Below are 46,630 nucleotides of genomic sequence, written 5' to 3' on the forward strand. Positions count from 1 at the left end.
TCGCGGGCCTTGCTCGTCCGGTGCTGTTCGAGGCGACGACTCAGATCATCATCGACGCCCCGAGCACCGGCACTTCGAACGCTACGGCGACCGCTCAGGACTCGCTGGATTCGAGCATTGATGACCATCTGACGATGCTCTCGTCGCAAGCCCACCTGCGTCGAGTTCTGACGGCACTGCGTCAACCGGAAGCGGCCGATGCCGCAGGAAAAAGCGGCATCAGTGCCGTCCCGCCCACCTCAGGCTCGTTCATGAGCGATCTGCTGAGCCGGGTCGGGTCGAAGGATAAGCCGGCGGCGGATAATCAGGGGGCTGCGGATGCCGCCGCGCTGAAGGCGCTGCGGAGCGGGATGAGGGTCGGACAAGAGCTGCGCTCGCGCGTCATCACCATCGGCTTCACCGATACCAGTCCGGCGCGTGCCGCGCTTGTCGCGAACACGTTCGCTCAGGTGTATATCGAGGATCTCGTACAGAAGCGGCGTGCATCGGATCAGCACGAACTGGAATCGCTGATCGCCAACCTGCCGCAAGTACAAAGGGACCTGGTCGACGCGACCGATCGGCTGGAGACGTACCGGCTGACGCATGGCGCCGTTGATCAAAGCGCGGCCAACAACGCAGCCAATGAGACAGCGGAGCTTGGCCGACAGATTTTCTTGTCGAAAGCCAATCTTTCCGCCTCGGAATCGCGCCTTCGCCATATCGAGGACCTGCGAAAGGCGGGTGCCCCTGCATCGGCGATTGCTGAAGAAATCCGATCGCCTGTGTTGGCCGACCTCTTGGCACGTCAGTCGGGCGCCGCCGCGGACGGCGATCTGGTCACGGCGATCAACCGTGAGATAGAGCAGGGCATCGCGCGCATCGCCGCCGAGGCAAACGTCTACCGCGCCCAGGTTGCGGCTCTCGAGGACCGCAAGAGGGAGCTGGACGCGGCCGTGGCCGACACTGCGAGCCAGCTTTCCGGCTTGCGTGCCCTAGAGCCGCAGGTCGCCATCGTGACACAGCACTACAACGAGCTGCTTAGCCGGCAGCAGGACCTGATACGGCGTATTGCCGCTCCCTCGCCAGGCGTAGCGGTCCTGTCGACGGCATGGCCGCCGTCAAATCCCAGTACCCTGTCGAGAATTTTCCTGATTCCACCCGGCATGATCGTATTTGGTCTGATGGCGGCGGTCTTCGTGCTGGTCCGTCACATGTTCAACCAGACCTTGCGCAGCGAAGCTGAAGCCGAAGCCGAGCTTGGTATCCCGTGCGTAGGACTGCTTCCCAAGGTTTCGGGACTTCATGCCAGACAACTGCGGCATCTGGTTCTGGGCCAGCAGAACTCGCCATTCAGTCGCGCGGCGACATCCCTTCTGGTCACTGCGGCGCCAACTCAGGGAAGAGGGCAGCCGCCGCACATCGTCCTCGTGACGTCCAGCATCCTGGACGATGGCAAGACAGAGTTGGCGTGGAGCCTGGCGCTGGCCGCAACGCGATTGGGAGGAAGGGTGCTTTTCCTCGACCTCGACCGCAAGGACGCGCGCCTCACGAACGAGTTTCATGGCGAATTCGGCACCGTCAAGGCTCAAAAATCGTTTGGAGACTATGTGAGCGAACGCTGCGTGCTCAAGGATGCGATCACCAGAATGCCAGAAATCGGCATCGATCTCATGGCCGCTCCAGCACCTTCGGATGATCTGCTGACGCTTCTGTCCACGGTCGACAAATCCCAGTTCACCGAAGAACTGCTCTCGGTCTACGACGTCGTCATCATCAACGGGCCGTTGGGACTAGGCGGCCCCGAGACCAGGCTCCTGAAGCGCTGGGCCGATGCCGTGCTTTTTGCCGTTCGCTGGGCCAAGACGAGGCGCAGCATCGCCCGTGGCGTTCTGGAGTCGCTCCGGGCCGGTGGATCCGTCGCCGTTCCAGTCGGGAGCGTGCTCACCCAAGTGAACTTAAAGAGGTACGCCGGCTCCAGGCTCGAGGACAACGCCGACCTGCTGTTGGAGAGGGTTTGATGAGGATCGCGTCGGCGCTCTTCAAAGAATGCCACAAGGAACCAACCGCGTTGCAACAATCGGGCTTGCCCCAGAATGATAATTGAATTTTTCGGACCGCCGGGATCCGGCAAAACAACGTTGGCGCATGCGCTTGCTCAGCAGTTGCGCGGGAAAGGCTATCACGCCAAGGTCGCTCTCAGCTATCAGCCCAGCACCAGGGCCGGAAGCTTCGACCTTGGGATTATTCTCTTCGTCTCCAGAATAGCATCGGCGATATTCTCGACTATGGGAATATTTCTGTCGTCGATCGGGCGACTGGACGATATTTCAAGTTCGGTGTCGATGGTGAGGTTGATACCGCCAAAGAACCGAATATGGCGCGCCCGGATTTGGCGATATATCTTGCACCTTTCGCATTGCTGGGGCTCCGCGAAGCAATCGCCCGAAATTGTGATATTCGATCAAGGATACGTTCAAGCGATTGGATCGCTGGCGATGTTCAATGGGGGCACCGACCGCGAAGCGCTCGAAAAGGCGCTCAATCTCGCGCCGCCTGCCGATCTCACCGTAAGGCTGGTGGTGCCATCTGCGGTCGTGGAAAGTCGCCTCCGACATCGAATGAGGCACGAGCCGCCGGCGGAGCGGATTTTCGAGGCCGACTTGGACGTGAATATGAGCGCCTTTGGCGTGTTCGAATCGATAAACGATCTCCTCGCGATTTCCGGCCGAAATGTCGTTTCCGTCGAGAACGCCGACAGTCAATCAGGGCTCAAAAGTGTTTGTAAGGTCGAGAAGCAAATCATTTCCACGCTTTCACGGATGGATAAAGGATTTGCAAATCGAGACCAAAAGGAAAGCGCACCACTTGCGCATGCTGCGGCAATCGATAGTCGCGTGTCTCGAAAGTCTTCGGGCCATCCAACCGGCGCTCTTCCAATAGCAACGCCCCGGCGAAACAAGGACGTCGGCTCGCGGCTCGCGAGGGCGAGCGTCTTCGCCCTCTTGATCTATATCGGGGGTGCCGGGTTGACCAGCCTTGCACAGCTGGCCATTGCGCGCCTCATCGGGCCTCACGACTACGGGATATATGCCTACGTTCTGGCCTGGACCTCCGTGCTCGCCTATCTGGCAACGCTTGGGTTCAATGTGTCCCTGTTGCGCTTCGTGCCCGCCTATAGAGCCAACGGCAGGCTCGATCTGGCGCGAGGGGTGATAAGATTCGCCCTGCGAAGATCGCTTCTCACGGCGACGCTGTTCGGGATGGCGGGTGCTGCCCTGGCCCTCTTCTTTTCAGCGCAGGCGCAGCCGGTTCATACGCAAAGAGGACTGGAGGTAAGCATCGTGTTGGGCATGGCGGCCGTACCCTTGATCACGGCTTATGCCATTGGCGCGACGCTGGTGCGTGCTTTCGGCGGCGTCGTTTCGGCGTTGTTGCCGGAGCGCATCGTGCGAGACGGGCTGCTGCTGATACTGGTGGCGATCATGGCCGAGTCCGGATTGTGGGTGGTGCACGCGCCGCATGTGATGCTGGCGGTGCTGACAAGTTCCGCCATCACGGTAGGGCTGGTGTTCATCACCGCCAGGAAGTTTGAACCACCTGGCCTGCGGGAGGCTCAGCCAGCTTACGAACCGAGAGGATGGTGGCTCGCCGTCCCCCCGCTCATGCTCATCACTGGCCTCGATGTTTTCGTCAGTCGTGCCGGCGTGCTGGTGTTGGGCTGGACCGATCATATCCGTGAGGCCGGTATTTTCGCCCTGGCGTTGAACGTGGCGATGCTTGTGGGGCTTTCCCGCATCGCTGTCGCTACAATGTTTTCGCCAACAGCGGCCGATCTGCACGCCAGAGGCGACCATAAGGGCCTGCAGCAGCTGTTCGCGCGGGCCACCTTGCTGTCTGCGGGCGGCGCCATCGCGGTGGCCGTCCCAATGATGATGATCGCCGAGCCTTTCTTGAGCTTCTTCGGGGAGGGTTTTGCCGCGGGAGCGCCAATCGCGCGGGTGCTCATCTTGGGCTATGTTTTCGTTGCGCTGTGCGGGCCTCAGCAGAACCTGCTGGCGATGACCGGAAACGAATGGGCCGCAGCAACAACCATGATCGCCGGTGCGGCCGCCAACATCATAGCCTGTGCCGTTGGCGTCGAGATATACGGCCCAATCGGCGCGGCTGTCGGCGTCGCGCTTGCCCTGGCTATCTGGAACGTTGCCATGGCCGTCTATATCGGCAAGCGACTGAAAATCATGCCAGGTTTGGTTTCTGCTCTGCTATCGATCAAGGCGAGCGCCATAGACGCCCGACAATGGAATTGGTTCTTGAGGGCGGGCAAGTGAGGGCACTCCATCGGTCGATGCTTGTCCTTAAGGTGGATCAGTCAGGGCACGAAGGCCCCGGATGTGTTGCGAGTAGGTCCAGGCATTGCCGCGATGGCTGAAGGCGTAACGTCAGAAGCGTGGACGTTCACCGGCCTCTCAACACCCGCGCCGCCTGCCGGCTGGGCTTCATGTATTTAAGGGCGGTGTCCGTCATTTGAAGGATGCATGAGCTCCGGGCGGACGTCACGGTGTTGTGGCAAGCTGCGGAGCACCCATGCAACAAGAACCAATGGCGGCGGCCACGACGCCTCCGATGCGCCATCGGTCCGCAAGATCAAAGCCTGTCGAGCCTAGCCAACGCGAAACCCTCGTTCAGGTCCAGGTTCTGCGCGCCGTCGCCGCCACTTCGGTTGCGCTACGTCACGCCCAGCATGATGCTGCGACGCTGGAACTAGAAGCCGGCCGGACCTTTCAGGCCTGGGATCCGATACCATGGAGCGCCGGTGTCGATATCTTCTTCGTGATCTCCGGCCTGATCATGGTGCACACGTCGCGACAGCTGTTCGCCAAAACGGGCGGCGCGCGTCTCTTCCTTTCCCGCCGGCTCGCCCGGATTGTCCCGCTTTATTGGACGGTCACCACGCTCTACCTTGCCGTGGCGTTGCTCGCTCCCTCGGTTCTCAACCAGGACTACATCAATTTCAGGTTTGTGATCGAATCCTACTTCTTCATTCCGGCCACTCGACCTGACGGCGTCGTTCAGCCCATCTACGAGCTGGGTTGGACGCTCAACTATGAGATGCTTTTCTACGTGTTGTTTACGGCGGTGATCGTGCTGCCCATGGGTAGGGCCGTCACGGCTCTGCTCACGACCCTGGCGGGGATGGTGTTGGTAGGCTATCTCGCGGCGCCTTTGCCAGAGCCATTCGCGTTCTGGTCCGATCCGATCGTCCTTGAGTTCGCTTTTGGCGTGACAATCGGGATCATGTGCGCCTCCAGCCTGCGGCCCTCCGGTTTCATCAGGGCCTGTGTCGCTGCAGCGGGGCTGGGCGCCCTGATGCTCGCGGCGGCATTTCCCGATGTCTCGATGGGCCTTGCCCGCCCCGTCGTATATGGCATCCCGGCATCTCTCATCGTCTGGAGTGCTGCCTTGGCGCCAGGTGGGTCGAGGCATGAAAGCCTGGCCGCGCGATGGGGCGCCAGCGTAGGCGACGCGTCCTATGCTCTCTACCTCCTGCATCCATTCGTGATCCGCGCCATGCGCGTCTTCTTCTGGCGAACAGGCTTGATTTTTGCGCTCGGCCCGTGGGCCTTTATCGCGTCGGCGCTGGTGATCACCTTTGGTGTGGCACTCATCACTTACCGCTTGTTCGAGAAGCCGCTGACTCGCCGTGCCCGACGCCTTTTGGGAGCCGGGCCCAGCAGCCGACAGCAGCTTCGCCCATTTCCGGTGACGGCGTATCCCAAGGCAGACTGAACGAGCACGGCGATCCTGCCGGCTGGACAGGGCGAGCGCCATCCGTTTGCATTGAGGCGTGAAAATCTCATGGGCCTGGGTAAACAAACCGGCGTTGTCTTCTGATCGCCGTCCGGCCTCCCGTGGTCTCGCCCTATGCCTGAATGAACGCTTGTCGTTCTCGGCCGACGGGGCTTGCATGGAAGTCCCGGTACCATTCCACGAAACGTTGCACGCCGTCCTCCAGTGCCGTCGCCGGTGCGAAGCCGACAGCGCGGCGGAGGTCGCTGACGTCGGCGCGGGTTTCCAGGACATCACCTGGAGGTAAAGGCACGTTGACCCGAAGGGCGCGGCGGCCAAGCGCAGTTTCGATGATCGCGATCAGACGGTTGATTTCCTCTGGCCGGTCATTGCCGATGTTGTAGATCCGATATGGCGCCGAACTGGTGGCGGGGTCAGCCGCGCGGCTGTCCCAGTCCGGATCCGGACGAGGCGGCGCGGCGAGTACGCGAACCACCCCCTCGACGATGTCGTCGATGTAGGTGAAATCTCGCCATACGCGGCCGGCATTGGCAATCTCGATCGTGCGCCCCTCGGCGATGGCATGGGTGAACGTATAGACGGCCATGTCAGGTCTGCCCCAAGGGCCATAGACGGTGAAAAAGCGCAATCCTGTCACCGGCAAACCGAACAGGTGGCTGTAGGAATGCGCCATGCATTCGTTTGCGCTTTTGGTCGCGGCATAGAAGCTGACCGGATGACTGGCGCCATGGTGCTCGGAAAACGGTATGCTTCGATTGGCGCCGTAAACGGAACTCGACGAGGCATAAACGAGATGGCTTACGCCGGCGTGTCGGCAGCCCTCCAGAACATTGAGAAACCCGACTACGTTCGACTGCACATAGGCATGCGGGTCGGCGAGCGAATAGCGCACCCCGGCCTGGGCGGCGAGGTGCACGAAGTGCGATGGCTGGAAGTCGGAAAACAGCGCCTTCACCTGCCCCTGGTCCGCCAGGTCCATCCGCATGGGAGTGAAGCGCGGTTCGGCACAAAGCTGCGCAAATCGCGCTTCCTTTAGCCCGACGTCGTAGTAGGGCGTAAAATTGTCGACGCCGATAACGACAAGGCCGCGCCGCAAAAGCCGCAACGCGACATGAAACCCGATGAATCCGGCGGCACCTGTGACGACGATCGGTCCCGCGCGTGCAAGTTTCAACACAGCACCGTCCGACCGCGTACGAGCCGTATCAGACAGCTTGTGAACCGTCGAATTTATTTCGACCATGGCAAGTCACTCCAATTGCGAGATTCCGCGCTCCGCCCGGGTTCGATAGCGCGTCGACAGGCTGGAGATGGCACCGCGAGCTTTACAATCTGCGTAACCGCGGCCGCACAATTCGCGGCCGCGTTGCCATGGACATAACTCGGTCTGCTGAATTCGAGCGGGTCCTGACGCCCGCCGAAATCGCCGTTTCATGGCAGGACCGAAATGCGCCCCAGAAGAGCAACAAGTTCAGCCTGACGCCTTGTTTCGGTCTTGGCGAATAGCGAGGCAAGCTGGGAGCGGATCGTCGTGCGGCTGAGATGCCAGCTGCGAGCGATCTCCAGGGGCGCATCCCCTTGCGCCAGACGCAACGCCAGCTGCGTTTCCGCACTGGTCAAACCGAACATCCTTTGCAAGGTTTGAGGGTTGGCCGCCGATGTGTTTTCCCGGTCCAGCAATGCCACGATGCTGGTTCCGTCGGGTGCGACGACGCCCGTCTCATTCAGGATCACAGGCCTGTCGCCTCTGCTGCGGATCACCACCCACGAGAGTGATCCCGGCTGGAAATGGACTGGAACATTCGCGACCAGCCGCCTTAGCCCCGCGGAAAGCTCGATGGCCGTGTCAGCCGCTTCGCCCTGGCGCTCAAGCGTGTCCTGCGCGGCTGTGTTCCATTCGATTACCTTCCTGTCGCGGTCGAGCACGATATAGCCACAGCCGATGCGCTCAAGCATGCCGGTTATGGATTCCAAACTGCGCCGCTGCGGCCCGCCAGATCTGGCGTCTGGCCGATCCGACAGATGTATCGGACGTGCGTGACGAGTATCCTTCAATACAATGTATTGGCTGACTGCAACGGTTTCGTTGCGCCTCTCGCTCAGTGTCATAGCTTATACCCCAACCCTAGTTGCTGCCCACTCAAGTAAATTTTGCATGAGTTACTTGACTTGAATTCCGCCTTCTGGCGGGAACGTGCTCCTTCCACTCGAATTCTGAAACAACGGTAGAAATCTGCGGAAGGTTTTTCCGCAGTGTTCCTTGAATATGGCTTCCTGAAGAGCCCTGCCGATCCTGATTCTATTCGCAGGCAAAGGCATAGCAATCGGGCAGTGGTATTAGGCTGCCCCCTAGTGGCCTAGTCTCGACGAGCTAGACATAAGGTTGTAGTCTGGGCGCATGGGTTTGAATCTGCGCTGGCTCAAATCGAACGTGTCAAGCACCCCGTTGGCTCATGTGGCTTCGCTGTTGGTGCTTGCAGGATCGATAATACTCGAAGCGATAAATACGATACATATCGGCCAGGGGGTGACGTTTATTGCGTTTATCCCCGCAATTATTGTCATCGTGTACCTCGAAGGGCGGTTGGCTGCCGTCGTCGCAGCACTTCTCATGGCCGCAGCCGGCTTGTGGATGCGACGCGTCCTGAACGCCCAACTCTCAGCTGAAGATTGGACGAGCGCCATCTTCCTTCTGGTCTCGGGTGGCCTGATCGCATCCGTGTTCCACCGCCTGCGACAGGATTTGCGCGGGGCGCTCGAGGTTGCACAGACGAGGCTCGCTGCCATCGATGCAGCCGAGAGCCGCTATCGTTGGGCCTTCGAGCGCGCCGCCTTGGGTTTTGCAAATGCCAATCGACGTGGCGAACTGTTGCAATCGAACAGACGTCTTTGTGAGATGAGCGGCTACGGAGAAAAGGAACTTGCCCAGCTGAAGCTGGAAGGGCTCGTTCTTCCCGACGATCGAGATGCCGTGCGGGCCTTGTTGAAGGATCTGAACAATGGCGCCGCGTCGTCCGCTGCCGACATTCGCTTGTTGCGCAAGGACGGCAAGGCATTCTGGGCCCGTCTGGCCCTGTCCTCGTCGCGGCCTGACGAGGCATCCACCGAAAGCGTGTTCGTGGTGGTCGACGATATTTCCGAGCGACGAGCCGCACGCGAGGCCCTGCGGGCTCAGAAGGAATGGCTCGATCTCGCTCTGTCTGCCGGACGCCTGGGTACGTGGCAAATGGATATCAAGGAAGGGACAGTCGCGGGCTCCGGCAAGTTCTGGGACATTCTCGGCCTGCCCTCCAAACCCGTCCGCCCTTTGGAAGAACTTTCGGCCGTGGTCCATCCGGCCGACTGGCCGAAATTGGCTGCCTCGGCAAAACCCTCGTCGGCGGCGAACTACGACGTCGAGATTCGTGTCAGGCGGACGGATGGGCACATACGCTGGGTTGCCTTGCGCGGACGGCAGGAAGAACATGGCGACCGCGCAATGCGCATCGGGGTGGCGGCCGATCTGACAGAACGTCGACAGACCACGCTTCTTCGCGCCGCCGTGAAGAAGCACGAGCGCATCATGCTCGAAGACCGCCATCGGTTCAGCAATTTGTTCCCGGTGATCACGGCCCTGGTAAAAATGATCAATGTTCCCGAGAACGACGTTGCCAAGTACAAGGAGATGCTGATCGATCGGATCAGAGCGCTGGAAGCGACGCATCTCATCCTGTCTCGCCACAAGAGCCTGTCTGGGATGCTCCACGATCTCGTGGCTCAGGAGTTGCAGCCCTTCAAGGAGACACGGGACATAACGATCAGTGGCCCTTCACTCACGGTGCCAAGCGGCGTCGCAGAGAGCTTTGCGATGATCCTTCACGAACTGACGACAAACTCCGTGAAACACGGCGCGTTGGGTGACTCACAAGGCAAGGTCGGAGTTAAGTGGCAATTCGCATTCGACGGCGCAGGGGGCGATCTGGTTTTCGATTGGGTGGAATCCGGAGGTCGGAAGAACTCAAGCGTCGTGCGTCACGGGTTCGGGTCCATGATAATCGGCGTGGATGGCACGCCGCTTGTCGGGCATTCGCCGAAATTGGAAATATCGGAATATGGACTGCGATATTCGTTGCGGTTATCGCGCAAGGAAATTGATCTGTAGTGCCTACCGCTCCGAAAGCGACTTCGGATTTGGGCACTGACATGCACAATGAGCCGATCCAGAGCGCCGGATTCACGGGACGCGCCCAAATCTATCCCTTGCATGCCGGCCCGTACCGCTTCGCGCTTCCGGTGGCAAACATCAGTTCACATTTCTCGACATCCACGTTTGCAGCAAAACGGCTGCCTCAGTCCGGTTTCGCACCCCAAGCTCGCGCAGGATGGCGGCGGCATGGATTTTCGTTGTCGCTTCGGCAATATCCAGATTGCGGGCGATCTCCTTGTTCGAGTACCCTTCCGCCATCAGCTTGAGGACGTCCCTTTGCCTCGATGTCAGCCTGCCAAGATCGTTTGAGCCCACGCGCTGACGGATTGGATTTTTCACCGAGGGGACGGCTACATACGCCCTCTGGTCGGCAGACGTTCGAGACAAGAGCGATGGTACATAGATCCGGCCAGCAAGGATCTCATTGACCGCCAAGACGACCTCTTCGTCCTTCTGCGATTTGACGATGTAACCGTGAAGCCCGATCGAAAGAGCGGTCAGTATCTCCGAACGGGAATCGTCCCCGGAAACGATCGCGAAGCGCGTGTGAGGATACGCAGAGAGAACGTCGCTGAGCACCTCCTGGTTAACCAGCCCAGGCATGTTCAGGTCGAGGATCGCAAGATCGATCGATGCCTGCTCCTCCAGAAGATTGACCACAGCATCGAAACACGCGGCCTCGAATATTTCGGCGTTTGGAATTCCAGCCATAAGTGCCAGCCGAAGGCCGCGCCGATACAAGCCGTGATCGTCGGCGATGACGATCCGATACATTGAACTACCCCAACGCGTTACCCGGTTCCCGGCGAGAATACCCGCTGGAACCTCCCATTCCTCGGTGATGATCGGAACCGCGGTGGCCTAAAGTCGTGGCCAACCGCTGGTCACCACATCACTGTGATGGTCGCAGCGTCCCAACCCACGCGCATCACACATGGCTAATATAATACTAATTTGTGCACGCCGTCGTTATCTTTTTTTAACGCTGGCGTCCCGTGTCTGCCCGCCTGGCGATATCGGGTGCCGGTATCCGATGTTCGGAGTGCGGCAGGGCGTTTTGATCGGGGCACCTGCCTTCGCGAGGGGCCGCTGGTCGGTTCCGGCACTTGGTGGATCGCTGCTTTTTGATCGCAGGAATCGTTCGGCATCATAGGTCTCATGGCCAGGTCCAGATGCTTGGGTCCGTCCTTGATCTCTCGGTTATCTAATACCGGAAACGCGTTGGATCGGTACCATTCGAATGCACGACGACAGCCGCCCCGGCTGTCACATACCCTTCAAGTACGATGTTCGGATTGCCGCCGAGGGTCGAGCCGGATTTGGCGAAAGCCAGGTTCGAATGAGCTCGAACACGAAATGCCCGGACACAGGCAACTGCAAATCAGGAGGATCGGATGAAAGCGGTGATTCAATGTGGTGGGATGGGTACGCGCCTTCGGCCCTTCACGTCGGTCCTACCGAAACCCTTGATGCCGATAGGAGCCAGACCCGTTCTTGAGCTGCTTCTGAAGTGGCTGCGGCGCAACGGCATCGAGGAGGTCTATATCACGACCGGGTATCTCGGGCACCTGATCCGCAGCGTCTGCGGCGACGGATCGCAATGGAATCTGAAGATCAAATACACGCAGGAAATGGAGCCATTGGGCACCATTGGGCCTCTCTCTCTGATCAGGGATGAACTGAACGACACCTTTGTCGTGCTCAACGGCGATGTTCTTACCGACCTGAGCCTGAGCCGGTTTGTGACCGCGCACCGCATGCATAAGGATCCGGTTACGATCGCCACGGCCTGCCGCCTCATCAAGATGGATTTCGGCGTCATCGACGAGGTCGACAACGCGGTTCAGCTCTTCCGGGAAAAGCCGACGCTTTCCCACCTCGTCAGCATGGGGATTTACTGCATGAACCCGGATGTCCTGAGGTTCATTCCCTCCGGCATCCCATTCGGGTTCGATGACCTGATGCTGCAGATGATGCAGGGCGGCACGACCGTGCACGTGTACAAGCATGACGGTCTCTGGCTCGATATCGGTCGCGTCGACGACTTCCAGAATGCGCAGGCAATCGCCTGGGAAGAGCAGTCGACCTCGATCGAGGTCGCGGCCGCGGCCGCATGAAAATCCGGATGTAGAGGCCGAACCCACCACAAGGTTTCTTAGGAGGTCAACATGCTCTTGGTGAGCGCCCCGATCCTAGGCGTGCCGGAGAAGGCAGCCCTGTCAAAGGTGATTGACAGCGGCTGGCTTACCATGGGCGAGCAGGTGCGCGCTTTCGAACAGGCCTTTGCCGAAATGCATGGCGCGCGAGATTGCGTGGCGGTCGGTTCCTGCACCGCGGCGCTTCATCTCATCCTGCATGCACTGGGAATAGGACCTGGCGATGAAGTACTGGTCCCGTCGCTGACTTTCGTGGCGACTGCCAATGCGGTTCTTTATGTCGGGGCGACTCCGGTCTTCGTCGATATCGAGTCGGTCGACGTGCCGTTGATGTCGCTCGCGGAAGCCGAAGCGCGGTGCACATCACGCACAAAGGCTGTCATCCTCGTTCACTTCGCGGGCTATCTCGCCAATCGGGAACAATGGCAGCGCTTCGCCCGGGTTCGAGGGCTCCATATCATCGAGGACGCCGCGCATGCGCCCGGGCTGAGGGAAGTGGGGACGTTCGGCACTGCGGCCGCCTTCAGCTTCTACGGCAACAAGAACATGACAACGGCGGAAGGGGGCGCCGTGATCGCCCGTGACTCCGATCTGCTCGACAAAATCCGTCAGGCGCGCGGGCACGGGATGACCAGCGGGACCCATCAGCGGCTGAACAGCCGCACCCCGCAATATGATGTCACGATGCTCGGGTTCAATTACCGCATGGACGAGATGCGGGCGGCGATCGGGCTGGTTCAGCTGCAGAACCTGCAAGAGTGGAACGAGATCAGACGCATCCTGGCTGTCCTGTATCGGCGCCTCATCGCGGAACATTGCCCGGCCGTGACCATTCCATTCAGTGAACCCCGGACGTCGGCTCACCACATCATGCCGGTCGTTCTGCCGCGCTACGCAAGGCGGCAGGACGTGATCGACGAATTGCGGGCGCAGGGGATACAGACCACGATCCACTATCCGCCAGTGCACCATATGACCTTCTATCGCGAGCGTTATCCCGGCATCGCTCTGCCGCGTACCGAGGACTTCGCTCAGCGAGAATTGACAATCCCATTGCACCCCCAGATCACCTCAACTGTCGCCGAGACGGTTGTGGCTGCACTCGCGAGCGCACTCAACGGCGGCGCCCAAACAGGAACTGCGGCATGAACGCATTGGACTTTTCCATTCACCGGCGCTTCGTCGCAAGCACCGCGCACGGCTTGGTAAGACGCTCGATCGATCTCGTGGTCGCGGGCGCCGCGCTCGTCGTATTTGCACCGCTGATGCTTTTGATCGCCGGAGCGCTTCTGCTCGAAGGTGGTGGCTCGATCTTGTTCGCACAGACCCGTATGGGCGCCGGTGGCCGACCCTTCCGCATGTACAAATTTCGCAAGTTCGGCGTGAACTGCGATCCCCAAGGCCTCGCACTGACCGTCGTGGGCGACAGCCGCATGACGACGGTGGGCCGGTTCCTCGCGGCAACAAAATTCGACGAACTGCCGCAGCTTTGGAACGTCCTCAAAGGCGAGATGGCGATCGTCGGGCCACGACCCGAGAGCATGGCTTTCGCCGATTGTTTCCGCGGCGGCCTCGAGGCAGTCCTGCAATACAAGCCCGGCCTGCTGGGGCCAACCCAGGTGCTGTTCCGGCACGAGGCGCATTTCTTCCCCCGATCCGCGGATCCAATCCTGTTTTATCGGGAGGTTATGTTCCCCGCCAAGGCCAGACTCGACCTTTCCTATTATCCGCAGCGCACCATCGTCTCCGACATCGTGTGGATGGCGCGTGGCGTCCTGGCGGTTGTCGGCTGGGTTCCGTCACAGCCGATAGACGTATGAATCCCAAAAGGTAAGCGCTCCAGCCAGCCAAGGGAATGCGCAGTCATGAGCTACAATGGCAAGAAAGTTCTGGTGACAGGCGCCGATGGATTTATCGGTTCACATCTCACTGAGGCGCTCGTCCGCAATGGCGCCGATGTCACGGCGCTGGCGCTCTACAATTCCTTCGACAGCCATGGATGGCTGGACGATTTGCCGGACAAGATCCGCAGCCAGCTGAAGCTCGTCCGCGGTGACGTCCGCGACAGCGCGTTTCTGAACCGGATCGTGCGTGGTCAGGCCGTCGTGTTTCACCTGGCAGCCCTCATTGCGATTCCATATTCCTACGCGGCTGCCCAGTCCTATGTGGAAACCAACATCCTGGGCACGGTGAACGTTCTCGAAGCGGCGCGTCAATGGGAGACGGAGCGGGTGGTGCATACCTCCACGAGCGAGGTCTATGGAACCGCCCAGACCATGCCCATCAGCGAAACGCATCCGTTGCAGGGACAGTCGCCCTATTCGGCATCCAAGATAGGCGCCGACATGATGGCGGAGTCCTACGCCAGGTCGTTCGATGTTCCTGTGGTCATCATGCGGCCCTTCAACACTTATGGTCCGCGCCAAAGTGAGCGCGCCATCGTGCCGACCATCATCCGGCAGGCGCTCGATCCGAATTGCCCGGCGATCATGGTCGGCGATACGAGCCCGATCCGTGACCTGACCTTTGTCGAAGACACCGCGGCAGCTTTCCAGACCGCGGGCCTGGCCAGGCTCGAATTCGGCCACGCCTACAATGCCGGCAGCCAACGCGCCGCTACCATCTCCGACGTATTGGATCTTGTCCTCGAACTAAGCGGTTCCAAGAAACCGGTCCATCGTGACGAAAGGCGTTTGCGACCGCAAAATTCGGAGGTTCGCGCCTTGCTCGCCGATTCTTCGCGTTTTGAGGGCGAGACCGGGTGGCAGGCGCAGACCAGCCTGCGCGACGGGCTGGAGAGAACGATCGCATGGTGGCACGCGCGCCTTCGTGAAGGCCGGGTGCGGCGCGAAATGGGTTACATGACATGACCCTGCTGCGCCGGCACATGTTGGCACTGCTCCTGATTGCCGGTGCCATGTTCCCGATCATCTATATGGTCGGTGGTCGCGAAAGCAGCGCATCGCAAACGTCGGCCACACCGCCGCCGAAAAACCTGCCGGACTATCTCGGCCAAGCAACGGATCTGTGGTCCGGCCTGAGCTTCGTACGGATCACCGGGCCCGGAATTCTCGGCCTGGCGGGTGTCTGCGGGAAGAAATACTGCACCCACCGTTACTCGAGTGCACAGGCCTGGAATGCTGACCAGAGCCTTCTCGTGATCGTCAATGGTTGTGGTGGCATGTGCTTTCTCGACGGGCGCAGCTACGTGCCATTGTTCCACCGCGACCGCTCGAATGAAACTGAATGCGAATGGCATCCAAGGGATCCCGAGCTGATGATCTGTGTTTCTGGCCGTCAGATTTCGACCTGGGCGCCACGCACAAATCATGAGGATGTCGTGTTCGACACGGCAGGCTACAGCAAACTTCAGTTCGGGCCTTACAAAGGCAATCCTAGCCGCGACGGCAACCGCATTGCGGTGCGTGCAACGCGCAATGACGGCAAAGCGGTGGTCTTCGGCTACGACATCAAGGAGCGGCGGAAGTTCCCGGATATCGAGCTTGCCCAGCTTCCGGGAACCACCGGCTCCTGCTCGATCTCACCGCTCGGAAGCAATATTGTGTGCTCACAGGCAGTGTCGGACGACCATGAACCGACCTTCATCTTTTCCATCGACGGCGTCTTGCAACAGAAGTGGATGGAGCACCACCGGCCCGGTCATGGCGACATGACGGTCGATGCCGACGGCAGCGAAATCTATGTCGGGATCAGCAAGTCGGATCCGGACATATATCAGGTGATCAAGCGCCGATTGGCCGACGGCAAGGTCACGTCACTGATGAAATATGGCGAAGCCATGCATGCATCGCTCAGGTCCCTGGACAGGCCCGGCTGGGTGTTTCTGAGCTATGGCGGGACGCCAGCCGAAATATCGCAGCACCCGGACTGGGCGCCTTACGCGCAGCAGGTCATTGCGGTGCGCACGGACGGCAGCGGAGAGGTCCGCCGTATCGTGGAAACGCAGAACGCCCACTTCGACTACTGGAGCGAGACGCATGCCTCGCCCTCGCCCGACGGCTCACAGGTAATCTGGTCGAGCAATTGGGGTGTGCCCGGTGGCCCGGTATACGATTTCGTTACCCGTGTTGAATGGCCTTCGGAGCCGGTGCCGAACCAGAAGGAGATTGTCGCAAATGGCCTTCAGTAAACGAACCGTTCTTGCCGCGGTTGCGGTGATGTCCCTGACATCGATGGCCGCCGCGGGCGAAGCCGAGCCCTATCAACTGTCACCTGGCGATACCGTCGAGATAGGGATAGCGCCGATCCCGGATCGAGCGCAGCGCGCCGTGGTCCAGATGGATGGTAATATCGCCCTTCCCGAAGTCGGGATGATCATGGTCGCAGGCCTGACGGCCTCGCAATTGCAGACGCGCATGCAAGCGCTTTTGCCGACCAAGATATTTCACGTGCGTCTGACCGATGGACGGGAGCAGATGGTTGTCGTCAAGCCGGACGACGTGACCGCCATCATCGTGGAGTATCGCCCGATCTACGTGATGGGCGACGTGCTCACCCCGGGACAACAGGCCTACCGTCCGCTGATGACCGTACGGCAGGCGCTTGCCGTCTCCGGCGGCTTCAGCCTTTTGCGATCACGCGCGGGCCAGACCGGCCCCGATCCGGTTGATCTCAGGCGCGATTACGAAACACTTTGGGGGGAGTACACCAAAGAGTATTTTCACGCCGCCCGTGTCCGCGCCGAACTTCAGGGCCAGGCGGATTTCGACAGGCAGACGCCGCAGGGGTCACCTCTGTCGCCCAGCGTCGGAACTGCGATCGCACAGGCCGAAACGGACGGGCTGAAGATTGCGCTGAGCGATTTCCAGCAGGAGCAGTCTTTTCTTGAGCGGGGGGAGAAGGATGCGGCGGATCAAATCGAGGTTTTGCAGAAGCGTGAACAGGTCGAGGCCGAGAGCGTGAAGGCGGATCAGGAAGACCTGGCGAAAGTGACCAAGGCGTTTGATGCAGGCAATCTGACCAACACGCGGCTCGCCGATGTCAGGCGCGCCTTGCTTCTGTCGTCGAGCGGTGCGCTGCAAACCTCGGTCGAGCTCATGAGAGCGCGGCGCCAGCAGGAGGACTATGTCAGGCAGCACGAACGCAATGACAATCAAAGAAGGATTGCCTTGCTGACGGATTTGAAGGACACCAACGCGCGGTTGGCCGATGTCACCGCCAGGCTCCACGCCGCCAGTGAAAAGCTGCAACCGACCGGAGCGTCCGCGCAGCCATTGCCGATTGCCGGCGAAACAATCCGGGCTCAGGTCACGATCGTCCGCAAGGTCGGCGATGAATGGCGCAAGCTGTCGGCTGACGAAGACACGATCGTGATGCCGGGGGATACCGTCGAAGCCAGGTTCAGCAGCGATCTGCAAAGCGTGGCGATCCAATAGGCCGTTTCAGCCGCAGTCCGATAAGATGGGTGGGGGAGCCTACTGTTCGATCAGGGTGTCGAACGCAACCGAAAGGGAGATACAGGTGAGGCTCAATTCCAGGCAAGGGGCGCAATCGCCGTCGACGAACGCGGCTCAGATGGCTCAGTTGGCAAGTTATCCTTTCGCCACGCCTTCAGCATCGCGAGGTCCGCGCGCCGCGCCCCTGACCAGTGAGCCCGGGATCTGGCAGGAGCTGACGTCCAACCAGCAACTCCACACGCAAGGCGACCGGGTGTCGGACGACTACCGGGCCAGCCATTGCGCACCGGGCTACGGCGCGCATTACAGGAAAACGCACGAGTCCGGGTACTATGCTGCGCTTTGGGAGAAGATCGAAATACCCCTCATCCTAGGCGTTCTTCGCCCAATGGGCGGAGCCGGCCGAAACTGCCTCGACTTCGCGTGCGGGACAGGCCGCATCACCAACGTGGCAGCGAGCGTCTTCGGCGAGGTGGTCGGTGCCGACATTTCCAAATCCATGCTTGGCTCCGCGCAAGTGCCGCCCAATGTGAGACTGCGCCACGTCGATATGACAATAGAACCTCTCGGCGAAACATTCGACGTCGTAACGGCATTCCGCTTCTTCCTGAACGCGGAGGATCGGCTGAAGCGGGATGCGCTGAAGGCGATAAACGCGCATCTGAAGGACGGCGGGCGGCTTGTGTGCAACGTTCATATGAATGCGACGTCACCCATCGGCCTGGTTTGCCGGCTGCTCAATCGGCTGTTCGGGCGCACAATTCGCAACACGCTAGGCGCAGCAAGGTTCAGTGAACTCCTGACGGCGTCGGGGTTCATTGTCGAGGAGATGATACCTTACGGCTATCTGCCCCGGCCGGGAAACCTTGTGCCAGGGGTCTGTGAAGCGTTGATGGAGCCCTTCGAGAAGGCGTCCAGAACTTTGCACGTTCCTGGACAATTGGCGCAGCATTTCCTGGTTATCGCGAAGAAGCGCTAGCGGGATCGCACACTCCAATGGCTCCGTGAAAGCGGCCGGGAGCCGTTTGCCTGTGGCGCGACTCACCCTCCGAAAGGGGCGGCGCGGTGTCGCCGGCACTGCTTGGAGCGCGACCTCCACGGCGTTTCAGGATACCTCATAAAGGCAGTTTTCCCCTGATTTAATGCGCCAGTTCCGGGTTTTTCCTGCCGGCGCCACGATTTCGCTACATTTTGACCGAAGGCCAAGTACGTTAGTGGGGCGTAAATTAGAAGGCTAAGAGGGATACGCTCCTGAAAACCCAAGAATTGTCCGTGGCCGATGGGGCCAGTGAGCTTGCGCAACGATTTTTCATCGGAGGTCGCAAGCGATGAACTCCGGAGGAATACGTTCGCCCGATCTGCGTGGCGCCATGCTTGGTGCCGTGCCCGGGCTGGTAGGCGTCGGCGTCTTCTCGGCGGTCATAAACCTTCTGGCCCTGACCGGCTCCGTCTATATGCTGCAGATCTACGACCGCGTTCTGCCTTCGCAGAGCGTTCCGACCCTTGTCGGATTCACGATCGGAATGCTGGGTCTTTACGCGGTCTACGGATTGCTGGATTTCGTGCGGCTCCGCCTCCTGGTTCGAATAGGCAATCGTCTCCATAAGAATCTGCAGCAAAGGGTCTTTGGCCTGTCGCTGTCCTTACCGCTCATAGGCGGCCAGGACGCGAACCGGATACAGCCGCTGCGTGATCTGGATCAGATCCGCGGCTTCCTTTCAGGATTGGGGCCGACCGTCATCTTCGACGCGCCGTGGATACCGTTTTATCTGCTGATCATCTATCTTCTGCATCCTGCACTCGGCCTGCTGGCAACAAGCGGCGCCATTATTGTCGTGCTGCTCACGGTGATAGCGGAAGTCCTTGGCCGCGCATCCGCTGCACGTGCTTCCGAGACGCTGGTGTCGCAACGCAATCTTGCCGATTCCGGCCGCCGCAACGCGGAGGTTGTGCGCGCGATGGGCCTTTCCGGGCGGCTTGCCCGCCGCTGGAGCGAGATCAACCGAGCCTATCTCACGCACCAGGAACGGCTTTCCGACATTGTCGGCGCCACCGGTGCCCTATCGAGGGCGCTTCGGATGGCGTTGCAGTCCTCTGTTCTGGGACTGGGCGCCTATCTCGTCATTGGGGGCGAAGCGTCGCCAGGTGTCATCATAGCGTCGTCGATATTGCTGGGCCGCTCGTTGGCTCCGGTTGACGCTGCGCTGGCAAACTGGCGAGGCTTCGCGGCTTTCCGGCAAAGCTATTCGCAACTGGCCGCGGCGCTTGCTGTGGTCGGTGGGCATGAAGAAGTCATGGAACTGCCGCGCCCGCAGGCGGTGCTTGCGGTCGAGGACCTGACAATAGCGCCGCCGGGCCAGCAAAAACCGACGGTGGCCAATGTCAGCTTTACCCTGTCCGGGGGCGCGGGAATGGCCATTGTCGGCCCGAGCGGTTCTGGAAAAACGACACTTGTGCGCGCGCTGGTGGGGGTGTGGCAGCCACTTCGCGGAAGGGTAAGGCTGGACGAAGCCTCGCTCGACCAATGGAGCCCGGAAGCGCTTGGCGCTCATGTCGGCTACCTGCCGCAGGACGTCGAACTGTTTGACGGGACGGTTGCCGATAACATCTCGCGATTTGGCGGCAAGGACGACGCCAAGGGCGTGCTGGCAGCTGCCAGGGCCGCCGGCGTCGACAAGATGATCATGCGGTTGCCGAATGGTTTTCAAACACGCGTGGGCGAGGGAGGGGCAGCCTTGTCGGCCGGACAGAGGCAACTCGTTGGGCTTGCCAGGGCACTTTATGGCGACCCCTTTCTGGTCGTCCTGGACGAACCGAATTCAAACCTGGACGTCGATGGTGATGCTGCCCTGGCCGGCGCGATCCTGGGGGTGCGCCGACGTGGAGGCATCGTCATCATTGTTGCGCACCGTCCTTCTGCCCTCAGCAATATCGACAAGGTGCTCGTCATGTCGAATGGGATGCTTCACTCCTTCGGTTCGCGCGAGGAGGTCCTGGCCAATGTCATCCGGCCCTTCCCGACACCCGCCGAGCGGCAGGCGTCGGTTGTTCCGATGCAGAAAGGGGTGAGCGGTCATGCGTGAGGTACTGTTTCGTGTCTGATGCGACGATGGTTTCGTATGCTCCGTTCGACAACGGCAGCCGAAGGACCGAGGCGAATTCCGTCGAGGCGCGCGATGATATCAGGGCAAACCTGATCCTGGGCGCGGCGGTCACGGCCATGTTGGTTGTCGGCGGCGGGCTTTGGCTCGGGTTGACCAAGATCGCCGGCGCGGTGATCGCGCCTGCCACCGTGGTGGTCGAAAGCAACATCAAGAAAGTCCAGCATCTGACCGGCGGCACGATCGGAGGCATCTTCGCGCAAGATGGGGACCATGTGCGGGCTGGCGATGTGGTGGCCAGGCTGGATGACACGCTGACGCGGGCCAACCTGCAAATAATCAGCGAGGATCTTGATCGCGCAACCGTCCGGCTTGCACGGCTGGAGGCTGAGCGGCAAGGCCTGCCGGAAATGCAGCTTCCGTCCAGCCTTCAAGAACGGATGGGCGACCCGGAACTGGCTGCCCTGGTCAGAGGAGAGCGCACCCTTTTCGAAAGCCGCGCAACGGCGTTGACGGGACAGAAGGCACAGTTGCAAAGCCGCTCGAGCCAACTCGAACGCCAGATCGATGGCCTCAAGGCGCAGCAGGCCGCGGAAGACCAATCCGTGGTCCTGCTCGATGGAGATCTTGGCGATGTCCAGGCGCTCTTTACAAGAAAATTGGTGTCCAAGGAGCGACTGAGCAACATCAGATTGGACGCCACCCGAGCCCACGGAGAATCAGGACGCCTGGCGGCGGCGGTCGCCGAGGCACAGGCCAAGGTTAGCGAGACGGAACTGCAAATTCTTCAGCTGGACGAGCAAAGGCGCAGTGAAGTAACGAGCGAACTTCGTGAAACCGAAGCCAAGCAGACCGAACTCAGCGAGCGCAAGGTCGTAGCGCAAGACGAGCTGACCAAAACCAACATCCGCGCCCCGCAATCGGGAACGGTGCAGGAATCGGCTATCCACACGATCGGCGGAGTGATCGCTCCGGGGGAGGTGATCATGATGATCGTCCCCGACACCGACAACCTCGTCGTCGACGCGCTGATCCCGCCCTCGCGCATAGATGACGTTCGTCCAGGCCAGCACGTTTCGATCCGGTTTCCAGCCTTCGATGCCGGCACCACGCCCGCTTGTCAGGGATCGGTCAAGCGCATCTCGGCGGATCTGATCAAGGATCAACAAAAACAGCTTTCGTATTTCTCGGCGCGCATCAATGTCGAGAACAAGGCGGCCTGCCTGACCGATGCCAAGGTGCTCAAACCCGGAATGCCGGCGGAGGTTCACATAAGCACCGACGAACGCAGCGTCTGGTCTTATCTGCTGAAGCCGCTCACGGATCAGATGTCCAGGGCTTTCCGCCAATAGCGTGACGAACTGTTGGAAGCGAGCCGCAAAGTACGATCGGCCAGCTGTTCTGCTACGACGCGGTGAGCGCCCTTCCGCGAACACGGCGAGCGGTGCGCACCGCTCGCTCCGCCGTCACCGGAACCTTCTTGGCCACATCGTTCGTATGCGGCAAGGCGTTCGTGGTGCCACGGAGCCTTTCATAGGGCAGCAGTTCCCTGATCCGGGCGTTGAGCGATGCAATCTCGGCCCGCAGGTCTTCGCATTCCTGCCGGCGGATATCGAGTTGTAGCTGGTCGGATGCCTGCTGCAGTGAAAGCTGTGAGAAATTGGCGGTTAACTTAGAAAGGTTCAGCTTGTCGGTCTCGGCCTCCTTGGTGAGGGCCGCCAATCTTTCGTCCGCCACCTGTTTTTCCGCCACCGCGTCGCTCCATTGAAGTTTGAGCCTGGCGATCTCGGCCGATGCCTCGCTGTTTGCGTTCGAGGCGTGCTCCAGTCGCGAATGGAGGTTCTGAATCTCAGAACGCAATCCTCGGATCTCGGCACGGCTTCGTTCGAGCGCGGCATCCTTGTCCGCCTCCATGATCCTGGCGGTTTCCGCCACTTCCGACAATTTCGCCTGGGTGGCCTCGAGCGCGGTGTGGAGCCGTGCCGCTTCCTTTTCGCTCTTGCCGAGCGCACCAAGCACTTCGGAATTTCGCGCGGCTTCGTTGGCATGGATCGTCGAGAAGGCGTCCAGCCTGTGCCGCGCCTCGTCCTCCCGCTTCAGCGCCTTTTCCAGGTCGATGGACAGGCTGACATTCTTTTCACGCAGCAGTTTGTTTTCGCGCGCGCGTCTGTCGGCCTCGACGGTTGCGGCGGCAAGCGTGTTTGAGAGGTCGCCGAATTCCGCTTGGTTCTTTGCGTTGGTGTTCGCGGCTTCCACAAGTTCCAGCCTTGCCGCGGCCAATGCACCACGAAGCGCCTCGGCGTCCTGAACCAGGCTTGCCTCGCGCTGCTGCAAGGCCTCCACCATGCTTTCACGCTCATGCTGCCTTCGGGTCAGGTCATTGAGCTTGTCGGACAAGCTCTTTTGCTCCGCGGTCAGGTTTAGATTGGCCAGCTCCAGTTCGTTGGCGCGGAGAATGTCGGCATGAAGGATGTGAAAGAATTCAAAGGTCAGTTGATGTGTGCTTGAAATCTCGGACAGTTTCGCGTTGATCTCCTCGAAATGGAGCTTCGCATCGCGAAACAGCCCGTCAAAGGAACTCAAGGCAGCCATACGGCTCTGCGTATGAGAGGTCAGCCGCCGCACGGGTTTGGGAGTGCCGGCGTCATCAGCGCCAGTATCGTCCTGCGCGCGGTCGCCCTGTTCGCTGTTGTCGTCTGGTATGGGCGGATCGTCCGCGGCATCGTCCATTGCCAGCGCCGACAGGTCATCCAAGCCAAGGCACTCGTCAACGGCATCAGCCAAGTCAGCTTCGAGATCCTCGAATGACTTCTCCACATTGTTGTCGGCACGTCTGATCAGATCTCTGAACTTCATGCCCTGCATCCCCCTTCCGCACGCCTGGACCCAGCAAGGCGCGGACTGAGCTTCCTTCTGTATCGAGAGATCAGTTCGGCGTCTTCGTTCAATCAAACGATGCCGGGTGCCGGCGGTTCATCGCTTCAACGGCCAAGAGTCGTCGAGGATTGCAAGCGACAGCCCTGAGGTTCGCGGGTCGTTGATCACGTCCATCAACCTTTGCAACCTATGCCGGGATGACCCTTCTCGTAGTTATCTTGACGTCTTTCCTCGCATGGACCCCAGCGCCGCTCGGTTTCCGGCACGCGAGGCAGCGGGGAGCGCGCTCGCGTGTAAGCCCCAGACAGATCAAGCGGCCCGACAGCCTCTTGTAGGGGGCATCAGGCGGCCGGGCCTAACCGGCTGTTGGGTGTGTTTTGGTTTGCCGGCTGCCTCACCATGCGCCAGGGCCGACGGAAGCGCATCATTCGAACGAACTGTTCGTCGGGCGGCTTGACGCGCCGACGACGCAAACTTCGCCACTTGGACCCAACCGCTTCGCAGCGCGACGGTTTCTGGTCGCGATTAAGGCCGTAGGCTCCTTCGAATGAACGATCAGCCCGCAATCAAGGAGGGATATCTTGCCTTCTACGGCGACAAGGCCGGAAATTCAGGAGGTCAGGGGGGCAAAACCATGTGCGGCATCGTTGGAATCGTCGGCCATTCGCGGGTTACGCCGCTCATCCTCACCACGCTGAAGCGGCTGGAATATCGCGGCTATGACTCGGCCGGCGTCGCCACCATCGAGCACGGCGAGCTTGCCCGCCGCCGCGCCGAAGGCAAGCTGATCAATCTCGAGCGCCGGCTCAAGGAGGAGCCGCTCGACGGCACGATCGGCATCGGCCACACGCGCTGGGCCACCCATGGCGTGCCCAACGAGACCAATGCGCATCCGCATTTTTCCGATGGCGTCGCCATCGTCCACAACGGCATCATCGAGAATTTTGCCGAGCTGCGCGACGAGCTGGTGCGCGACGGCTATGCCTTCTCCTCGCAGACCGACACCGAGGTCGTCGCGCATCTGGTGGCGCGCGAACTGGCCAGGGGGCTGAAGCCGGTCGAGGCCGCGCACCAGGCGCTGAAGCGGCTGGAAGGCGCCTTTGCGCTGGCCATCATGTTCAAGGGCGACGAAGACCTGATCGTCGGCGCCCGCAACGGTCCGCCGCTGGCCGTCGGCCATGGCGACGGCGAGATGTTCCTGGGCTCGGATGCCATTGCGCTGGCGCCGTTCACCAATTCGATCACCTATCTCGAGGACGGCGACTGGGCGGTGGTGCGCCGCGACAGCGTCGCCATCTTCGACATCGACGGCAACAAGGTCGAGCGCAAGCGCCAGCAGTCGCTGTCGACCTCGTTCATGGTCGACAAGGGCAACCGCCGGCATTTCATGGAAAAGGAAATCCATGAACAGCCCGAGGTGATCTCGCACACGCTGGCGCATTATGTCGACTTCGTCTCCGGCGTCTCGAAGCCGCTCGACCTGCCGTTCGATTTCGCCAGGATCGGCCGGCTGGCGATTTCGGCCTGCGGCACCGCCTACCTCGCCGGCCTGATCGGCAAATACTGGTTCGAGCGCTATGCGCGGCTGCCGGTCGACATCGATGTCGCCTCGGAGTTCCGCTACCGCGAGATGCCTCTGTCGGCCAATGATGCCGCCTTCTTCATCTCGCAGTCGGGCGAGACCGCCGACACGCTGGCCTCGCTGCGTTACTGCCGCAAGGCCGGCATGAAGATAGGCGCCGTCGTCAATGTGCGCGAATCGACCATGGCGCGCGAATCCGACGTGGTGCTGCCGACACTGGCCGGCCCCGAGATCGGCGTCGCCTCGACCAAGGCCTTCACCTGCCAGCTCTCGGTGCTGGCCTCGCTTGCGGTGCGCGCCGGCGTGGCGCGCGGGGTGATTTCGCGGGAGCAGGAAAAGACCCTGGTGCGCGCGCTTTCGGAAGCGCCGCGCTATGCCAACCAGGTGCTCAAGCTCGAAGAGCAGATCGAGCGGATCGCGCGCGAACTGTCACGCTACAAGGATGTGCTCTATCTCGGCCGCGACACCAATTTCCCGCTGGCCATGGAAGGCGCGCTCAAACTCAAGGAAATCTCCTACATCCACGCCGAAGGCTATGCGGCGGGCGAATTGAAGCATGGGCCGATCGCGCTGATCGACGAGAACATGCCGGTCATCGTGATCGCGCCGCATGACCGCATTTTCGAGAAGACCGTGTCCAACATGCAGGAAGTGGCGGCGCGCGGCGGCAAGATCATCCTGATCACCGACGCCAAGGGCGCCGCACAGGTGAGCGTCAAGACGATGGAGACGATCATCCTGCCGGACGTGCCCGAAATCATCTCGCCGATCATCTATGCGCTGCCGATCCAGATGCTGGCCTATTTCGCCGCCGTGTTCATGGGCACCGACGTCGACCAGCCGCGCAACCTGGCAAAATCCGTGACGGTGGAATGACGGCAACGTCAATGGCCCGTCATCCCGTCGAGGGATGATCGACAAGACCCGCAGTCACTATCAATGCATCAATGCTTGCGGGATCGCTCGCGGCATCTCATCGGTTCTTGTTATGCCGCGGTCTGCATGGCCGCTCTGAGCAGCATGCCATAGAGATCGCGCGGTTCGTCTGGATCGGCCAGAAGGTCGAGTTCCTCGTAGAGCCCCGTTGCCTGCAACTGGTCGCGCACATAGCGCAGCGCCGAAAAGTCCTCGATGGCGAAGCCGACGGAATCGAACAGCGTGATCTGCTTGGCGTCCCGGCGGCCCGGAACCTTGGCGGCGATGACTTGCCAGAGCTCGGTCACCGGATGGTCGGGATCAAGCTGTTGGATTTCACCCTCGATGCGTGTCTGCGGCGGGAACTCGACGAAAATGTCGGAGCGCAGCAGGATGTCCCTGTGCAGCTCGGTCTTGCCGGGGCAATCGCCGCCGACGGCGTTGATGTGGACGCCGGCGCCGACCATGTTGTCGGTAAGAATGGTGGCGGATTGCTTGTCGGCGGTGACGGTCGTGATGATCCCCGCACCCTCGACCGCTTCCTGCCCGGTTTCGCAGATGGTGATGTCAAATCCCATGCCAGCCAGGTTCTTGGCGCATTTCAGCGAGGCGGATCGGTCGATGTCGTAGAGCCTGAGCCGGTCGACGCCCGTCAGCGCCTTGAAGGCGATGGCCTGGAATTCCGATTGGGCGCCATTGCCGATGATGGCCATGGTACGTGCACCGCGTGGTGCCAGATGTTTGGCGGCGACGGCGGATGTCGCGGCGGTGCGCAGCGCGGTGAGAATGGTCATTTCGGTCAGCAGCATCGGGTAGCCGCTGCCGACATCGGCAAGCACGCCGAACGCGGTGACCGTCTGCAAGCCCTGGCGCATGTTCTTGGGATGGCCGTTGACATATTTGAAGCCATAGAGCCGCCCGTCGCTCGTCGGCATCAGCTCGATGACGCCGTCATGGCTGTGTGATGCGATGCGAGGCGTCTTGTCGAAAAGCTCCCAGCGGCGGAAATCCTCCTCGATATAGCTGGCGAGCTCGGTCAGGAAGCGCTCGACACCGATGGTGATCACCAGCTTCATCATCCGGTCGACGCTGACGAAGGGGACGATGTTCAGCTTGGCTGTGGTCATGATCAAAAGCTCCCGGAATGGCTGCGGGTCGGGCGATCCATGATGCGGCGGCCCATCAGGCTCGCCGTCAGGTCGACCATAAGCGTCGCGGTTCGGCCACGCTCGTCCAGAAAGGGATTGAGCTCGACCAGGTCGAGGCTGGAGACGAGGCCGCTGTCGGACAGCATCTCCATCACCAGATGCGCCTCGCGGAACGTCGCGCCGCCGGGAACCGTGGTGCCGACAGCCGGCGCAATCGACGGGTCGAGAAAGTCGACGTCGAGACTGACATGCAGCAGCCCGTCTTCGTCAGACACGCGCGCCAGGAAGGCGCGCAGCAGCGGCGCGATGCCATGTTCATCGATGGCGCGCATGTCGTGCACGGTCACGCCCGCCCGGTTGAGCGCGCTGCGCTCGGCCGGGTCGACACTGCGCAGGCCCATGGTGCAGATGCGCTTGGGGTCCACCGCCGCAGGCAGGTCCGGAAAATAGCCGCTGAAACCCGGCTGACCGCTGGCGTAGGCAAGCGGAACACCATGCAGATTGCCGCTGGCGGTGGTGTCCAGCGTGTGGAAATCCGGATGTGCGTCGAGCCACAGCACGAACAGCGGACGCCCCGTCTCGGCGGCGCGGCGGGCCAGGCCCGACACGGTGCCGGCCGAGATCGAATGGTCACCGCCGAGAAAGATCGGCATGGCATCCTCGCTCGCGGTGTAGGCCGCCGTGGCAATGGCGGATGTCCAAGCCGATATTTCGGGCAACGCCTTCAGCGCCAGATTGCCATGCACGACGCGCCTCGCCGGCATTGGCTGAACGGCGCCCATATCTTCGACAGTGTGACCCAGGCTGGACAGCACCCCGGCAAGCCCTGCCGTCCGCAGCGCACTCGGCCCCATTTCGCAGCCCATTCTGCCGGCGCCGTCCTGCACCGGCGCCCCGACTATTCTGCAACGCATTGTTTTTCCCGCGGCCGAAGTTCGAATGGCGAGAGGAGAACATGACGAGCCGGCAATATGAACAGGCAGAATTGGCAATCCGCGAAGCATAATCTATCATAGTGGCGGCGAAATTTATCGAAATGATAACCCCGATGGATGCTTTGGACGAACGGCTCGTGACCTTGCTGCGGCATGACGCCCGGCGCAGCGTGTCGGACCTCGCCGTCGATCTCGGCGTCTCGCGCGCCACGGTTCGGGCACGCATGGAGCGGCTGGAACGGTCGGGCGACATCATCGGCTACACGGTGGTGCTGCGCGCCGACGCCGTCGATCAGCGCGTCCGCGGCATCATGCTCATCGAGATCGAGGGCCATGCCGCCGACCGCGTGGTCCGGGCACTGGGGGGCTTCCCGGAAGTCTCGACCATCCATACCACCAACGGTCGCTGGGATCTGGTGGTCGAGCTCGGGACGGCATCCCTGACCGATTTCGATGCGGTGCTGCGGCGTATCCGATTAATTCCCGGCATAACGGGCAGCGAAACGAGCCTGCTCCTGGCCACGCCGCGCACGACGCGGGCACGACTGACTTAAGCACATCTTCAAGTTCTGGCGGCCGAGGAAGTTCTGCCTGACGAAGCCGAGGGCAGATCGTGCGGATGTCGGTACGGCTGATGTCGGCGAGCTTCTTCGGCCAGATCGCGGCATAAAGGCGCTTGCGTTCAGCGATCGCCTCAGCCTTCGGACCGATACACGGTCCCATTCTTCGCATCTGCTGATCCGTTTCGATCGATGGAGAGCGTCAGCCGAGAAGCTCGGCGGCGACTTCGAGTGTGTTTCGGAGCGACGTCTCGAGATGGTTCTCCATCGCCTGCGCGGCGCCCTCGGCATCGTGGCGCTTTAGCGCGTCGAGAATGGCTTCGTGCTGCTCGATCGTCTGTTCGCCATAGCCGGGTTTGGGAATGGCGAGATAGCGGCCGCGGTCCATCTGCGCCTTGGAGATGTCGACCGCCCGCCAAATCATAGGCAGACCGCAGATCTCCGCAATGGTGCGATGGAAGACGTCGTCGAGCTGGATCGCGGTGGCATAACGGCCGCGCGCTATGGCGAGCTTGTGAGCCGCCATATTGTCCTCCAGCAGTTCGGCGGATGCCGGGGTCAACTTGGCGGCGGCGCGCCTGGCGCTTTCCATCTCGAGCGCCCTGCGGATGACATAGGCCTCTTCCAGGTCGGCGCGGCTGATCGGCGCGACATAGGTGCCGGTCTGTGCCAGGATCTTCACCAGGCCTTCGTCGCTTATGCGCTTCACCGCTTCCCGCACAGGGGTGCGCGAAACGCCGAGCGCCTCGGCGATTGCCACCTCGTTGATGACTTCCCCCGGCTTCAACTGGCCGACGACAATCAGATTGCGGATCTTGTGATAGATTTGATCGCGCAGCGGCAGCGCCCGATTGAGCGTCGAAGGATCCAAGTCCATGGCAAATCCGTATCTTCGTTCGCCTGAGATGGTCAATATGAGAATGTCAAATACAACGCTCCAGGGACAAGGGGTCCAAGGTCTCCCAACAGCTTAGGGGCCTCGGCCGGACGTTTCCGCTCGTGAAGGCTCTGTCCAATGTCAATTTCGCCGCCGGCATCCCAACGCAATAGGTCAGCGCAGACCTCTCACCTTGGTCAGAATATCTTCCGACAGCGCCGAGACGAGCGCCCTGTCGGCGCTCTTGCTGGGGATGAGGACAAACTCCACGTCCTCCAACGGAGGCAGGCGCCGCGATGAGATCTCTTTCAAGCCCGAGGGCGACATGCTTTGCGGTTGCACCAGAACCCCCATGCCGGCGCGGGCGGCGGCGGTCAGGCCGCTCAAGCTGCCGCATGTGCAGACAATACGCCACGGCATGCCATGCCGTTCGAGTACTTCCAGCGCAATACTGCGCGTGACGCTCGGCGCTGGGAAGGCAATCAACGGCAAGGCGGCGAGCGACAGGACGTGTTCCGGATCGCGGGCGAGCCAGACAAGCGGCTCGCGATGGACGAGCTGGCCACGGCTGTCGCCCAGCCGACGCTTTGCCAGAACCAGATCGAGCTCACCATTGTCCTGCATCTGGTAAAGCACGCCGCTCAACGCGACGGTTAGTTCAAGATCGACGGATGGGTGGGACCGGACGAAATCCTCCAGCACCAGCGGCAGCCGGCTCGTCACCAAGTCCTCGGATACGCCAAGCCTCAACGTGCCCCGCAGCCTCTGTGCGGTGAAAAGCGCCTGCACCTGTCCCTCTATCGACAGAAGGGTCCGGGCATGGCCGAGCAGAGCTTCGCCGTCTGGCGTCAGCACCACCTTGTGCGTATCGCGGGCAAGCAACTGCCTGCCAAGCGCGGCCTCCAGCTTGCCGATGTGCTGGCTGACGGTGGATTGCCCGAGCCCCAGCCTCTCGGCCGCGAAGGTAAAGCTTCCCATCTGCTGGACGGTGACGAAGCTGCGGAGTTGGACCAGGTCGAGCATCTGTATCTCAAATTGCGATAACTGTTATTTCTTGTATCCTGTTTCGCAATGCTGGAGAAGATGGCGCTGGACCCCACCGACGAGCGAACATCATGCGCCGCTTTCTGCCGGACATCTTTCTAGTCCTCCTGTTGTGCACCGTCGCGCTTGCGTCGGTCGCACCGGCGACCGGGGTGTTCGCCCAATGGTTCGCGATCGCGACCAACCTTGCCGTGGCGCTACTGTTTTTCCTGCATGGTGCGAGGCTTTCGCGCGATGTCGTTGTCGCCGGCCTGATGCATTGGCGCCTGCACTTGGTGATCCTTCTGACGACCTTTGGCCTGTTCCCGCTGCTGGGTCTGGCGCTTGGCTATCTGCCTGCCTCGATCCTGCCCAAGCCGCTTTACCTCGGCATTCTGTTTCTCTGTGTCCTGCCGTCGACGGTGCAGTCCTCGATCGCCTTCACCTCGATCGCCGGCGGAAACGTCCCCGCGGCCATCTGCTCGGCCTCCGCCTCCAATATCTTCGGCATGTTCCTGACACCGTTGCTCGTCGGCCTGCTCTTCTCCATCGGTGGCCATGGCGGATTTTCGTGGCACGCGGTGAACCAGATCGTGCTGCAGCTGCTCCTGCCTTTTGCACTGGGGCAGCTGCTGGAACCGCGCATCGGCAACTGGATACGCTCCCGCAAGACACTGCTGATGCCTGTCGATCGCGGCTCGATCCTGATGGTCGTCTATCTGGCCTTCAGCACGGCGGTCGCCGAGGGGCTGTGGCACATGTTCTCGCCGCGCGACATTGCAGTGGTCGTCGTCGCCGACATGGTGCTGCTCGGTCTGGTGCTTCTGCTGACGACCTTTGGCAGCCGGCTTGTCGGCTTCGACAGGGCCGACCAGATTACGATCACCTTCTGCGGTTCGAAGAAGAGCCTGGCGAGCGGCGTGCCGATGGCCAATGTGATCTTCGCCGGCCAGGGCGTCGGCGCGATCGTCCTGCCGCTGATGCTCTTCCATCAGATACAGCTCATGGTCTGCGCCATGATCGCCCAGAAATATGCCAAGGCGGCGCACCGGCGCGCCGTACTGCAAACCGAGCCCACGGCGTCGGTGGCTTAGTATTGACGGGCGAAAGTCTCGGCGATCGCGGGGACCGCGGCTTGCCGCCGACGGGGCAACCGTCATCGTCAGCGACATCGACGCCGAAGGTGCCTTTGTCTAAATGCTAAGCGATGAGGGCAAGGGGCAGCCGGAACATATCGCCGATGTGGTTTCGTTCCTGGCCTCCGACGACGCGCGCTGGATCACCGGCCAGACGCTGGATGTCGATGCCGGGATGGTCAGGCGCCAAGTCAGATAGCTGCTGCTCAGCCCGCGTTGCAACCGGCGGCCGTATTATTGCCGCCCGTCACGCCTGTCAGGCTCAGGCTGCAGACCTTGCAATCACGCCGGGTTGCCTCGACCATTGGGCATACCAGCTGTCGAACAGTTTGAGCTGCGCCTCGGCGTAGCCGCGCTGGCTGTCGGTCAGGGCATCCGTGTCGTTGAAGTGCAGCAGGTACTCGGGATTACCCTTCAGCACCATCATGTGCTTGAAATAGAGCACAAGGTCTGGGCCTTCGTCGAAGGAGGACAGTACGGCGAGCGCGGCGTCCAGCTCCAGCGCGCGCTGGCGGGCCTCGACGTCGCCCTTGGCGGCCGCCTGGCTCAAGCCAACGAGGTGCAGCACCTCCTTCGGCAGGACGTTGCCGATGCCGGTGATGGCGCCGGACGCGCCGCAATTGACGAAGCCGTGGAAGACGGCGGTGTCGACGCCGATCATCAGCGCGACCTCATCGTCGCGGCTGGTGATGTTTTCAGCCGCGTAGCGCAGGTCCGACGGGCCGCCGAACTCCTTGAAGCCGACCAGGTTCGGATGTTCGGCCCGCAGGGCGAAGAACAGGTCCGCACGTGTGGCAAAGCCGTAATAGGGGCTGTTGTAGATGACCGCCGGCAGGTCGGGCGCGGCGGCAAGAATCGCCTTGAAGTGATGGCGCTGCGCCGTCACCGAGGGCCCGCGCGACAAAACGCGTGGGATAACCATCAGGCCCCGCGCGTCGACCTTCTGGGCGTGCGCCGCATGCGCCGCGGCCTTGGCGGTGTTGACCGCGCCGGTTCCCACGATCACCGGCACGCCGGCCTTCACCAGGCGCTCGACGCCTTCCATGCGCTGCTCATCGGTCAGGAGCGGCCAGTCACCCATCGAGCCGCAATAGACGACGGCCGACATGCCGGCCGCGATCAACTCGCGTCCCTTGCGCACCAGAGCGTCGAAGTCGGGCTGGCGGTCCTGCGTGCATGGGGTCATCAACGCCGGCATGCAGCCGGAAAAAACATTAGAGGTCATTTCGGATTCTCCTTGAGGCTTGCACGCGGATTGATCAGTTTGTCCCGAAGCGGCACGGCTTGCCAAGCAAAATAGTCGTGGCCGCCAGGGACCAACGCGGGAACAGCAATGCGCAGCAAAACCAGCATTCGTGTCGTCGGCTGCCATGCCGAAGGCGAAGTCGGCGACGTCATCATCGGCGGCGTCCTGCCGCCGGCTGGCCGCACGATGATGGACAAGATGATCACGATGGAGCGCGATCACGACCATATCAGGCGCATGCTCATCTGCGAGCCGCGCGGCAGCGTCGCGCGCCACGTCAACCTGCTCGTTCCCTCGACGCGCGAGGATTGCGCCGCCGGCGCCATCATCATGGAGCCGACGGAATATCCGCCGATGTCCGGATCCAACACGATCTGCGTCGCCACGGTGCTGCTCGAGACCGGCATGGTGCCGATGCAGGAGCCCGAGACGGACTTCAAGCTCGACATGCCGGGTGGCGTCATCGAGGTGCGCGCGCAATGCCGCGACGGCAAATGCGTCTCGATCACCTTGCGCAACGCGCCGGCCTTTGCCGAACGTCTCGACGCCGCCATCGAGGTCGAGGGGTTGGGCACGCTCATCGTCGACATCGCCTATGGCGGCATGTTCTACGCCATCGTCGATGCCAAGGCACTCGGCTTCTCGGTCGCCCCCGACGAGGCGCGCGAACTGGCGGTGGCCGGCGAAAAGATCAGGCGGGCCGCGCGCGAGCAGCTCGATTTCGTGCATCCGGAATTCGACCATGTGCGTGGCGTATCGATCGTCCAGTTCGCCATGCCGTTCCAGGGGCCGGGCAACGTCACGCGCAACACCTGCATCGTCTCGCCGGGACGTTCGGACCGCAGCCCGACCGGAACGGGTACGTCGGCCCGCATGGCCGTGCTGCAGGCGCGCGGCATGATGGGCGTTGGCGACGTGTTGATTCATGAATCGATCATCGGCTCGCGCTTCACGGGCAGGATCGTGGAACTGACGGAAATTGCTGGGCGCAAGGCCATCGTTCCGGAGATCACCGGCAGGGCCTGGATTACCGGCGAGCACAGCTACTATCTCGATCCGACCGATCCTTATCCCGAGGGCTACGTGCTGTCCGATACCTGGGGCACCTCCACCTCGGTGAAGCAGTAGGTCGAAGCCAGCAATTCGCTGGACTGGTGGGTTCCCGCCAAGCCAGAATGGCCTCAACGGCGGCATTCCCGTCATATCGGTACCTGGTGAGATTCACGCATGAACATTGATGGTGTCTGCGATCCGCGCTTTGGTGCCGTGCGCGCGGCGTTTGCCGAGTGTTTCGCCCAAGGGCTGGAACATGGCGGTGGCGTATCCGTCGTCGCCCACGGCAAGACTGTCGTTGACCTTTGGGGCGGTCATGCCGATGCCGCGCGAACCCGCCCGTGGCAGCAGGACACCCTGATCAATGTCTGGTCCTCCACCAAGGGCGTCGTGGCGCTGGCGATCGCCATGTTGGTGGAGCGCGGCAAGCTGGACTATGCCGCACCCATTGCCCGTTACTGGCCGGAATTCGCGGCCGGCGGCAAGGAGCGCATCACGCTTGACCAGGTGATGTCGCACCAGGCGGGGTTGAATGGCCTTGCCGTGCCGATGGACGAGGTGGGCATGTTCGCCTGGACGCCCTTTGTCGACGCGCTTGCGGCCATGCCACCGCTGTGGGAACCCGGCAGCCGCTTGATCTATCACGCGCTTACTTACGGCCATCTTGCTGGCGAGGTGCTGCGACGCGTCGACGGACGAAGCATCGGCCGCTTCATCGGCGAAGAGATCGCGGGCCCGCTCGGGGCCGATTTTCATGTCGGTCTGCCGGACAGTGAGGATTCCAGGGTCGCCGAGATGATCGAAGGCCCCGGTGCCTCGGACTGGGTCGACTTTGTCCGCGCCTCGCCCTTTCCCCACGCAGCCGACAATCCGGCGCCCCGTGCATTGGCCCCCAACGACCGCGTCTGGCGCGCCGCCGAGGTGCCGGGCGGCAATGGCCAGTCGACGGCACGCGCACTGGCGCGTATTTACGGCACGATGGCAGCCGGCGGCGTCTGGGAGGGCCATCCACTGATCGGCCGCGCGGCAATCGAAGCGGCGGCGCATCAGCGTTTTCGCGGCACGGATGAAAGCTTTTCCGCACCCACCGCCTTCGCCGCGGGCTATCAGATGGAAGATCCAGTCTATGCCGGCCGTGCGTCGCCGCAATCCTTCGGCCACACAGGCTGGGGCGGCGCCATCGGTTTTGCCGATCCTGGTGCCGGCGTCGGTTTCGGCTACGTCACCAACCGCATGCTGGGCTTTGACGACATGGACCCGCGCCGCAAGATGTTGATCGACGCCGTATACGCCTCGCTCTGACTGAATGACCGAAGGCCAGCCGCGGTCCGGCAGGACGGAACCGGTGCGCACTCGGTGGAGCGAAAGTGACCCTGGTTCGCGCCGGCGGCTTGCAGCATCGGGTCGTTCGGGATTGTCGGCGTGCCATTCCGATGCAAGGCACACAGCTGCCTCCCTATCCCGTGGCGTATCAACAAAGCTGTGGCTAATCCCTCTCCTACGCCTTCGCGAATATCCGCATCACGTCACCATCTGTAGTAGTCTCGGCCTGAAACCCCGGCTGAGAATCAGCCGGGGCGGCGGGTGGTTGATTGTGGCGACATTCAACGCGCAGGTTCTGGATTTTTTCGACTGGTGGCTCGATGAGCTGCGAGGGGTCTGGGCGCGGCTTGTTCCCAGGAAAGAGCAAGCGTCCGCCGGCGACTGGATCGTCAGCCTGGCGGATGACGGGATTCGTGCGCGCGAGGCCAAGGCGCCGGAGTTCCAATCGATCCCGCTGGCGCTGACGGCGTCCTCCGACGAGATACTGGCGCTGTTGCAAGGCGGGGCCCGGCGCAGGCGGCCAAGCTTCGATATCAGGGTCCAGCCAGGCCTTTTCCTGACCCGCCAGCTCTCGGCGCGGCGCCTGCCGGTTCGGCAGGCACGCGACATGGCCGAACTCGACCTTATGGCTTCGACGCCGATCGACCCGGCGCAGGTGCATGTCGTCTTCGCCGCGACGGCGGAACAGGACAGCGCCTACCATGTCGTCAAGGCCAAGACGCTTGCCGCCGTGCTGGACGCGGTCCACCGGGCCGGCGGGACGGTTCGCTGCCTGTCGCTGTCGCGGCCCGAAACCGAGCTGCGCGCCGATCCGCTGAGCCTCGCCGCCATCTGGCCGGCGACGGCGCGCGACCGGCGCATCAGAACCGCCTGGATTGCCGCCCTTTCGACGCTGGCCGGGGCCGTGCTGGTGACCTTCGCGTATGCGCATTGGCGCGCCTGGCAAGCCGAGGCTGAACTGGATACGCAGATCGCCGATGCGCAGGTGCTGGCCAAGGCGGCGCGCACCTCGCTGCAGAAGCGCCAGGCTGCCATCGAGCGGATCGAAAAGATCCGTCAGGAAAAGAAGACGACGGCGTCGCTGGTGCGTGTCTGGGCCGAGCTGACGCATTTGCTGCCCGATACGGCCTGGCTAACCGATCTCTCCGCCAAGGGCGACGACCTGACCATTTCAGGTTTTTCCACCTCGGCCGCCGAACTGATCCAGCCGATCGACGCCTCGCCACTGTTTTCGGCGCCCGAATTCGCTTCGCCGGTGGTCAAGGTTCCCGGCCAGGACGGCGAGCACTTCACCATTTCGGCCAAGATCGGAGCGCTCTGACGATGCTCTCCGCCATCCTAAACACGAGGCCGACGATCCGCCGCTTGATTGCGCTGGCTATCGCCGCGGTCGCGGCCTGCGTGCTTGCCTGGCTGGTATTCGCGGCGCTCGACAGCGTCGCCTCCGCACAGGCCGGGATCGAGGAAAAGCGCGAGCTTCTCGGCCAGCTGCGGAGCGTGGCCGCCTTGGCAAAGCGCCTCGACAGCGCCGCCGGTCCGGAAGCCGCGGCCAATCCCGAATTTCTGACTGGCGGCAGCGAGGCGATCATCCGCGGCGGGCTACAGACCCGGCTGAACGCGATTGCGGCCGCCAATGGGGTCAGCGTGCTGTCTGCCGGCAATGCACCGGTGCTCAGCGAAGCCGGAGTCGATTTCATCGGGCTGCGGGCCAATCTTTCTGGGCCGCTGGAGGGTATCCATAACGCCATTCTCGCCATCGAGACGTCGCTGCCGGTGCTGTTCATCCGCGAGGCCACCTTGCGCACCACCGATGTCAGGCCGGCGGCGGGACGGACCGGAGACCCCGAGCTTTTCGCCGAGATCCTGTTTTACGGGCCTTTGCAGACGCCGATGGCCCCCGCCGGGGTCAAGCCATGACCGGGAAATTCACAGGCCTGGCGATTGCGGCGGTGATCGCGGCCCTCGCTGTGGTCAATGTCTGGCTTTACGATACCCCTGTCGACATCACGCCCTTCGCTTCCGGCAAGGGGCATGATGGCGGCCTGGTTTCAGTCGCGGGATCGCTGCAATTTCCCGAAACGGGCGATTTCAGCGAGACGTTCCAGCGTCCGCTCTTCACGCCGACACGCCGGAAATTCGTGCCCCCGCCGGTCGCGCCGCCGCCGGTGGAGGTTGCCGTTACCCCCGTCGAGCCGGCGCCAGCGCCACCGCCACCCGACGCCCCGCCGGCGGTTGCACCATCGCTGCTGGGTATCAGCATTCACGGCGGTGCCGCGAAGGCGCTGCTGCGTGTCGCCGGCAGCGAAGCAGCGGTCTGGTATGGCAGTGGCGACACTGTTGGCGGCTGGAGGGTGTCGGCGATCGACAAGGATCAGGCCGTGCTGGAGCGGGATGGCAAGCTGGCGCGCATCCCGCTTTATCCGCCATGGAAGAATGCGCCGCCGCCACCCCCGAGCGAACCGCAACTATGAGCGACCGCGCCCCTCATGTCAGCGCAGGCACCAGCTCGCGGGATGAAAGCGCCCGCAGCGGCTTTTCGCTGGTTGCCGTGCTGGTGTTCATGCTGATCGTCTCGGCCATCGTCGTCCCCTTTGCCGTGACGGCCAAAACACGGTTGATGATCGCCAACAGCGAGGTCGAACAGGAGCGCCTGTCGCTGCTGGGCGAGGGCCTCGGCAATGTGGTCGCGAGCACGTTGACCGGCGCCTCCGGCCGGCAAAAGTTTGCCCTGGATTCCACGCCGGCATCATGCCGTTCGGGAGGGTTCAGTTTCACAGTGCGCGTCCAGGATCATGGCGGGCTGATCGATCTCAACGCCGCGGATGACCGCCTGCTGGAGCTTGGCTTTGCGGCGCTCGGCTTCGAGCAGCAGACATCCGCCGAACTGGCCAAGGCCGCGATCCGCTTTCGCGACAACGCCAAGCCGTTCGCCGACCTGCCGCGGTCGAGAAGCGCCGTCGGACCGCCCGAGGACAAGCAGGCGCCGTTCGAATCCGTGTCCGAATTGCAGGAGTTTTCGGCACTGGCGTCGATACCCCTGCGGACCTTGAATGGCGTTTTCACGGTCAACTCGAAGCGGGGCACGATCAGCATCGACCGCGCGCCGGGCCGTCTTCGCGCGGCTCTTGCCGGTGGCTCCAGCGCTTCGGTCGTTGTAGCGTCGGCCGATGCGTCCGCCTATACGGTCGAAGTGGTGGTGAGGCGGGACGGTACCGGCATCGTCGGCGAGGCCGGGTTCATCATCGAAAAATCCCCGACGGGCGCGGCATTCTCACGCGTCTCCCGGAGCCCGGCCGCCGAAGCCGGCGCGTTGCCACCGGCCGCCGGCACCGCTGACTGCGAAGTGCTTTTCGGCACTGAGGCGGCGCAGATTCTGCGGGCGTGGAGCTCATGAACGCTTCCGCCCAGACCAAGGAGATCGAGGCGTTCCTCGCCTTTCTCCAGGGCGAGAAAGTGCTGAGCGCGCATGCCGCCCAGCGTGCCTTGGGGGCATCGCGGACATCGGGGCATCCCTTCGATACGGTGATGACCGAACTCGGGCTGATCGGCGAGTTGGAGCTAGCCAGCAGCCTCAGCCGCTACCTCGAAGCACCGACGCTGGTCGAGATCCCCGAACAGGTCAGCCCCGAAATGCTGGCAAGCGTGCCGCTGGCCTATCTCAGGGAAAACGCCATCCTGCCGCTGCAGATGGACGCCGAACGGCTGGTCGTCGCCGTGGCTGATCCCTTCTCCTCGGCCACCATCGATGCATTGGCCTTCCACTATGAGCGGACCCTGGCGCTGCGCATCTTGCCAAGGCGCATGATCGCCGAATGCATCGACCGCATCGAGCAATCGGCGCTGGCTGCCGTTTCGAATGGCGGCGGCAGTGGTGAAATCCTGGATTTCGGCCCGGACGACCTCGAGCGGCTGAAGGATTTTGCCCGTGAGGCGCCGATCGTGCGCTTCGTCGCCGAGACCATCCACAAGGCGGTCGACGCGAGAGCCACCGACATTCACATCGAGCCGCTGGAGGACCATGTCCGCATCCGCTTCAGGCATGACGGCATGCTGTCCACCGTCGACACCGCGTCGATCGCGATGCTGTCCGGCATCTCCACCCGTATCAAGATCCTGTCGCGCCTCAACATCGCCGAACGGCGCCTGCCGCAGGACGGCCGCATGCGCATCGCCGTGCGCGGCAGGGATGTCGACCTGCGCGTCTCGGTCATTCCGTCCATTCACGGCGAGGCCATCGTACTGCGCATTCTCGATCGCGCCGGCGTCGAATTGAAGCTGGAGAAGCTTGGCTTCGATGGTGCCGCGCAGGCCAAGATCCGTCACATGTCGCAGGCGGCCAATGGCATCGTGCTGATCACCGGGCCGACCGGCAGTGGCAAGACGACGACGCTCTACTCGATCCTTGCCGAGCGCTCGCGGCCGGACGTCAAGATTTTCACGGTCGAGGATCCGGTCGAGTACCGCATGACCGGCATCACCCAGCTGCAGGTCAATCCGGCGATCGACCTCGACTTTGCCGCCGCGCTGCGCTCAATCCTGCGCCAGGATCCCGACATCATCCTGCTCGGGGAAATCCGCGACCGCGAGACGGCGCAGGTGGCGGTGCAGGCGGCCTTGACCGGCCATCTGGTGTTCTCGACACTGCACACCAACAGTGCCGCAGGCGCGCTGACGCGGCTGCGCGACATGGGCATCGACGGCTATCTGCTCGGCGCGACGATCCGCGGCGTCATCGCGCAGCGGCTGTTGCGGCGTATCTGCCCGACCTGCCGGGGCGCCGAGCAGACCGGTCCGGCCTGCCGCACCTGCAACGGCTCCGGCTACAGCGGCCGTACCGTGACCTATGAAATGCTGCAGGTGTCGCCGCGCATCGCCGGGCTTATCGATGAAGGCGCCGGCGAAATGGAGATCGGCCGCATTGCGGCCGAGGACGACCTCGTGCCGATGTCTGTCCACGCAACCACCCTTGCCCGAGCGCAGGTCACCACGATGGACGAGGTCCGCCGTGTCATTGATCTAGCGGGAGGTGACTGATGCCGGCCTTTGCCTATCGCGCCTACCTGGCCGACGGCTCGACGGAGGCGGGTGTTCTCGATGCGTCGACCAAACAGGACGCCGCCCGAAAATTGGCGCAGCAGGGCCGCCGGTCCTACCATCTTGCGCCGGTGAACAGCGAAAGGCCGCAGCTGCGCCTGCCGGGGCGCAGCGCGCTGACGCTGACCCGCAGGGTCGACCTCAGCCGCTTGTTCTCCGAGCTTTCGGTCCTCCTGAATGCCGGCTTCACGGTCGACCGCGCCCTGGGTGCGGTCATCTCCGGCGAAGCCAACCGGCAACGGCGCCAGCAGCTGCAATCGGTGCTTGACCTGACCACCGGCGGCCGGCCGATCGCCGAAGCCTTTGCTGCCTTGCCGGGCATCACCCCGGACGTTGCCGCCTTGCTTGCCAGCGGCGAGCGCAGCGGCAAGATGGCCTTTATCTGCCAGCGGCTGGCGGACACGTTCGAGGCGACGGCCAAGCGCCGCGCCGCGATCATCGAGGCGCTGGCCTATCCGGCCTTCCTGCTCTTGGTCATGAGCGGCGCGCTGGTTATTCTGGCAACGGTCCTGGTCCCGGCGCTGGAGCCGATCTTCGAGGGCTCCTCCGCCCCCAAGCCGTTCACCATGACCATGCTTTCCGCCTTCGGCACGGTGTTCCGCGATTACCCCTTCGTTTTCCCGCTGGCTGCGGTGCTTGGCCTGCTCTGTTATCTCCTGCTGTCCCGTTCCGCCGGCGCCAGAAGACAGCTTTCGCGATGGCTGTTGAAGATCCCGCTGATCGGCACGCTGGTCAGGGACGCCGTGATCGCGCGTTATCTTGAAACGCTGGCGCTGCTGCTCGGCAATGGCGTGGCGATGACCGAGGCGCTTGGCCTTGCCGCCAATGTTTCCAGGCAGAGTTCGCTGGCGGCAAGCTTTGCATCGATCGAGGACAATGTCGCCAATGGCGCCCGCCTGCACGGCGCGATCGTCAAGGCAGGGATTTTCGATCACGCGACAGTCTCGCTGGTCTCCCTTGGCGAAGAGGCCAACGCCCTTCCCGTGGTGCTGGATCGCGCCGCCAGGATGCTTCAGCTGACGCTGACGCGGCGCATCGACACCGTGCTGAAGCTGTTGACGCCGGCGCTGACGATCTCGCTCGGCTTTCTCGTCGGCAGCCTGGTCATTTCGGTGATGACGACGATCCTCAGCATCAACGATCTGGCGCTGCAATGACCGCCGCTCCCGCAGCCGACACGCAGGCACACGCAACGGCGGGGTTCACCCTGGTCGAGATGCTGGTGGTGCTGGCGATCATGGCGCTTGTCGCCGCCATCGCCGCACCGGGGCTGGTCGGCCACTATCGCACCAAGAGCCTGGAGACGGTGGCCGGCGAGATCACCATGCGGTTGCGCCTGTCGCGCACGTCGGCCATCGCCACCGCCCGGCCGAAGCAGGTCCTTGTCGATCTGGGTAGCCGTCTCATCCGTTTCGGCGAGCGAGACAATCTTGTCTTGCCGGACGATGTCAAAATGACCGTCGTCACCGGCCGGGAGACTGTCGTCGCCGACCGGCAGACGGTGCTGACCTTCCTTCCCGACGGCCGCGCTTCCGGCATGGACATCACGCTGCAGCAAAAAGGCCGGACCGCGCGAATAGGGGTCAACTGGCTGACAGGGCTTCCGACATGGCGGGCCCTGCCGTGACCGCGCCATTGTCCCAACCGTCATCCGAAGATGGATTCTCGATCCTGGAGATGATCGTCGCCATGACGATCCTGGCGCTCGTGCTGGGCATCGCCAGCCAGTCGATCGTGCTGGCCAGCCGCAGCATTGCCGCGGCCAAGCGCCAGGTCGAAGCGGCCAGAACGGTTCGCATGATGCTGGCCGACTATGAGGCCCGGGCACAGACCGCGGCGCAACCCGGCTGGACCCTGAAGACCCGCACGATAGACGTCGCGAAAGCGAAAGTGACCGCCGTTCTCATCGAAAAGCCGGGCGGCGCGTTTCCAGGCGGGCCGTTTCTGACCTTTGTGCCGGCGCAAGGCCCGGTCGCGCCATGAGCTTCTCCCGCGCTCGGACGAAGGCCCGCGCCATCCGCCGCCATATTGCAGGCTCTGCCTGTCTGGGCGTCAATGCGCATCCGGGAGCCTCGGCACCGGTGGCGGGTTTTGCGCTCATCGATGTGTTGGTGGGCCTGGCGCTGATCGGCGTCATCACATCGCTGATGATGGTCTTTCTCGGCCAGGCGCGAACGATGATACGCATCGAAAAGGCTACCGAGTTCCAGATGGAGGTCGACGCCGCATCGCGGTTTCTCGAGACGGCGATAAATCATGCCGAGGCTTTGCCCCTGTCGAAATCGTCGCCGGACCAGGTGCTCTATCTCAGCGGCGACGGTGCCCGGATCGAGTTCAATGCCGTTCAGGCGATCGGTTTCAAATCCACCGCATTGCGCGAGATTGCCGTCTCGCTCGGCGACGGGGGCCAGACGGGGATGGCGCTGGCCATCGTCCAGAAAACGCGGCGCGGCGGCAAACCCGGCGCGGCGGTGTCGGGCGAACGGGTGCGGCTGATCGGCGGCGTGAGTGCCATGAAGTTCGAGTATCTCGACAACGCGCTGGCGCCGCCATCGTGGCTGCCGGGCTGGAATGCGCCGCGACGACTGCCCGCCGCCGTGCGCTTCACCCTTTCGGTGGTACTCGATGGCGCGGCCTATTCATCGCGAGGCTTTGCCCGCCTCGATCTGGCCGGCCCCCCTCGCACGAATTGAGCGCGCTCTGCGGCCGCCGTCAGTTGGTGACGTCCTGATCCTCGCCGGTTCCGTCGGGCTTGCCGTCCTTGCCAAGGCTGCGGATGACCACGCCGCTGGCATCGGCCTTCACTTCGTAGGAGTAGGGCCTGCCCCATGGATCCTTGAGGCCGGTGCTTCCCTTGAGATAAGGCCCGTTCCAGCGCGTTTCACCGGCAGGCTGCGCGACCAGGGCGTTGAGCCCTTCTTCGTCGGTCGGGTATTTCGCATTGTCGACATAGTAGAGTTCGAGCGCGCTTTCGATGTTGCGGATCTGCGCTTTGGCCGCATTGGTCCTGGCCGCGCCGAGATAGCGCAGCACCTGTGGCGCCGCCAGCGTGGCGATCAGGGCGATGATGGCGAGCACGACCAGAAGCTCGACCAGGGTGAAGCCGCCTTCGCGATCATCGCGGTTGCGGCCCATTTTTTCGGATTGAAGCTTTTCGGAGGGTTGAAGAAAGCGCATCATCAGAGCAGTCCCATGTCTAGACCTGCAAATTGCTCCAGCGCCCAGCTTGCGCCGAGGCCGATGGCGATGAACGGACCGAAGGCGACGCGGGCCCGCGCTGCCGCCGGCCCTGTCGCGACCACTTGCCCGCCGACGAACAGCAACGCGCTGGCGCTGGCGATGAACAGCAGCACMGGCAACAGCAGCGGACTGATCCAGCATGAAGCGGCCGCCAGCATCTTGACGTCGCCGAGGCCGAGACCGATCCGGCCGGTCACGAGGAAATGGCCGTGCCGCAGCAGCCAGGCGGCGGCGAAGGTCGCGGCGGCGAAGAGGATCTGCACCGGCACCCCCTCGGCGTCGGCCGCCAGCTGGTAGGAAAGGCCGATGCCGGCGAGCGCCAGGTTGAGACCGTCGGGGATGATCTGGCGGCGGAAATCGGCGATCGAAATGGCGGCGAGCACGGCCGCGAGGGCGATCGTGGCGGCCAGCACGAGAGAGGGGGGCGTGGCCATCGTCAATACGCCAGCCTCTTCAGATCCTGCTGCAGCTTGGTGCCGCCGCGCCGCTTCTGGATCGGCGTCTGCAGGCTGATCTTGCCGCGGAATTCGTCCGTCACCTCGCGGGCCTCATTGATGTCGCGAACGACATGCGGCCGGATGAAGATGATCAATTCGGTCCGCCTGATGGTGTCGTCCTTTTGCTTGAACGCATTGCCGAAAATCGGGATGTCGCCGAGGATCGGCACCTGGCTGCGGTCGACACTGTTGTTCTGCTGGATGAGGCCGCCCAGCGCCAGGCTCTCGCCGTCATTGACCAGCACGCGCGTCTGGATCTTGCGCTGCTGGATGGTTGGCGAGTCGATATCGGAACTGTCGGTCTTGGTGACGTTGCTGACCTCCTGCTGGATGTCGAGCATGACCCTGCCGGCATTGTTGATGCGCGGCGTCACCGTCAGGATGACGCCGGTATCCTTCATCTGGACCGAGTTGATGATCGGCGCGCTGCCATTGCCGGTGTCCTGCGATTGCTGGGTCAGGATCGGCACCTGGTCGCCGACCTGCAGGATCGCCTTCTGGTTGTTGAGCGCCATGATGGTGGGCGCCGAAATGACATTGACGTCGGTGATCTTGGAAAGCGCGCTGAGCGTCACCTGGATATTGTCGGTTGCATAGCTCCAGTTGAAGCCGGGCAGGGTGGCCGCCGCGGCTGCCTTGGCCACGTCGGTCACGGACACCTTGGTGCCGCCATTCTCGAAGAACCAGCGCAGGCCGTATTTCAGGTCGTCGTTGAGCGTGACCTCGGCGATCACCGCTTCCAGCATGACTTGCGTAGGCAGCACGTCCACCTTGGTCAGGATCTGCTCGATGCGCTGGTAGTCGCGCGCCGTGGTCTGGATCAGCAGCGCATTGTTCTCGACATCGGCGACGACGGTGGCATGGGCGGGCGACTGATTGTCCTGCTGCGGCAGCGAAGGCGAGGGCCCGGTCAGCGGCGCCGGCGTGACGCCGTCCGACTGCATGGCGATCGGCGTCTGGTCGGGCGAGACGTTCGAGCCGCCCGATTGGCCTTCGGTCTTCACCGTGGTGCCGAGAACCGAGCTCAGCACCGATGCCAGTTCCTTGGCCGGCCGGTTCTGGATCTGATAGACGAAAAGCTGGCTTTCATTGGTCTCGGCCAGCCTGTCGAGCTTGTTGATCCAGGTTGCGGCGCGCGCCAGATAGGCCGGGCGCGAGGTGATCACCAGCACCGAATTCAGCCGGTCGTTGGGGATGAACTGGATGAGCTTGGCGCCAGGCCCTTCCTTGGTGCCGAAGATCGAATCGAGTTCGGCGGCGACCGCTTCCGGCTTGGAGGTTTTCAAGGGATGCAGCGCCACCGACATGCCGCGCATCCAGTCGACATCGAACACCGAAACCGCTTCCCGGATCGCATTGAGGTCGCTGTCGCTGCCGGCGACGGTGATGATGTTGCGGGTGGAATCGACGCGCAGCACCGAGCCCTGGCGGGTGATCGGTTCCAGAATGGTCTTCATCTCGTCGGCGGCGATGAACTGCAGCTGCAGCACCTGCACCTTGACGCCGGGGCCGGACGGCGAGGTCGATGGCACGCTGACCGGCGGCGTCGAGGCCATGATCTCCGACAGCGGCACGATCTGGTAGGTGCCGCCGCGGCTGGTGATGCCGGCGGCGTTCACCGCCAACGCCGATTGCAGGATATCGACCAGCGCATCCTGCGAAACCGGCTGCGATGTCTGCAGCGTCACCGTGCCCTGCACCCGCGGGTCGACGATGTAGTTGAGGTGCAGCGCATCGCCCAGCACCGCCTTGGCCGCGTCGGCGATCGGCGCGTTGACCAGGTTGAGCTCGAACTTGCCGGAGCCGTCGCCCGTCACCTTGGTGACCGGGGCGCCCGACGAGACGAACTGGCCGGTGCCCTGATACTGCGCGCCGTTGAAGCGCTGTGCCGCGCCCGATGCCGAGGTGACGGCGGCAGGCCCGGAATAGCCCGCCCGCAGGGGCGAAGTCTTGGCGTGCAGGCTGTCGATGGTCTCGGTGAAGAAGTCCTTGCCCGGCGCGGAGGTGCAGCCGGCAACAGCCAGCAGCGTGAACAACACGACGCAATGACTCGGCTTGCTCGACATCCACCCGATTCCCCAAGAGCTTCAGTCTAGGGCTTCTTGCAAGCCGATGTCGGGAATGATGGCGGTGTTTGGGGTCTATCCACAGGGTAGGTGAGAGATGGCTGGCACCAGGACACGAACGCCTGCGATCTGAGTATTGATGGGGGGTCTTGCGCTTCAACAAAGCAGTGCCCATGAGCGGTGAAGCGGACATAGCAAAAAGTACACTGTCACCGTAGTTCGGCTGTAATTATCGCAATTTTGGGCCATCAACAATAGTATTCTCAATATTTTTCACGTATAATCTTATAGCTGAAACTAATTTCCTATATTCGAATTGATTTGCCACATACGTCCCGACGTCCTCCAATTCATTTTCATACTCCTTAAAGAATTTAATAATATAACTTTCATCACTCATTCTTTCTA

39 protein-coding genes and 1 pseudogene (1 of these 40 running past the window's edge) are annotated in these 46,630 nt (G+C 62.3%); 28 read left to right on the plus strand and 12 right to left on the minus strand.

The window, feature by feature from the left end; all coding sequences use genetic code 11:
• From C1D09_RS14400 to C1D09_RS14410, 3 genes are all read left to right on the plus strand, one after another.
• Positions 1-2,000 carry the 3' portion of a GumC family protein gene (locus tag C1D09_RS14400; RefSeq protein ID WP_143974946.1) on the plus strand. It extends 205 nt beyond the left edge of the window, so only the last 2,000 of its 2,205 coding nucleotides appear in the window; the start codon falls outside the window, past its left edge; it ends in the stop codon at positions 1,998-2,000.
• Between the two features lie 75 nt (positions 2,001-2,075).
• A complete protein-coding gene (locus tag C1D09_RS14405) occupies positions 2,076-4,310 on the plus strand; it encodes an oligosaccharide flippase family protein (RefSeq protein WP_143974947.1) in 2,235 nt (744 codons plus the stop codon).
• A 256-nt stretch (positions 4,311-4,566) separates the two neighbouring features.
• The gene (locus C1D09_RS14410) at positions 4,567-5,769 is read left to right on the plus strand and encodes an acyltransferase family protein (protein WP_143974948.1); all 1,203 of its coding nucleotides are present in this window, start codon (positions 4,567-4,569) and stop codon (positions 5,767-5,769) included.
• A gap of 133 nt (positions 5,770-5,902) precedes the next feature.
• Here the strand turns inward: C1D09_RS14410 and C1D09_RS14415 are convergent, their stop codons facing one another.
• Positions 5,903-6,964: an NAD-dependent epimerase gene (locus C1D09_RS14415; RefSeq protein WP_143974982.1), complete on the minus strand. Its 1,062-nt coding sequence runs from the start codon at positions 6,962-6,964 to the stop codon at positions 5,903-5,905.
• Positions 6,965-7,221: 257 nt separating this feature from the next.
• Entirely contained in the window at positions 7,222-7,899 is a 678-nt protein-coding gene (locus C1D09_RS14420) for a helix-turn-helix transcriptional regulator (protein ID WP_143974949.1), read from the minus strand.
• A 289-nt stretch (positions 7,900-8,188) separates the two neighbouring features.
• On the opposite strand from C1D09_RS14420, the gene C1D09_RS14425 reads away from it, so the two are divergent.
• Positions 8,189-9,931 carry a sensor histidine kinase gene (locus C1D09_RS14425; protein WP_143974950.1) on the plus strand — a complete coding sequence of 581 codons (1,743 nt, stop codon included), beginning with the start codon at positions 8,189-8,191 and terminating at the stop codon, positions 9,929-9,931.
• A gap of 141 nt (positions 9,932-10,072) precedes the next feature.
• Here the strand turns inward: C1D09_RS14425 and C1D09_RS14430 are convergent, their stop codons facing one another.
• Positions 10,073-10,750, minus strand: a complete 678-nt coding sequence (locus tag C1D09_RS14430; protein ID WP_143974951.1) for a LuxR C-terminal-related transcriptional regulator — start codon at positions 10,748-10,750, stop codon at positions 10,073-10,075.
• Between the two features lie 620 nt (positions 10,751-11,370).
• On the opposite strand from C1D09_RS14430, the gene C1D09_RS14435 reads away from it, so the two are divergent.
• The 9 genes from C1D09_RS14435 (at position 11,371) to C1D09_RS14475 (ending at position 22,002) form a co-directional block, all read left to right on the plus strand.
• The gene (locus tag C1D09_RS14435; protein ID WP_143974952.1) at positions 11,371-12,093 is read left to right on the plus strand and encodes a nucleotidyltransferase family protein; all 723 of its coding nucleotides are present in this window, start codon (positions 11,371-11,373) and stop codon (positions 12,091-12,093) included.
• 51 nt (positions 12,094-12,144) lie between these two features.
• On the plus strand, positions 12,145-13,281 hold the full coding sequence (locus C1D09_RS14440; protein WP_143974953.1) for a DegT/DnrJ/EryC1/StrS family aminotransferase: 1,137 nt from the start codon (positions 12,145-12,147) through the stop codon (positions 13,279-13,281).
• Positions 13,278-13,952, plus strand: a complete 675-nt coding sequence (locus tag C1D09_RS14445) for a sugar transferase (RefSeq protein ID WP_167514609.1) — start codon at positions 13,278-13,280, stop codon at positions 13,950-13,952. The genes C1D09_RS14440 and C1D09_RS14445 overlap by 4 nt, the downstream gene beginning before the upstream one ends.
• A 45-nt stretch (positions 13,953-13,997) precedes the next feature.
• A complete protein-coding gene (locus C1D09_RS14450; RefSeq protein ID WP_143974954.1) occupies positions 13,998-15,002 on the plus strand; it encodes an NAD-dependent epimerase/dehydratase family protein in 1,005 nt (334 codons plus the stop codon).
• Positions 14,999-16,282, plus strand: coding sequence for a hypothetical protein (locus C1D09_RS14455; RefSeq protein WP_143974955.1), 1,284 nt, complete (start codon positions 14,999-15,001; stop codon positions 16,280-16,282). Before C1D09_RS14450 ends, C1D09_RS14455 begins: the two co-directional genes overlap by 4 nt.
• On the plus strand, positions 16,269-17,528 hold the full coding sequence (locus C1D09_RS14460) for a polysaccharide biosynthesis/export family protein (RefSeq protein WP_143974956.1): 1,260 nt from the start codon (positions 16,269-16,271) through the stop codon (positions 17,526-17,528). The genes C1D09_RS14455 and C1D09_RS14460 overlap by 14 nt, the downstream gene beginning before the upstream one ends.
• A gap of 139 nt (positions 17,529-17,667) precedes the next feature.
• The gene (locus tag C1D09_RS14465; protein ID WP_246135748.1) at positions 17,668-18,528 is read left to right on the plus strand and encodes a class I SAM-dependent methyltransferase; all 861 of its coding nucleotides are present in this window, start codon (positions 17,668-17,670) and stop codon (positions 18,526-18,528) included.
• Positions 18,529-18,919: 391 nt separating this feature from the next.
• Positions 18,920-20,632: a type I secretion system permease/ATPase gene (locus C1D09_RS14470; protein ID WP_246135749.1), complete on the plus strand. Its 1,713-nt coding sequence runs from the start codon at positions 18,920-18,922 to the stop codon at positions 20,630-20,632.
• A 26-nt stretch (positions 20,633-20,658) separates the two neighbouring features.
• Complete coding sequence (locus tag C1D09_RS14475) at positions 20,659-22,002, plus strand: HlyD family type I secretion periplasmic adaptor subunit (protein WP_143974985.1); 1,344 nt, start codon at positions 20,659-20,661, stop codon at positions 22,000-22,002.
• 52 nt (positions 22,003-22,054) lie between these two features.
• Here C1D09_RS14475 and C1D09_RS14480 read toward each other — a convergent pair whose 3' ends face one another.
• Positions 22,055-23,515 (minus strand): coiled-coil domain-containing protein, encoded by a 1,461-nt coding sequence (locus tag C1D09_RS14480; protein WP_143974958.1) that lies wholly within the window; start codon positions 23,513-23,515, stop codon positions 22,055-22,057.
• Positions 23,516-24,161: 646 nt separating this feature from the next.
• On the opposite strand from C1D09_RS14480, the gene glmS reads away from it, so the two are divergent.
• Complete coding sequence (gene glmS, locus C1D09_RS14485) at positions 24,162-25,985, plus strand: glutamine--fructose-6-phosphate transaminase (isomerizing) (protein WP_143974986.1); 1,824 nt, start codon at positions 24,162-24,164, stop codon at positions 25,983-25,985.
• Positions 25,986-26,095: 110 nt separating this feature from the next.
• On the opposite strand, the gene C1D09_RS14490 is transcribed toward glmS, so the two are convergent.
• A complete protein-coding gene (locus C1D09_RS14490) occupies positions 26,096-27,151 on the minus strand; it encodes an ornithine cyclodeaminase (RefSeq protein ID WP_143974959.1) in 1,056 nt (351 codons plus the stop codon).
• 2 nt (positions 27,152-27,153) lie between these two features.
• Positions 27,154-28,086, minus strand: a complete 933-nt coding sequence (gene rocF, locus C1D09_RS14495) for an arginase (RefSeq protein ID WP_143974960.1) — start codon at positions 28,084-28,086, stop codon at positions 27,154-27,156.
• Positions 28,087-28,220: 134 nt separating this feature from the next.
• On the opposite strand from rocF, the gene C1D09_RS14500 reads away from it, so the two are divergent.
• Entirely contained in the window at positions 28,221-28,661 is a 441-nt protein-coding gene (locus C1D09_RS14500) for an Lrp/AsnC family transcriptional regulator (RefSeq protein ID WP_143974961.1), read from the plus strand.
• A gap of 208 nt (positions 28,662-28,869) precedes the next feature.
• Here the strand turns inward: C1D09_RS14500 and C1D09_RS14505 are convergent, their stop codons facing one another.
• Positions 28,870-29,544 carry a GntR family transcriptional regulator gene (locus tag C1D09_RS14505; protein ID WP_143974962.1) on the minus strand — a complete coding sequence of 225 codons (675 nt, stop codon included), beginning with the start codon at positions 29,542-29,544 and terminating at the stop codon, positions 28,870-28,872.
• 174 nt (positions 29,545-29,718) lie between these two features.
• Entirely contained in the window at positions 29,719-30,567 is an 849-nt protein-coding gene (locus C1D09_RS14510; RefSeq protein ID WP_143974963.1) for a LysR substrate-binding domain-containing protein, read from the minus strand.
• 92 nt (positions 30,568-30,659) lie between these two features.
• Here C1D09_RS14510 and C1D09_RS14515 point away from each other — a divergent pair, with 92 nt between their 5' ends.
• Complete coding sequence (locus C1D09_RS14515; protein ID WP_143974964.1) at positions 30,660-31,661, plus strand: bile acid:sodium symporter family protein; 1,002 nt, start codon at positions 30,660-30,662, stop codon at positions 31,659-31,661.
• Between the two features lie 115 nt (positions 31,662-31,776).
• Positions 31,777-31,902: pseudogene (locus tag C1D09_RS14520) on the plus strand (SDR family oxidoreductase); the annotation flags it as partial.
• A 63-nt stretch (positions 31,903-31,965) separates the two neighbouring features.
• Here the strand turns inward: C1D09_RS14520 and C1D09_RS14525 are convergent.
• The gene (locus C1D09_RS14525) at positions 31,966-32,928 is read right to left on the minus strand and encodes a dihydrodipicolinate synthase family protein (protein WP_143974965.1); all 963 of its coding nucleotides are present in this window, start codon (positions 32,926-32,928) and stop codon (positions 31,966-31,968) included.
• Between the two features lie 108 nt (positions 32,929-33,036).
• Between C1D09_RS14525 and C1D09_RS14530 the strand changes: the two genes are divergently transcribed.
• The 11 genes from C1D09_RS14530 (at position 33,037) to C1D09_RS14580 (ending at position 43,112) form a co-directional block, all read left to right on the plus strand.
• Positions 33,037-34,077 carry a proline racemase family protein gene (locus tag C1D09_RS14530; protein WP_143974966.1) on the plus strand — a complete coding sequence of 347 codons (1,041 nt, stop codon included), beginning with the start codon at positions 33,037-33,039 and terminating at the stop codon, positions 34,075-34,077.
• A 99-nt stretch (positions 34,078-34,176) separates the two neighbouring features.
• Positions 34,177-35,304 carry a serine hydrolase domain-containing protein gene (locus C1D09_RS14535; protein WP_143974967.1) on the plus strand — a complete coding sequence of 376 codons (1,128 nt, stop codon included), beginning with the start codon at positions 34,177-34,179 and terminating at the stop codon, positions 35,302-35,304.
• Between the two features lie 292 nt (positions 35,305-35,596).
• Positions 35,597-36,646, plus strand: a complete 1,050-nt coding sequence (locus C1D09_RS14540; RefSeq protein ID WP_143974968.1) for a PilN domain-containing protein — start codon at positions 35,597-35,599, stop codon at positions 36,644-36,646.
• A gap of 2 nt (positions 36,647-36,648) precedes the next feature.
• Positions 36,649-37,242 carry a type II secretion system protein GspM gene (gene gspM / locus C1D09_RS14545; protein WP_143974969.1) on the plus strand — a complete coding sequence of 198 codons (594 nt, stop codon included), beginning with the start codon at positions 36,649-36,651 and terminating at the stop codon, positions 37,240-37,242.
• Complete coding sequence (locus C1D09_RS14550; RefSeq protein WP_143974970.1) at positions 37,239-37,796, plus strand: hypothetical protein; 558 nt, start codon at positions 37,239-37,241, stop codon at positions 37,794-37,796. The genes gspM and C1D09_RS14550 overlap by 4 nt, the downstream gene beginning before the upstream one ends.
• Positions 37,793-38,719, plus strand: coding sequence for a general secretion pathway protein GspK (locus tag C1D09_RS14555; protein WP_143974971.1), 927 nt, complete (start codon positions 37,793-37,795; stop codon positions 38,717-38,719). The genes C1D09_RS14550 and C1D09_RS14555 overlap by 4 nt, the downstream gene beginning before the upstream one ends.
• A complete protein-coding gene (locus C1D09_RS14560) occupies positions 38,716-40,359 on the plus strand; it encodes a GspE/PulE family protein (protein WP_143974972.1) in 1,644 nt (547 codons plus the stop codon). Before C1D09_RS14555 ends, C1D09_RS14560 begins: the two co-directional genes overlap by 4 nt.
• Complete coding sequence (locus C1D09_RS14565) at positions 40,359-41,576, plus strand: type II secretion system F family protein (protein WP_143974973.1); 1,218 nt, start codon at positions 40,359-40,361, stop codon at positions 41,574-41,576. Before C1D09_RS14560 ends, C1D09_RS14565 begins: the two co-directional genes overlap by 1 nt.
• On the plus strand, positions 41,573-42,046 hold the full coding sequence (locus C1D09_RS14570; RefSeq protein ID WP_143974974.1) for a GspH/FimT family pseudopilin: 474 nt from the start codon (positions 41,573-41,575) through the stop codon (positions 42,044-42,046). The genes C1D09_RS14565 and C1D09_RS14570 overlap by 4 nt, the downstream gene beginning before the upstream one ends.
• A complete protein-coding gene (locus tag C1D09_RS14575; protein ID WP_167514610.1) occupies positions 42,028-42,402 on the plus strand; it encodes a PulJ/GspJ family protein in 375 nt (124 codons plus the stop codon). The genes C1D09_RS14570 and C1D09_RS14575 overlap by 19 nt, the downstream gene beginning before the upstream one ends.
• The gene (locus C1D09_RS14580) at positions 42,399-43,112 is read left to right on the plus strand and encodes a general secretion pathway protein GspJ (RefSeq protein ID WP_143974975.1); all 714 of its coding nucleotides are present in this window, start codon (positions 42,399-42,401) and stop codon (positions 43,110-43,112) included. Before C1D09_RS14575 ends, C1D09_RS14580 begins: the two co-directional genes overlap by 4 nt.
• A gap of 19 nt (positions 43,113-43,131) precedes the next feature.
• Here the strand turns inward: C1D09_RS14580 and gspG are convergent, their stop codons facing one another.
• The 3 genes from gspG to gspD are packed head-to-tail and all read right to left on the minus strand — an operon-like array spanning position 43,132 to position 46,222.
• Positions 43,132-43,599 carry a type II secretion system major pseudopilin GspG gene (gspG, locus tag C1D09_RS14585; RefSeq protein WP_246135751.1) on the minus strand — a complete coding sequence of 156 codons (468 nt, stop codon included), beginning with the start codon at positions 43,597-43,599 and terminating at the stop codon, positions 43,132-43,134.
• Complete coding sequence (locus tag C1D09_RS14590) at positions 43,599-44,093, minus strand: prepilin peptidase (protein ID WP_143974977.1); 495 nt, start codon at positions 44,091-44,093, stop codon at positions 43,599-43,601. The genes gspG and C1D09_RS14590 overlap by 1 nt, the downstream gene beginning before the upstream one ends.
• A 2-nt stretch (positions 44,094-44,095) precedes the next feature.
• Positions 44,096-46,222 (minus strand): type II secretion system secretin GspD, encoded by a 2,127-nt coding sequence (gene gspD, locus C1D09_RS14595; protein WP_143974978.1) that lies wholly within the window; start codon positions 46,220-46,222, stop codon positions 44,096-44,098.
• Between the last annotated feature and the right edge of the window lie 408 nt (positions 46,223-46,630).

Source organism: Mesorhizobium intechi, from assembly GCF_002879535.1.
GTDB lineage: Bacteria > Pseudomonadota > Alphaproteobacteria > Rhizobiales > Rhizobiaceae > Mesorhizobium > Mesorhizobium intechi.

What these genes read in the sequence shown, in the direction of transcription:
- C1D09_RS14435 (WP_143974952.1), top strand. Translation starts at nt 11,371, where the DNA reads ATGAAAGCGGTGATTCAATGTGGTGGGATGGGTACGCGCCTTCGGCCC.
- C1D09_RS14580 (WP_143974975.1), top strand. Translation starts at nt 42,399, where the DNA reads ATGAGCTTCTCCCGCGCTCGGACGAAGGCCCGCGCCATCCGCCGCCAT.
- C1D09_RS14510 (WP_143974963.1), bottom strand. Translation starts at nt 30,567, where the DNA reads ATGCTCGACCTGGTCCAACTCCGCAGCTTCGTCACCGTCCAGCAGATG.
- C1D09_RS14445 (WP_167514609.1), top strand. Translation starts at nt 13,278, where the DNA reads ATGAACGCATTGGACTTTTCCATTCACCGGCGCTTCGTCGCAAGCACC.
- glmS (WP_143974986.1), top strand. Translation starts at nt 24,162, where the DNA reads ATGTGCGGCATCGTTGGAATCGTCGGCCATTCGCGGGTTACGCCGCTC.
- C1D09_RS14465 (WP_246135748.1), top strand. Translation starts at nt 17,668, where the DNA reads ATGGCTCAGTTGGCAAGTTATCCTTTCGCCACGCCTTCAGCATCGCGA.
- C1D09_RS14560 (WP_143974972.1), top strand. Translation starts at nt 38,716, where the DNA reads ATGAACGCTTCCGCCCAGACCAAGGAGATCGAGGCGTTCCTCGCCTTT.
- C1D09_RS14405 (WP_143974947.1), top strand. Translation starts at nt 2,076, where the DNA reads ATGATAATTGAATTTTTCGGACCGCCGGGATCCGGCAAAACAACGTTG.
- C1D09_RS14450 (WP_143974954.1), top strand. Translation starts at nt 13,998, where the DNA reads ATGAGCTACAATGGCAAGAAAGTTCTGGTGACAGGCGCCGATGGATTT.
- C1D09_RS14500 (WP_143974961.1), top strand. Translation starts at nt 28,221, where the DNA reads ATGGATGCTTTGGACGAACGGCTCGTGACCTTGCTGCGGCATGACGCC.
- C1D09_RS14505 (WP_143974962.1), bottom strand. Translation starts at nt 29,544, where the DNA reads ATGGACTTGGATCCTTCGACGCTCAATCGGGCGCTGCCGCTGCGCGAT.
- C1D09_RS14455 (WP_143974955.1), top strand. Translation starts at nt 14,999, where the DNA reads ATGACCCTGCTGCGCCGGCACATGTTGGCACTGCTCCTGATTGCCGGT.
- gspD (WP_143974978.1), bottom strand. Translation starts at nt 46,222, where the DNA reads ATGTCGAGCAAGCCGAGTCATTGCGTCGTGTTGTTCACGCTGCTGGCT.
- C1D09_RS14470 (WP_246135749.1), top strand. Translation starts at nt 18,920, where the DNA reads ATGCTTGGTGCCGTGCCCGGGCTGGTAGGCGTCGGCGTCTTCTCGGCG.
- C1D09_RS14530 (WP_143974966.1), top strand. Translation starts at nt 33,037, where the DNA reads ATGCGCAGCAAAACCAGCATTCGTGTCGTCGGCTGCCATGCCGAAGGC.
- C1D09_RS14425 (WP_143974950.1), top strand. Translation starts at nt 8,189, where the DNA reads ATGGGTTTGAATCTGCGCTGGCTCAAATCGAACGTGTCAAGCACCCCG.
- C1D09_RS14515 (WP_143974964.1), top strand. Translation starts at nt 30,660, where the DNA reads ATGCGCCGCTTTCTGCCGGACATCTTTCTAGTCCTCCTGTTGTGCACC.
- rocF (WP_143974960.1), bottom strand. Translation starts at nt 28,086, where the DNA reads ATGCGTTGCAGAATAGTCGGGGCGCCGGTGCAGGACGGCGCCGGCAGA.
- C1D09_RS14570 (WP_143974974.1), top strand. Translation starts at nt 41,573, where the DNA reads ATGACCGCCGCTCCCGCAGCCGACACGCAGGCACACGCAACGGCGGGG.
- C1D09_RS14420 (WP_143974949.1), bottom strand. Translation starts at nt 7,899, where the DNA reads ATGACACTGAGCGAGAGGCGCAACGAAACCGTTGCAGTCAGCCAATAC.
- C1D09_RS14550 (WP_143974970.1), top strand. Translation starts at nt 37,239, where the DNA reads ATGACCGGGAAATTCACAGGCCTGGCGATTGCGGCGGTGATCGCGGCC.
- C1D09_RS14575 (WP_167514610.1), top strand. Translation starts at nt 42,028, where the DNA reads ATGGCGGGCCCTGCCGTGACCGCGCCATTGTCCCAACCGTCATCCGAA.
- C1D09_RS14440 (WP_143974953.1), top strand. Translation starts at nt 12,145, where the DNA reads ATGCTCTTGGTGAGCGCCCCGATCCTAGGCGTGCCGGAGAAGGCAGCC.
- C1D09_RS14460 (WP_143974956.1), top strand. Translation starts at nt 16,269, where the DNA reads ATGGCCTTCAGTAAACGAACCGTTCTTGCCGCGGTTGCGGTGATGTCC.
- C1D09_RS14410 (WP_143974948.1), top strand. Translation starts at nt 4,567, where the DNA reads ATGCAACAAGAACCAATGGCGGCGGCCACGACGCCTCCGATGCGCCAT.
- C1D09_RS14565 (WP_143974973.1), top strand. Translation starts at nt 40,359, where the DNA reads ATGCCGGCCTTTGCCTATCGCGCCTACCTGGCCGACGGCTCGACGGAG.
- C1D09_RS14430 (WP_143974951.1), bottom strand. Translation starts at nt 10,750, where the DNA reads ATGTATCGGATCGTCATCGCCGACGATCACGGCTTGTATCGGCGCGGC.
- gspG (WP_246135751.1), bottom strand. Translation starts at nt 43,599, where the DNA reads ATGATGCGCTTTCTTCAACCCTCCGAAAAGCTTCAATCCGAAAAAATG.
- C1D09_RS14480 (WP_143974958.1), bottom strand. Translation starts at nt 23,515, where the DNA reads ATGCAGGGCATGAAGTTCAGAGATCTGATCAGACGTGCCGACAACAAT.
- C1D09_RS14525 (WP_143974965.1), bottom strand. Translation starts at nt 32,928, where the DNA reads ATGACCTCTAATGTTTTTTCCGGCTGCATGCCGGCGTTGATGACCCCA.
- C1D09_RS14490 (WP_143974959.1), bottom strand. Translation starts at nt 27,151, where the DNA reads ATGACCACAGCCAAGCTGAACATCGTCCCCTTCGTCAGCGTCGACCGG.
- gspM (WP_143974969.1), top strand. Translation starts at nt 36,649, where the DNA reads ATGCTCTCCGCCATCCTAAACACGAGGCCGACGATCCGCCGCTTGATT.
- C1D09_RS14475 (WP_143974985.1), top strand. Translation starts at nt 20,659, where the DNA reads ATGGTTTCGTATGCTCCGTTCGACAACGGCAGCCGAAGGACCGAGGCG.
- C1D09_RS14555 (WP_143974971.1), top strand. Translation starts at nt 37,793, where the DNA reads ATGAGCGACCGCGCCCCTCATGTCAGCGCAGGCACCAGCTCGCGGGAT.
- C1D09_RS14535 (WP_143974967.1), top strand. Translation starts at nt 34,177, where the DNA reads ATGAACATTGATGGTGTCTGCGATCCGCGCTTTGGTGCCGTGCGCGCG.